This is a genomic window from Asanoa hainanensis (assembly GCF_900188485.1).
Lineage (GTDB): Bacteria > Actinomycetota > Actinomycetes > Mycobacteriales > Micromonosporaceae > Asanoa > Asanoa hainanensis.
In genome coordinates this window covers 411552-467182 of sequence record NZ_FZPH01000004.1, presented here as the reverse complement: position 1 = coordinate 467182, position 55631 = coordinate 411552, and the positions used below count along the sequence as shown (strand labels likewise).

The window sequence follows — 55631 nt, the reverse complement described above, 5'->3', positions numbered from 1 at the left end:
CCGACGCGCAGCTTCAGCTTGGGGTCGGTGGGCCAGGGCAGGTGCTCGCGGACGAAGGCGACCAGCTTGGCGTCGGCCTCGACCACCCGCTGCCGGCTGCCGGGGCGGCTGGCGGCGATGTAGCGGGCCAGGGTCAGCCCGCCGCCGCCGAGGTGCAGCACCCGCAGCGGCATCGACGGCGGCGCGGTCAGGTCGAGCGAGGCGGCGATCCGGCGAACGTACTCGAACTCGAGGTAGGTGGGATCGTCCAGGTCGACGTGCGACTGCGGTGCGCCATCGACCAGCAACGTGTACGCGCGCGGCCGGTCATGGTCGGGCAACAGCTCGGCGACGCCCGACCCAATCTGGGCGACCACCCGCCGCCCCTGCCCCCGCTGCCGACCCACACCCGCAAACTTAGCCTCCCGACCACCCCTCCGAACGAGCCCCGGGAAGCGTGTAACCAGATATGGCGGCTGAGGACTCGTTCCGCGACTACGTCGCGGCGCGGCTGGTGGGCCTGTCGCGGGCCGCCTACCTGCTGACGGGTGACCGGCATCTCGCGGAGGACCTGGTGCAGCAGGCGCTCGTCCAGGTCGCCAGCCGGTGGGAGAAGATCTCCGCCGGCGGCGACCCGGACCCGTACGTCCGCCGGGTCCTCTACCACCAGCACGTCTCCTGGTGGCGGTGGCGCCGCCTGGTCGACCGGCCGCACGCCGACCTGCCCGAAACCGCCGTCGCCGACCGCGGGCGCGACGTGGACACCGAGCTGACCGTGCGGCAGGCCCTGCGCAGGCTGACCCCGAAACAGCGGGCCGTGCTGGTGCTGCGCTACTTCGAGGACCTCACCGAGGCGCAGACGGCCGAGGTGCTCGGCTGCTCGGTCGGCACCGTGAAGAGCAACACCCGGGACGCGCTGGCCCGGCTGCGGACTACCGCCCCGGAGCTCGCGGACCTGCGGGAGGCGCGATGAAAGAGCTCAAGGAGCTCGCCGGCGAGATGACGCCCGCCCGGCTGCCGGACGACCTGTGGGGTGCGGGACGGCGGCTGCGCCGGCGGCGCCGGCTCGGTTACGCGGTCGCGGCGGTGCTGGTCCTGGTCCTCGCGGTGACGCTGCCGGAGTGGGCGGCGCACCGCCGGGCCGCGATCGTGCCGGCGGACCGGCCCGGCGCGGTGCCGTCGCGGGTCGAGCTGCCGCACCTCTGGCAGGCCAAGGTCGGGCAGTGGCCGGCCGGGCCACCCGGGCCCGCGGCGCTGGTGTTCTTCACGTCGAAGACCCGCTATCTGGAGGGCACCGGCGTCGTGGTCGGCGCCGAGGGCGCCTATCGCCTGATCTACCAGCGGATCGGCGAGGGCGACGGCCTGCTCACCCCGGACGGCCGCTACTACGTGGGCCCGGGGCTGCGGCTGCTCGACCTGACCACGGGCAAGCAGCGGCAGCTGTCCGGCGAGCCGATCTGGGGTCAGCCGCTCGCCTTCTCGCCGGACGGCAGGGAACTGCTGATCGGCGTCTCCAACGACGACCACGTGATCACGTACGGCACGGACAACGTGCCGGACAACGACCCGGCCAAGCCCGACGACCTCGTCGCCGTCGACCTGCGTACGGGTGCCAAACGGTATGTGGCGGTGGGCCGGTTCAACTCGTACACGGCGGCGGCCTGGTCGCCGGACGGCGCCCGGATCGCCGTCGAGGGCTCGATCGGCTACGCCGACAACGGGCGCCGGCTGTCGGTGATGGACGCGCGCACCGGCGCCCCGGAGTGGACGATCGACAGCTCCGCACGGGACCGGGAGTTGGCCGGGCGGGCCGCCTGGACCCCGGACGGCGGCCTGCTGGCGATGCTCGCCTTCGAAGGTTGTGCGGACCCGTGTGAGCCGGAGCGGATGACCGACCGGCGCTGGCGCCTGGAGTTGGCCGACGCCAACACCGGCAACATCGTCACTCGGCCGGTGCCGATCGAGGGGCTGCCGGACGAGGTCGTCGGCTGGCGCGGCGGGGACGCGGTGCTCACCTACAGCGCGAGCCGGACCGATCCCGAGCACCGGACGCTGGTCGCGCTCCGGCCGGACGGCGCGGTCGACACGCTGGTGGACACCCCGCCGGGCGTCTCCAACCTGGAGGTCCCGGAGGACCTGCTCCGGGCCGGCTCGTTCGGCCGGACGCCCCCGGAGCCGTCGATCTGGGCCGCGCCGGCCTGGGCGTACCTGCTGGTGGCGGCGCCGTTCCTGGTGTTGCTCTGGATCGTCCGCCGGCGCCGTCAGCGCCGCGTGTAGCGGAGCAGCAGCAGGTCGTCGCCGAGCAGCGAGTGGTGCAGGCGGAGCGGCAGCGGGCCGCCGGCGCGGTGCGGTCCGGCGGTGATCCGGCCCCCGCCCGGGCCGGCCAGCAGCGGCGACACGGTCAGGCACAGCTCGTCGACCAGGTCCGCCGCGGTCAGCGTGCCGAGCAGGTGCGGGCCGCCCTCGCAGAGGATCTGGTTCAGCCCGCGCTCGCGCAGGACGGCCAGACCCGCGGTGAGGTCGAGCTCGCGCTCGCCGACGCGTACCACGTCGGCGACCTGGTCCAGGCCCTTCGGCGCGGTGGCCACGGTAGTGGTCAGCACGACCGGCCGGACGGGTGCCTCGGTGAACACCGGGGACGCCGGGTCGACGTCGAGCCGCCCGGAGACCACCACCAGGGTCGGCACGGCGGGCAGGCCCTGGGCCAGCCGCCAGGCCCGGCGCGGCTCGTCGAGCTTGATCGCGCGGTAGCCCTCGTGGCGCATGGTGCCGGCGCCGACCAGCAGGCCGTCGCAGACCTTGCGCAGGATGCCGAACACCCGCTTGTCGGCCGGCCCGGACAGGCCCGCCGAGTAGCCGTCGACCTCGACCGCGCCATCGACGCTGGTCACGAAATTGACACGAACTGTCGGCGCCGTGCCACGCGCGTAGCACCTGGTCAGGGCCTCGTCGTCCAGTTCCGCACCACCTGGCTGAGCTGCGTCGACGCTCCACAACGCCCGGATCGGCGGCGGGCTCATCCGGCCACCGCGGAGCCGATTGGGGTGGCGGCCATCGGGGTACGGTGCTGACAGTCGCAGCTCATCCGGCCACCCTATTCGAGGGACGACGCATGACCCGGCAGATCTTCCAGCTCAAGGTGACGCTGGCCGAAGTGCTGCCCGAGGTGTGGCGCCGGGTCGAGCTGCCGGGTGCGTACACCCTTGATCGGGTGCACAAGGTGATCCAGCACGCGATGGGCTGGCAGAACTACCACCTGCACTCGTTCGAGGTCGACGGCGTGCAGTACGGCGATCCCGACCCCGACGGCGAGCTCGCCGTGCGCGACGAGATCGACGTGCGCCTCGACGCGGTGGCCCACAAGGGCACCCGGCTGCTCTACACCTACGACTTCGGCGACTGGTGGGAGCACGACGTGCTGGTGGAGGACGCCTTCGTCGCCGAGCCGGACCAGCGCTACCCCCGCTGCGTCGCCGGTGAGCGGGCCTGCCCGCCGGAGGACGTCGGTGGCGCCTTCGGCTACGCCGAGCTGCTCGTCGCCCTGCACGAGGCGGACCACCCGCAGCACGACGAGCTGCGGAGCTGGGTCGGGTCCGGTTTCGCGCCCGACGCGTTCGACCCGGCGCGGGCGACCACCTTGCTACGTCGCCTGACATAGGCGCCCTAAAAGGGTGAAACAGTCTTTCATCCCATCTGGCACCGCCCCGCGCGTCGGCTGTGAGCCGGTCGTACGGATGTTGCAAGATGCGAGTCGTGGGAGTGGAAGCTTTGGGTGAACAGACCGCGGTCGGCCGGGTGCTCGGCACCTCCGACGCCACTCCGTTGCAGTTCTGGACGGCGGTCGCGCCCGGCAGCTACCTGCAGCTCGACGACGTCGTGGTGACCACCCGTGAGCTGCCCGACCGGCCACCGGTGCGGATCGCCGGCGTGGTGACCCAGGTCCGGGCCCGGCACGAGGGCGCCGTCTTCGACAGCGACGTCTTCTCGATCGCCGACGGCACGCTGCCCGCCCAGGTGCAGGAGGCCGCCGAGATCACCGTCACCCGGGTCGACCCCGAGCTCTACGTGCCGCCCGCGCCGGGCGCGATCGTCCACCGGGCCACCGGCGACCTGCGTGCCGCCGCGCTGCACTTCGACCGGATGGAACGGCAGATCCCGATGGGCACGGGGCGCGACGGCATCCCGGTCTACCTCAACGCCGACTTCCTCGACGGCACCCGGGGCGCGCACGTGTCGATCTCCGGCATCTCCGGCGTCGCCACCAAGACGAGCTTCGCGACGTTCCTGCTCTACGCGGTCTTCAACTCCGGTGCGCTGGGTGGCGACGCGGTCAACGCCAAGGCACTGATCTTCAACGTCAAGGGCGAGGACCTGCTCTTCCTCGACCACCCCAACGTCAAGCTCGACGAGAAGACCGTCGCGGCGTACGCGGCCCTCGGGCTGCCGGCCAAGCCGTTCGACGACGTCCGGGTCTACGCGCCGCCGAGGATGGGTGACGCATCCGGCACGCCCGACGTCAGCAGCCGCCTGACCGGCGTCGACAGCTTCTACTGGACGCTCGAGGAGTTCTGCGCCGGCTCGCTGCTGCCGTACGTGTTCGCCGACGCCGACGACGAGCGGCAGCAATACACGATGGTCGTGCACGCCGTGACCGCCCACCTGGCCCGGCACGCCGTGCCGGCCGACGGTGGCGTGGCGATCGCCGGCACGCGGCTGAGCTCGTACGCCGACCTGGTCGACTTCGTGGTCGCGCAGCTCTCCGACGACGAGACCCGGTTCGCCTGGACCGGCAGCGCGGTCGGGCTCGGCACGGTCAACGCGTTCGCCCGGCGGCTGATCGCCAGCAAGCGCGACCTCGGCCGGCTGATCCGCGGCGATCTGGCCACCCGCCGGCCGCACCAGATCAACACCGACGAGAGCGCCCAGGTCACCGTCGTCGACCTGCACAACCTGCCCGACCGCGCCCAGCGGTTCGTGGTCGGCGTGACGCTCAAGAAGGAGTTCGAGCGCAAGGAGAAGAAGGGCACGGCCAAGCCGCTGCTCTTCGTGGTGCTCGACGAGCTCAACAAATACGCGCCCCGGGAAGGCTCGTCGCCGATCAAGGAGGTGCTGCTCGACATCGCCGAGCGGGGCCGCTCGCTCGGCGTGATCCTGGTCGGCGCGCAGCAGACCGCCAGCGAGGTCGAGCGCCGCATCGTCACGAACTCGGCGGTGCGGGTGGTCGGCCGGCTCGACCCGGCCGAGGCGTCGCGCCCGGAATACGGCTTCCTCCCGCCCGCGCAGCGGCAACGGGTGCTGCTGGCCAAGCCCGGCACGATGTTCGTCAACCAGCCCGACATCCCGGTGCCGCTCTGCCTGGAGTTCCCGTTCCCGTCGTGGGCGACCCGGCACTCCGAGGCGGGCGCGGCGCCGACCGGCTCGCTGCGCTCGGTCACCCAGTCCGCCGACCCGTTCGCGGTGGTCGGCTCGCGGTCGGGCGCGCTGTCCGACGACGACATCCCCTTCTAGGAGGCTGATCCGGTGCGCGTCCTGCACACCTCCGACTGGCACGTCGGCAAGGTCCTCAAGGGACAGTCGCGGGTCGAGGAGCACGTCGCGGTGCTGGCCCAGGTGGTCGAGATCGCCAAGGCCGAGCAGCCCGACCTGGTGATCGTGGCCGGCGACCTCTATGACACCGCGGCGCCGTCGCCGGAGTCGACCCGGCTGGTCACCCGCGCCCTGTCGGCGTTGCGGCGCACCGGCGCCGACGTCGTCGCGATCGGCGGCAACCACGACAACGGGGCCGCGCTCGACGCCCTGCGGCCCTGGGCCGAGGCGGCCGGCATCACGCTGCGCGGCAGCGTCCGCGACAACCCCGCCGAGCACGTCATCGAGGGCACCACCGCGGGCGGCGAGCGGTGGCGGCTGGTCGCACTGCCGTTCCTGTCGCAGCGGTACGCCGTCCGCGCGGTCGAGATGTACGACCTGACCGCGGCCGAGGCGACGCAGACCTACGCGGACCACCTGGCCCGGCTGCTCGGCAAGCTGACCGAGGGCTTCGGCGAGGCGGGCGTGGTCAACCTGGTCACCGCGCACGTGACGGTGGTCGGCGCCAGCCAGGGTGGCGGCGAGCGCGAGTCGCAGACGGTGCTGGGCTACGCCGTGCCGGCCACCGTGTTCCCGACCAACACGCACTACGTCGCGCTCGGCCACCTGCACCGGGCCCAGACGGTGCTCGGCCCGTGCCCGGTCCGCTACAGCGGCAGCCCGCTCGCGATCGACTTCGGCGAGGGCGAGAACGTGCCGGCCGTCTCGGTGGTCGAGGTCACCGCGAAGACCGCCGCGAAGGTACGGGAGGTGCCGGTCACGTCGGCCGCCGCGCTGCGTACCGTCCGGGGCTCCCTCGAACAGCTGGCCTCCCTGAAGACGGGCGATGCCTGGCTGCGGGTCTACGTGCGCGAGATGCCCCGGGCCGGCCTGCGCGAAGAGGTCCAGGAGATGCTGCCCCGCGCGCTGGAAGTGCGGATCGATCCGGACATGATCGCCGCGGCCCCGGGCCCGCGGGCCGAGGAACGTGCTGGCCGGTCGCCACGCGACCTGTTCGCCGACTATCTGGCCAGCCGCGGGGTCTCGGACGAGGGCGTGCAGGAACTGTTCGACGAGCTCTATGAGGAGACGTCCGCATGAGGCCGCTGCGGCTCGACATGGCGGGGTTCACGGTCTTCCGGGACGAGACGACCGTCGACTTCATGGACGCCGACTTCTTCGCGCTGGTCGGGCCGACCGGCTCCGGGAAGTCGACCGTGCTCGACGCGATCTGCTTCGCGCTCTACGGCCAGGTGCCGCGGTGGGGGAGCAGCCGGGGCATCGCCAACGCGCTGTCGCCCTCGGCGACCGAGGCCCGGGTGCGGCTGGTGTTCGAGTCCGGCGGCGCCCGCTACGTGGCCACCCGGGTGGTCCGCCGCGACAGCCGGGGCAACGTGAAGACCGGCGGCGCCGGCCTCCAGCAGATGCCCGACAACTTCGACGTGTCCAAACTCGACACCGGGATGACGCCGGAGGACCTCGGCGACGTGCTGGCCGGCACCCCGGGCGAGATGGACGAGGCGGTGCTGCACGCCGTCGGGCTGCCGTACGAGCAGTTCACCAGCTGCGTCATCCTCCCGCAGGGCCAGTTCGCCGACTTCCTGCACGCCAAGCCCGCCACCCGCCAGCAGATCCTGGTCAACCTGCTCGGCCTGCACGTCTACGAAGACGTCCAGAAGCGGGCCACCGCCCGGGCTCAACAGGCCGACGCCGACCTGCGGGCCGTCGACCAACTGCTGGCCGGGCTCGACGACACCTCCGACGAGGCGCTGGCCGACGCGGCCGAGCGGGTCGAGGCGATGCTGGCCCTGGCCACCCGGGTCACCGACGACATGCCGGCGCTCGACGAGGCGCGGCAGACGGCTGTTTCGGCGGCGGCCGGGCTGTCGGCGATCGACGACGAGATCGCGCTGCTCGACCGGGTCCGTGCGCCGCGCGGTGTGGCCGCCCTGGCCTCGGCGGCGGCCGACGCGCGCGAGACGGCCGCCGCGGCCACCGACGCGGTGACGGCGGCCGAGGAGCACGAGGAGAAGCTGCGCGGCGAGCTCGCCGCGGCCGGCGACGCCTCCGCGCTGCGGCTGCTGCTGCGCGCGCACGAGGAACGCGACGCGGTCGCGGCCGAGTCGACGTCCCTCCAGGACGGACTCACCGCCGCCACCACCGAGCACCGCACCGCGGCGGCGGCCTTGGAGACGGCGCGGGCGGCGGCGCTGCGCACGGCGAGCGAGCTGGACGCCGCCCGGCGGGCCTACCAGGACGCCCAGGCGGCCGACCGGGCCGGGGCGCTGCGCGTACACCTGCATGCCGGTGCTCCCTGTCCCGTCTGCGAGCAGCCGGTGACGACGGTGCCGGCGGTCCCGGCGACCTCGGCGGTGCCCGCCGCGGAACAGGCGGGGCACGCGGCGAAGGCCGCGCACGAGCAGGCCGAGGCCCAGGTGGCCGAGCGGGAGCGGGCGGCCCGGGCCCTGGAGCGCACCCTCGACCGGGCCCGCGCCCAGCACGAGCAGCTCGCCTCCCGGCTGGCCGCCCTCGACGCGCAGCTCGCGACGTCGCCGGGCGTCACCGCCCTCCGCCGGGAGCTGGCGACCCTGGCCGGGTTGCAGAAGTCGCTGGACGCGTCGGTCGCGGCGTTGAAGTCGGCCCGCGAGCAGGCGCGGACCGCGGTGACCGCGCGCGCGGCGGCGGAGCAGCGGTTGACCCACGGGTGGCAGGAGTTCGACGCCGCCCGGGACGCGGTGGCCCGGTTCGCGCCACCGGCCGCCGCGCGCGACGACCTGGCCGAGTCGTGGTCGGCCCTGGCCGGCTGGTCGGTGTCCGAAGTGGAGACCCGCCGCGCCGCCCGCGCCACGCTGGCTTCGCGCGCCGCCGAGGCTGACGCCGCGGTCGAGGTGGTGCGGGCGCGGCTGGACGCCGCCTTCGTCGAGGCCGGGCTGCCGGCACCCGACGACCACGTCCGAGCCGCGACGGTGGCCGTCGAACGGGCCACGGCCGCACACGAGCGGGTCGAGGAGCGGCGGGCGCAGGTGCGCGGGCTGCTCGACAAGCGCGTGGCACACGAGCGCGACGGCCAGGTGGCCAAGGCGCTGGCCGGACACCTGCGGGCCAACAACTTCGAGCGCTGGCTGCTGGAGGAGGCGCTCGACCTGCTGGTCGAGGGCGCGTCGCGGATTCTCCGGGAGCTGTCGGCGGGGCAGTACGACCTCGTACACGAGAAGGGCGAGTTCTCGGTCGTCGACCACCACGACGCCGGCCTGCGCCGGGGCGTCCGCACGCTGTCGGGCGGCGAGACGTTCCAGGCGTCGCTGGCCCTGGCGCTGGCGCTGGCCGAGCAGCTCGCCGGCATGTCGACCTCGGCCGCGAGCCTGGAGTCGATCCTGCTCGACGAGGGTTTCGGCACGCTGGACGCCGCGACGCTGGACACCGTGGCCGCGACGCTGGAGGGCCTGGCCGCCCGCGGCGACCGGATGGTCGGCGTGGTCACCCACGTGCCGGCACTGGCCGAACGCGTGCCGGTGCGGTTCGACGTCAGCAAGGACGCGCGATCCGTCGCCCACATCACCCGGAGCGGGATATGACGGAATACTTCATCGACAACTGGGACCCGGCGTACGGAGCCTCCTTCGAGGCGGCGCCGGTCTCGCAGAGCACGGCCCAGATCAACACCGACGTGGAGCTGCCTGCGGCGGCCTGGCGCCCGCTCACCGCCCCACCGACGGTCCGCGCGCCCGACGTGGTGCTGCTGGTCGACGGCGTGCGCCGGATCGACGCGACACTGTGGACCCGCGAGGAGGACGGCACGTCGCACCCGGGCCTGGCGGCGTCGTACGCGGCCGGCGTGGTTCGGTGTGACCTGCGCGCGGGCGCGGCGACGCTGGCCGGCACGCTGGTCGAACGCGGCCTGTTCACGACGTCCCCGACGGCGACGGACATCGAGGCCGGCTCGGTCCGCTACGGCGTGCGCCAGATCGCCGGCGCACCGGACCCGGCCCGCCTGGTGCCGGCGGTGCAGGGCCCGCTGACGGCGCTGGAGGTGGCGATCTCGACGTCGGTCCGCGGCGAGTCCGAGGACCTGCTGGTCCTGGACGGCCCGCTGCGCAACCGCCGCCAGCTCAGCCGCACGATCGGCTACGTGAAGACGCAGCAGAGCCAATATCTGGACGCGGCCCTGACCAACGTGGTCACGGCCCTGCGCCCGGGTGAGCGGTCGCCGGTCTTCCTGATGGGCACGGCGTGGGGCGGCTACTCGTGGTACCTGCGGCTCCCGGGCCCGGCGGGCGCACCGTGGGCGGGCATCGTCCGGGTCGAGTGCACGACGGAGATCCCGGCCCAGGAGGCGATCGAGCTCGCCGACCTGTCGCTGGTCACGCTGCCGAGGTTCGCCTCGAACCCGTACAAGGACCCGCGCGCCCCGCAGAACCTGATCCCGATCGCGGGCCTGGAACGCCGCCTCCGCGCCCTACTCGGCGACTCCCGCCTCCTGCACCGCGCCCTGACCCTGGCCGCCGCCCGCAGCGCCGCGGTACCCGTCTGACGTTTCGGGAGCTCTCCCTTGCTGGATCACCTGGGTGTAGGTCCGTGGACCGAACAGGGCTATTTCGACCTGGGCGAGACCCACCCGCGCATAGAGCTCATCGATGGAAGCCTGCTGGTGACCCCGGCGGGCGATCTGTCTCACCAGCTCATCGCGTTCGAGCTCGCGACGGAGCTGGACGGGGCAGCCCGAGCAGCCGGGCTCGTCGTGTATCCGGGGGTGAACGTTCGTCTTGGACCCGACCGGATCTTGATTCCGGACATCGTCGTGGCGGAGGCCGACGACGAAGGCTTGGCGGTCGAGGCCGCGGACGTGCGGTTGGTTTGCGAGATCGTCGAACCTGTTAGCGCCGTCGCGGACCAGGTGACCAAGCCTCGGCTTTATGCGGACGCAGGCATCCGTTACTACCTGCTCGCCTACGGACCGGCAGCGGATCTTGCGCTCCGGTTGTTTCGACTTCGAGGCGCGGACTATGTCCAGGTCGCCGAAGAGCAGTCGGGCCAGATCTCGCGCCTCATCGAGCCGGCATTTGCTGATCTCCCACGTGGCCCGACACTTCCGCAACACGATCGGTAGCGACGTGGCCGAAGTGGAGCTCTGGGTCGACGACGTGGTCGGCTCGGAGGATTTTGACGTCCGTGTGGTAGTGCATCGAGGTCAGCCACGGTAGGCGGTCGCCCTGGCGGGGGAGCTGGTCGATGACCCGGCGGATGTAGCCAGCGCCGAAGTCCAGGAACGGGCGCGTGGGCATGTCCGGGTCGGCGGGCTCCGGGCGGCACAGCTCGTAGCCGTGCTTGTCCATGTGGGCCAGCAGCAGGCAGAAGTGCGCGCAGAGCAGCCCGACCTTGAGCGTCCAGGACGAGTTCGTGTAGCCCACGATGAACGCGAAGTTCGGCACCCCCGAGAGCATCATGCCCTTGTACGCGATCGTGTCGGCGACGTTGACCGGCGACCCGTCGACCGTCAGCGGCACCCCGCCCAGCGCCTGCACCTGCAGGCCCGTGGCCGTGACGATGATGTCGGCCTTCAGTTCCGCGCCGCTGCCCAGAAGGATGCCGTCCTCGGTGAACGTCTCGATCCGGTCCGTGACGACCGAGGCCGTGCCCGCCCGGATCGCCTTGAACAGGTCGCCGTCCGGCACCAGGCACAAGCGTTGGTCCCACGGGTTGTACGGCGGCCGGAAGTGCTCGTCGACCGGATAGCCCTCGGGTAGCTGTCGGGCGTTGAGCCAGCGGATCACCCGGCGCGCCCGTTCGGGGCGGCGCTGGCAGAACTTCCAGATCGCGCGCTGCATCGCGATGTTCTTGCGCCGGGTCAGGGCGTGCCCGCGGACCGGCCCGAGATACTTCTTCAACGCGTTGCCGATCGCGTCCTTCGTCGGCATCGACAGGATGTACGTCGGCGTGCGTTGCAGCATCGTCACGTGTGCGGCGGTCTCGGCCATCGCGGGCACGATGGTGACCGCGGTCGCGCCGCTGCCGACCACGACCACCCGCTTGCCCTGGTGGTCGAGCTCCGCGGGCCAGTGCTGCGGGTGCACGATCGTGCCCTGGAAGCGATCCCGCCCCGGGAACTCCGGTGTGAAGCCCTGTTCGTAGCGGTAGTAGCCGCCCGCGCAGAACACCCAGTTGGCGGTCAGCGTCAACGGCGACCCGACATGGTCCACGGCCACCGTCCACAGTGCCGTCGAGGAGTCGAACGCCGCTGCGCGTACCCGGTGGTGGTAGCGGATGTGGGGGTCCAGGCCGTTTTCCGTCGCCGTCTCCCGCAGGTACGAGAGGATCCGCGGCGCCGAGGCGATGGCCTCCTTGTCGCGCCAGGGCTTGAACGCGTACCCGAAGGTGTGCAGGTCGGAGTCCGACCGGGTGCCGGGATAGCGGAACAGGTCCCAGGTGCCGCCGGACGCGCCGCGGGCCTCGAGGATCGCGAACGTCTTGCCCGGGAGCTCCGTCTTGAGGTAGCGCCCGGCGCCGATGCCGGAGATCCCGGCACCGATGATCAGCACATCGAAATGCTCCACCGCCATCTGTTCATGGTCGACCGTGCCCGCCGCGCGAGCGCCGGACGATCTGCACCGTTATCAGGGCTGGCGAGGTGCGAACTGCACCACTACCGTGACCGGCATGTCCTGGGACTCGCCGTCGCCCCGGGTGCGGGAGCTGATCCGGCAGGGCGCCGAGATCGCGCTCAACCCGCGACCCGAGTGGCTGGCCGAGATCGACGCGGCGACGCTGGCCGGTGAGGCGCGCCGCGCGATCGCCGACGACCCGGTGCTGGCCGCCGCCACCCGCCGGACCAACCGGTCCAACCTGCTGTTCTGGGCGGCCGCCAACGTACGCGCGCCGGGTCAGCCCGTGCCCGCCAACGACGACGCGGCACCGCTGGCGATCGCCCGGGATCTCGTCCGCCGCGGGCTCGACGAGTCGGCACTGGACTCGTACCGGGTCGGCGAGGCGGTCGCGGCCCGGCTCTGGACGCAGATCGCCTGCTCGCTGACCAGCGACACCGACGAGCTGCGGGAGGTGCTCGACGTCTCGCTGCGGTCGATCGCCGCGTTCGTCGACGCCACGGTCGCCGCCATCTCGCTGCGGATGCGGGCCGAGCGGGCGGCCCTGACCCAGGGCAGCCACGCCGAACGCCGCGAGACGGTCATCCTGCTGCTCGACGGCGCACCGATCACGGGCGCGGAGACCAGGCTCGGGTACGCCCTGGACCGCACCCACACAGCCGCGGTGGTCTGGACGGACGACCCGGACGCCGACCCGCGCCAGCTCGACCGGGCCGCCGACGCCCTGGCCGGCGCGGCCCGGCCGCTGAGCGTCATCGCCAGCGCTGCTACCCGCTGGGTGTGGGTGCACGGCCGGCCCGACGCGGGTGACCTGCGCGCGGCCCTGGACCGCCTGCCCGCGGTGCGGGTCGCGCTCGGCTCACCGGCGGCCGGCGTCGACGGCTTCCGCCGCAGCCATCACGACGCGTTGACCACCCAGCGCCTGCTGGCCCGGCTCACCCAGGCGCACCGGTTCGCGACGTTCGACGAGGTGGAGCTGGTCGCGCTGGTCACGCGGGACGCGGAGGGCGCCGACCGGTTCGTCACCCGCACGTTGGGCGCGCTGGAGAGCGCGCCGGTGGAGCTTCGGGCCGCTGTGCGGGCCTTCATCGCCGAGCAGTGCAACGCCTCCCGGGCGGCGGCCCGCCTGTTCACCCACCGCAACACCCTGCTGCGGCGGCTGGCCCGCGCCGACCGGCTGCTGCCCCGGCCCCTCGCGGGCCGCGCCGTGGAAGTCGGCGCGGCCCTCGAGATCCTGCACTGGCGGGGCTAGACCGGCCGCCAGCCGTCGCGGTAGACCACCGAGGCCAGGGCGACCTCGTCGTGCAGGCCGCCCGGCACCGGTTCCACCCGCACCCGGGCCGGCCGGTCGACCAGCACGCACACCTGCTCGCCCGGCCACCACCAGCCGCACGAGCGGGTCAGGTCGGCCCACACTCCGAAGTGGTCGGTGGTGCCGGGAGACCAGTCGGCCAGGCCGAGCCGCCGCAGGGTGTCGTAGTAGCCGATCCAGCAGGCGTCCTGCTGGCCGTACCAGCAGACCGGTGCGGCGTGGCCCAGGGCGGCGCGCACCGGTTGCCGGAATCCCTTGCCCAGACTGCGATGCAGCGATCCGCGTACGGACTGGTGCAACACCACGGCCAGGGGTACGCCGCGATCCAGCGCGTCCAGCGGCGGCAGTTCCGGCCACGGTTCCTTGCTCTTGCCAGGCTTGCGGGCCGGTGACAGCTCCGGGTCGGCGTACGCGACACCGGCACTGAGCGCGGCCCGCAACCGGGACGCCACCGTGGCCAGGTCGCTGGCCAGCGCCGGGCGGCCCCGCGGGTCACGGATCCAGTGGTACAGGTCGTCCAGCGTGGGCCAGCCGTCGACCAGGGCCAGGGCCTTGGCGGGGGAGTCGACCCACTCGAACCGGGGACGGGGTCGGGACATCCGGGCGTAGACGGCGGCCACGGACCGCTCTGCGGTTTCCCGGTCGGCGGGCGACGTGGACAGGCCGTGGTCGAGCCACTCCCGACGGATGGTCACGGCTTCCTGCCAGTACTGGCGGGCCGGAACGACATTCCAGAACGCGGCGTCACTGCGCCGCGTAGGCGCGGTCATCGCGCGAGGGCGTCGACGCCCTTTCGGTTGGAGATCATTTGCCTATGGTCCCCTACGGCGCGAGCGGACCGCAAGAGGGGCCCCGCGTTGGTAAGGTCCCCCAGGTCACAGCCGTCCCCCTCAGCCCGGAGTCGCAATGATCATTTTTGGTGTGTCGGTCTTCTACATCTTCGGGTTGATCGGCACAGGGCAGTTCCATTGCCCGCATTGCGGCGGCGACCGGGCGTACGAGCACCGCACGGCCCGCCGGTTCTTCACGCTCTTCTTCCTGCCGGTGATCCCGCTCGACAAGGTCGGCGAGATCGTCAAGTGCACGACCTGCCGCACCAAGTACGACCCCATCGTGCTGCGCCGCGCGACGACGGCGCAGCTGGAAAGCGCTCTGCCGGCCGGCATGCGCGCCGCCGCCGCCGTGGTGCTGCGCGCCGGCGGCGCCTCCGAGGTCGCCGTCCGCGCCGCGGTCGACGCGGTCCGCGAGGCCGGCGAGCCCGGCTACGACGCGACGCAGCTGATGGCCGACGCCGAGCAGCCGTCCGAGCTGGCGGTCGAGCCGTTGCGCGGCTTGGCCGCCAACTTCACCCAGGACGCCTGCGAGCGCCAGCTGGCCAACGCGGTCCGGGTCGCGCTGGCCGACGGCCCGATCAACCAGGCGGAGCGCGAGGCGATCGGCTGGATCGCCGCGCAGCTCGGCATGACGCCGGCCCACGCGACCGGCGTCATCGCCACGGTCGAGCAGTCGATCACCCGCTGACGTCCAGCACCTCGATCACCCTGGTCGTCGGGGCGGCCTCGCCGATCGCTTCGCGGTGGGCGAGCCGCTCCGGGTCGACCATGAAGGACTCGAGTCCGGCGCGCGCCGCGAACCGGATCAGGTGCACCTCGGTCATGCCGTCCGTGCCCCGGGTGCGGCGTTCGAGCGTGCCACCGTGCCGGCCGAGCAGCGCCAGCACCGCGTCCTCGTAGCGCCGCCCGGTCTCGGCGTGCCCGTCGGCGAACTCGACGACGGCGACCAGCAGCAACCCCGCTGAGCTTGGCCGGCTCACATCAGCAGCCCTCCGGTCGCGCGGATGTTCTGGCCGGTGATCCAGCCCGCGTCCGCCGTGGTCAGGAACGCGACCACCGCCGCCACGTCGTGCGGCTGTCCGAGCCGGCCCAGCGGGCTCCACTCGGCCGACTCGGCCAGTTCCGCCGCGGAGTTGTGGGCCCGCAGGAGGTCGGTGTCGGTGGCGCCCGGTGAGACCGTGTTGACGGTGATGCCGCGCGGTCCCAGCTCGCGGGCCGCCACCGCCGTCACCTGTTCCAGGGCGCCCTTGCTCGCGCAGTAGAGGACGTTGCCCGGGGCCGGCGCGATCGTGTTGATGGTGGAGATGTTGACGATCCGGCCGCCGTCCCGCATCAGCGCGGCGGCCCGCTGGACGGCCAGCAGCGGGACCAACGTGTTGGCCGTCATCGCCCGGTCGAACTCCTCGGCCGTGACGTCGGCGATCGTCGCCGGCACGATGAGGCCCACGTTGTTGACCAGGATGTCGAGTCCATCCTGGACAGGCGCGAACATCTCGTCCAAACAGGACAACGACGTCTGGTCGGCCCGCACCGCGAAAGAGCCCGGGCAGCTCGCGACCACCTCGTCGGCGGCCACCTTGTCGCGCTGGTAGGTGAAGACGACGCGGTGGCCGGCCGCGGCCAGCCGCTCCACGACGGCCCGCCCGATGCCACGGGAACCGCCGGTGACGAGTGCGGTAGAGGTCATGTGCCGGGACGTTACCGGCTAGCCCTCCAGCGCGTAGGCCACGGCCGAACCCAGGTTGTCCGCGGTGCCCAATGCCCACGCCCCGGGATGGCGGGCCGCGTCCAGCTCGGGTTCGCCGCCGGTCGGCCAGGCCGGCACGTACGCCCGCATCCAGGCCGCGCCCGTGACGGTCTGCAGCTTGCGGGCTGCCGCGACCAACCGGACCGCCCGGTCGATCGCGCCGTCCCGCGCCGCCAGGTTGGCCATCGCCTCCAGGAACAGCGCGGCACCGGCCTCGTCGCCGGCGTCGGCCGCGACCCGCAGGCCCGAGCGCAGCTGGGTGGCCGCGGTGTCCGCGTCGCCGCTGGCGAGCGCCGTGACGGCCAGGCTGTAGTGCGCGACGACCTCGCCGAGGTGGTCGTTGGTCTTGCGGGCGAGCCGCAACCCGTGTGCGAAGTGCTCGGTCGCGGAGGCGAAGTCGCCCTCGCCCAGGGGCACCAGGCCGAGCCGGGTGTAGTAGAGCGCGATCATCCACTCTTCGCCCAGCCGCTCGCTGATCTGCCGGGTCTCCTCCAGCAGCTCGCGGGCCAGGTCGTAGTCGCCGCGGGCCAGGGCGAGCTGGCCGAGCATCCCGGCCGTCCGCGCGGTGGCGTCCTCGTCGCCGATCTCGCGCAGCAGCGGCAGCGCCTTCTCGAGCTGCGTCCGGCCCCGGACGAGCTGCCCGGTGATGAACGACATCGCGCCGTCGCCGAAGATCAGCCGGGCGTACGCCTTGGGGGACAGCGCCTCCGCCTTCTCCAGCACCCGTTCGATGTGGCGCGCGCCCTCGTCGCTGCGGCCGCGGATCCACCAGAGGACCCAGACCACCCAACCGAGCCGGACCGCGTCCTCGAGCTGGTCGGTGTCGATGAACCAGGTCATCGCCGCCCGCAGGTTGTCCTGCTCGCTCTCCAGCACGTCGAGCGACTGGGGGTTGGTCGTCGTGCGGCCCAGCGGCGGTGAGGTTCGCTCCGCGAACTCCAGGTAGTGCCGGGCGTGCCGGTCGTGGGTGTCCTTCCAGTCGCCGACCTCGCGCAGCCGCTCGAGGGCGAAGTCGCGGATGATGCCGAGCATCGTGAAACGCGGCTCGCGGTCGCCCGTCTCCTGCTTGACCAGGCTGCTCTCGACCAGCGAGGTGAGCGCGTCCAGGCCGGCGTAGCGCGCGGGCACGCCGGCGACCGCGCGGGCGGCGTCGAGGTCGAAACCGCCGGCGAACACCCCGAGGCGGGCGAACAGCTCCTGCTCGCGCCGGGGCAGCAGCTGGTAGCTCCAGGCGATGGCGTCGCGCAGCGTGCGCTGGCGGGTCGGCAGGTCGCGGGCGCCGCCGGTGAGCGTGCCGAGCCGGCTGGTCAGCCGGTTGAGCAGGGCCTGCGGGGTGAGCACCCGGACCTTGGCGGCGGCGAGCTCGACGGCCAGCGGCAGGCCGTCGAGCCGGCGGACGATCTCGGCGATCGCCACCGCGTTCTCCGGGCTGACGGCGAAGTCGGCCTTGACCGCGCGGGCCCGCTCGACGAACAGCCGGGCCGCGCCGTCGCGGCGGACCGCCGTCGTCGGGTCCTCGTTGACCGCCGGCACGGGTAGCGGCGGCACGGCGAACACGTGCTCGCCGGTCAGCCGCAGCGGGACCCGGCTGGTCGCCAGGATCGTGACGCCGGAGGCCGCGCTGAGCACGGCACCGAGCACGGGCGAGGCGTCCGCGACGTGCTCCATGTTGTCGACGACCAGCAGCAGCGAGCGGTTGCGCAGGTAGGTGACGAGGTCCTCGATCGGGGGACGGTTGGGCACGGTACGCAGCCCGAGCGACTGCGCGAGCGCGGCCGGCACCAGCGCGGGGTCGGTGACCGCGGACAGGTCGACGAACCGCACACCGTCGGTGAAGGTGTCGCGCAGCGCGGAGCCGAGCTCCATCGCCAGCCGGGTCTTGCCCACTCCGCCCGGGCCGATCAGCGTGACGAGGCGCACGTCCTGGTCGGTCAACAGGTCCAGCAACGCCCGCTGTTCGGCCGTGCGGCCGAGCAGCGGGTTCGGCGGGATGGGCAGCTCGTCGCGCGGCAGCGGCTCCGGCTCGGCCGGCTGGGCGGGCCGTGGGTTGAACCGCTCGGTGAGCAGCAGCGCGATGTCCTCGCCGACCACGCGCCGCAGCTCGTCGGCCGAGTGGAAATGCCGGTAGCTGACCCGGGCGTCGTCCCGGATCCGGTCGAGCAGCGCGGTCAGTCGCGGGTCGCGGTTCGGCGCCGGTGACTTGACGTAGATCAGCTTCGGCAGGTGACCGGACATCCGGAACTCGTCCTCGAGGCCGGAGACGGTGGCCTCGGGCCCCAGCCAGCCGTAGCTCTCCCAGTAGACGCCGATGAAGAGCTGGCTCTGCTGCAGGTACGCCCGGTAGACGTCGCGCGGCGCGTGCGGTCGGGCGCCCAGCTCGAACATCACCGGGACCAGGCGCATGCGGGAGATGGCGTCCCGGACGGCGAGTCGCTCAGGCTCGAGCTCTTCCAGCGTCGACGAGACGAACACCCGTAACCTGCGGTCCGGTGTGTGGATCACGTTGCGCGCGGAAACCGGCTCGCCTGAGCTTGCCATGAAAAACCATCACTTCCCCCCGTACGGCCACCGAAGGTACCTGCCAACAGCGCCAATGCGTAGAACGGGTCTCACCGACCGCGCCCAGAGAGCGCTCCCATAACGATATGGGAACGCTCCCATCGATTGGTATTGACGCCGGCGAAACCTGTCGGCAATCTCGTGGGAGCGCTCCCGGGAACCGTGGAACACGACGCATCCGGGTTTCGCCTGACCAACCCCACCACTTGCATCTCCTGACCTGAGAGGGGTCCTGGATGAGCGTCAGCGGACGCGGAAGCAAGCTGGTCGCGCTCGCCGCAGGTACCGCACTCGTGCTCGGCGTCACTGCCTGTGGCAGTGACGAGGGCGACAGCGGCACCACTGCCGGCGGCAAGCCCGACAAGCTGGTCGTCGAGACCTTCGGCGAGTTCGGCTATGACGAACTGGTCAAGCAGTACGAGAAGGACACCGGCATCAAGGTCGAGCTGCGCAAGACCGCCCAGCTCAACGAGTACCGCCCCAAGATCGTGCGCAGCCTGGCCACCGGCAAGGGCGTCGCCGACGTCGTCGCACTCGAAGAGGGCATCCTCAACGAGTTCAAGACCAACCCGGCCAACTGGGCCGACCTGACGCCGCTGGTCAAGGACCACAGCACGGAATACCTGCCGTGGAAGTGGGAGCTGGGCAAGGCCGCCGACGGGCGGCTGATGGGCCTGCCCACCGACGTCGGCAGCCTGGCGGTCTGCTACCGCACCGACCTGTTCAAGGCGGCTGGCCTGCCGGTCGAGCGCGACGCCGTCACCGCGCTCTGGCCCGACTGGCCGGCGTTCATCGAGACCGGCAAGAAGTACCGCGAGAAGACCGGCAAGGGCCTGCTCGACTCGGTCACCACCGCGGCCAGCGCGATCACCATGCAGATCGGCGGCGACATCTTCTACGACGCCGAGGACAACATCGTCGCGGACAAGAGCGCGTCGGTGAAGCAGGCGTGGGACACCTCGCTGCAGATGGTCGACGCCAACATCACCGCGAAGACGGCCACCTGGTCGCCGGAGTGGAGCGCCGGCTTCAAGCAGGGCACGTTCGCCGCGACCTTCTGTCCTTCGTGGATGCTCGGCATCGTGCAGGACAACTCCGGTCCGGAGAACAAGGGCAAGTGGGACGTCGCCGGTGTGCCCGGCAAGTCCGGCAACTGGGGTGGCTCGTGGCTCGGTGTGCCTGAACGGGGGAAGCACAAGGCCGAGGCCGCGAAGCTGGCCGAGTACCTGACCAGCGCGAGCAGCCAGGTGGCGGCGTTCAAGCTCAAGGGCCCACTGCCGACCAACCTGGAAGCGCTGAAGAACCCGGACTTCCAGTCGTACACGAACCCGTACTTCAGTGACGCGCCGACTGGCAAGATCTTCGGCGGCAGCGTCGAGGGCATCAAGCCGGTCCACCTCGGCCCGAAGCACCAGGCCGTGAAGGAGCAGGCGATGGAGCCGGCCCTCCGGGCCTACGAGAACGGCGAGGCGAACGCGGCCGCCGCCTGGGACCAGTTCATCAAGGACGCCGCGACCCAGGGCGCCTTCTGACGGAACCCGACCGGAAGGGCCCTTCTGTGCGAAGGGCCCTTCCGCACGGTCGCCCGGGTTCGACGGTCCAGAAAGGACACCACCATGGCACTCGCCACGCCCGCGCGCCCGGCGCCGCCCGCGCCGACCCGGCCGCCCCGGCACCGGAACACCGGCAGCGCCAAGCGCGCCCGCTGGGACATGAAGTACTCGCCGTACGTCTACATCGCACCGTTCTTCATCGTGTTCGGCATCTTCGGGCTCTACCCGATGGCCAAGACCGCCTGGATGTCCCTGCACGACTGGGACATGATCGGCGAGCACACCTTCATCGGCTTCGACAACTACGCCGAGCTGCTCAAGGACGACTACTTCTGGAACGCGCTGGTCAACACGCTCGGCATCTTCGTCGTCGCGACGATCCCGCAGCTCGTTCTCGCGCTGTTCCTCGCGAACCTGCTCAACCGCACCCGGCTGCGGGGCAAGACGCTGTTCCGGATGGCCATCTTCGTACCCAACATCACCTCGGTCGCGGCGGTGGCGATCGTCTTCGCGATGCTCTTCCAGCGTGACTTCGGCGTCGCCAACTGGCTGCTCAGCGTGGTCGGCGTCGACCCGATCGACTGGGACGCGGAGCGGTGGAGCTCGTGGACCGCGATCGCGTTCATGGTCGACTGGCGGTGGACCGGTTACAACGCGCTGATCCTCCTCGCCGGCATGCAGGCGATCCCGCGCGACCTCTACGAGGCGGCCTCGATCGACGGTGCCAACCAGTGGCGGCAGTTCTGGCGGATCACCCTGCCGATGCTGACGCCCACGTTCGTCTTCGTCGTGCTGCTGTCGACGTTCGGCGGGCTGCAGCTCTTCACCGAGCCGCTGCTCTTCGGCAACGGCAACATGCGCGGTGGTACGCAGCGCGAGTTCCAGACGCTCGCCATGTACATGTACGAGAAGGGCATCAACAGCTTGAACACGGCCGGATACGGAGCCGCGATCGCCTGGGCTCTGTTCGTGCTGATCGGCATCATCGCCGCGATCAACCTGGCCGTCGTCCGCCGTACCGTCAAGTGAGGGAGCCCACGATGGTCGCGGCCTCCGCCCGCCTCTGGAAGACCAGCCCGCTGACGTACATCGCGCTGGTCCTCGCCGTTCTGGCGTCGATCTATCCGTTCTACTACATGTTCGTCATCGCCACCCGCAGCCTGGACGCCATCAACTCCGTGCCGCCGCCGTTCACGCCGGGCGACGCGTTCGGCGCGAACTTCCAGCGGGTGCTCGACAACGACGCCGCCAACTTCGTCAAGGGCGTGGTCAACTCCGTCATCGTGTCCACAGTGGTAACGGTCGCGGTCGTGCTGTCCGGCACGTTGGCCGGGTTCGCTTTCGCCAAGCTGCGGTTCAAGGGTCGCAACGGGCTGCTGCTCGCCATCGTCGTGACGATGATGGTGCCGACCCAGCTCGGCCTGATCCCGCTCTGGGGGATGATGCAGGACCTGGGCTGGTACGACACGCTCTACGCCGTCACGATCCCCTTCCTGGTCAGCGCGTTCGGCGTGTTCATGATGCGCCAGTACGCCACCCAGGCGGTCTCCGACGAGCTGATCGAGGCGGCGCGGGTCGACGGGTGCAGCACGTTCCGGATCTACTGGAACGTCGTGCTGCCCGCGCTGCGTCCGGCGGCCGCGGTGCTCGGCCTGCTCACCTTCATGGACACCTGGAACCAGTTCCTCTGGCCGTACGCCGCACTGACCAACGACAACCCGACGCTGCAGGTCTCGCTGGCGTTCCTGTCGTACGCCTACTACACCGACTACTCGCAGGTCTTCGCCGCGACGGCGGTCGGCACCGTGCCGCTGCTGCTCGTGTTCATCCTGTTCGGCCGTCAGATCATCGGCGGCATCATGGAAGGCGCCGTCAAGTCGTGACCATGTTCCCACCGGATTTCCTCTGGGGCGCCGCCACCGCGGCCTATCAGATCGAAGGAGCGGCCACCGAGGACGGGCGTACGCCCTCGATCTGGGACACCTTCAGCCACACTCCCGGCCGCACCGTCAATGGCGACACGGGGGACGTCGCGTGCGACCACTACCACCGCTACCGCGACGACGTGAAGCTGATGGCCGACCTGGGGCTGCGCTCGTACCGGTTCTCGTTGTCGTGGCCGCGGATCCAGCCCGGCGGCACGGGGCCGGCCAGCCGGCGGGGCCTGGACTTCTACCGGGGCCTGGTCGACGAGCTGCTGGAGAACGGCATCGAGCCGTGGGTGACCTTGTATCACTGGGACCTGCCGCAGGAGCTGGAGGACGCGGGCGGTTGGCCGTCCCGGGACACCGCGCGGCGGTTCGCCGACTACGCGGCGCTGGCCCACGAGGCGCTCGGCGACCGGGTGAGGTTCTGGACGACCTTCAACGAGCCGTGGTGCTCGGCCTTCCTGGGCTACGGCTCGGGCGCGCACGCACCGGGCCGCACCGATCCCGGCGACTCGGTGCGGGCTGCACACCACCTGATGCTGGGTCACGGGCTGGCGCTGCAGGCCATCGGGTCGGCGGGGATCACGCTCAACCTGTACGCGATCTCGCCGGCGTCCTCGTCCGCCGCCGATCTCGACGCGGCCCGGCGGATCGACGGGCTGGCCAACCGGATCTTCCTCGACCCGCTGCTGCGCGGTGCGTACCCGGTTGACGTCGTCTCCGACCTGTCCGGTGTGACCGACATGTCCCACGTACGCGATGGGGATCTGGCTGTCATCTCTTCGCCGTTGTCCGTCCTGGGCGTCAACTACTACAGCCGGCATGTGGTGGGTGCGCCGGTGGTCGGCGAGGTGCCCACGCCGTACTGGCGGAAGCAGACCTGTTGGCCCGGCAGCGAGGATGTCCGGTTCGTCACCAGAGGGCTGCCGGTCACCGATATGAACTGGGAGATCGACGCGCCCGGTCTGGTCGAGACGCTGACCAGGTTGCACGCGGAGTATCCGGCGGTGCCGCTCTACGTGACCGAGAACGGCGCGGCGTTCGTCGACGAGGTGGTCGACGGCGAGGTGTCCGATCCGTTGCGGGTGGCGTACTTCGACGCCCATCTGCGCGCCTGCCAGGAGGCGATCGAGGCAGGGGTGCCCCTGCGGGGCTACTTCGCCTGGTCGCTGATGGATAATTTCGAATGGGCGTGGGGCTACACGAAGCGTTTTGGCATGATCCATGTCGATTACGCGACGCAGCTCCGCACGCCGAAGACCAGCGCCAGGTGGTACGCCGACGTGATCCGACGTAACGGACTGGCCGCAGAATAAGGCCGCCTGCGGAGGAGTAAACGATGACGACCCAACGAACCCGGTCGCTAGGTCGGCCGACCCTGGACGCGGTGGCCGCCCGGGCCGGGGTCGGCCGGGGCACCGTCTCCCGGGTCGTCAACGGCTCACCGCAGGTCAGCCCGGAGGCCCGGGCGGCGGTGCAGGCGGCGATCGCCGAGCTCGGCTACGTGCCGAACCGCGCGGCCCGGGCCCTGGTCACCCAGCGCACCGACTCGGTCGCCCTGGTCGTCTCGGAGTCCGAGGAGCGGGTCTTCGGCGAGCCGTTCTTCGCGGCGATCGTGCGCGGCGTCAGCTCGGGCCTGCTCGACACGTCGATGCAGCTCTGGCTGGCGATGGCGCAGTCGCCGGCCGAGCGCGAGCGGATCGAGCACCACCTGACCAACCAGCACATCGACGGCGTGCTGCTGCTCTCGCTGCACGACGCCGACCCGCTGCCCACGCTGCTGGAGCAGCGCGGGCTGCCGGCGGTGCTGGGTGGCCGCCCGGCCCGGATGCTCCAGCCGGACGCCCAGGAGGCCTACTACGTCGACGTCGACAACGCCGGCGGTGCCCGGCAGGCGGTGGAATACCTGTTCGGTCGGGGCCGCCGCCGGATCGCCACGATCGCCGGCCCGCAGGACATGGGCGCGGGCGTCACCCGACTCGCCGGCTACCGCCAGGCGGTCGAGGCGCTCGGCGCCCAGGTCGACGAGAAGCTGATCGGCTACGGCGACTTCAGCGAGGCCAGCGGCACCGCGGCGATGCGCCGCCTGCTCGAGGACAACCCGACCCTGGACGCGGTCTTCGCCGCTTCGGACCTGATGGCGTACGGGGCGGTCCGCGCGCTGCAGGAGGCCGGCCGGTCGGTGCCGGCGGAGGTCTCCGTGGTCGGCTTCGACGACGCCCCGATCGCCCGCCAGGCCAACCCGGCGCTGACCACGGTGCACCAGCCGATCGAGGAGATGGGCCGCGAGATGGCCCGGCTGCTGGTCGCCCGCATCCGCCGTGAGGAGATCACCCAGCCGCACGTCGTGCTGGACACCTGGCTCGTCGAACGCGAGAGCGCCTAGAGTCCCTGGGCTCGCCTGAGCTCAGGCGAGCCCAGCCACCGAGATCTCCAACGGCAAGGGTTCCGACGTGCGCAGGTGCCCGCCCGGTCCGGCCTCGGCCGCGAGCACATAATGCTCGCCGTGGAGCACGAACAGCCGGAGCAGCGGTGTCGTGGCTTCGGTCTCGACCAAGAGGTATGCCGGGATACCGGCCATCGCGTAGAGCTGCATCTTCAAGACGCGATCAGCGATGGCATTGCTCGGCGAGACGATTTCGCAGACCAGACGCACCTCGGAGGCTTCGACCACCGAGCCTTCCTCGTCGGTGTCAGCGACGACGAGGTCTGGAATGACCACCCGATCGGCCTTGAGACGGAGGTCGATCGCTTTGTAGACGATCAGCCCTGCAGGCTCGGCTGTGACGTCGAGCATCGCGGCCAGCTTGCGGCTCACCCGCTGGTGGCGCTTGCTCGGTGCCGGACTCACGAGAAGACTCCCGTCGAAGAGCTCGATGCGCTGGAGGCGACGGACACGACGTGTGTCAACCCTGGGCGCGCCACTCGTCGGCGAGCATCGCGAAGTCGAGTTCTGTGCTCCACTCGCCCTTGAACCATTCGTTCTGCACCAGGCGGGCTTCCTGGCGCAGGCCCAGGCGGCGCAGGACCTTGGCCGACGGCTCGTTGCGTTCGTCGATGCGGCCGATCACGCGGTGCAGGCCCAGGTCTTCGAAGGCCAGCCGGAGCATCGCGCGGGACGCTTCCGTCGCGTACCCCTTGCCCTCGAACTGGGGGTTGATCATGTAGCCGAGCTCGCCGCTGCGGTGGGTGCGGCTGTGGAGGAACAGGACGACGTCGCCCACGAGCTCGCCCGTTTCGGCCAGCTCCGCGCCCAGGGTCAGGGCCTGGCCCTCGTCGGTCAGCGAGGTGAGGGACCACATCCCGGCCAGCCGGTCCGCGATCACCTCGCGGGACATCGGCTCGAACGGCACGTAGCGGCACACGTCCGGCAGGCTTCGGTAGGCCAGCAGGGCGTCGGTGTCGGCGGCGGTCAGCGGGCGCAGCAGCAGGCGTTCCGTGCGCACGGGGTAGGTCGGGTGCAGCTCGAGCTTCGGTTCATCCAGCACCAGGCCATGGTGCCAAACAGTGAGTCGGGCTCGCATCCGCGTATGTGCGCCCGGCGGCCCGGCCTGGCAGACTCCGGCGGATGCTTGACGAGCGCGTGCCGGCCAACGAGACCACCGTTCCGCTGCTGCCCTGCCTCGCCCCCGACGAGACCCTGGCCTTCTGGCGGGCCCTGGGCTTCGAGACGATCTGGGAGCAGCGCAAGCCGTACCTCTATCTGGCGTTCAAGTGGCGCGGCGTCCAGTTGCACTACGGGCGCCCGCCCACCGGCGTCGACCCGGCCGAGGAGACCACCGGCGGCGCGCTGGTGATGGTCGACGAGGTGGCGCCCTACCACGCGGAGTTCGCCGCGACCATGCGCGCGGAACACGGCAAGGTGCTCGCCAAGGGGCTGCCCCGGATCACCCGCTACCGGGCGGGGGCCTCGCGGTTCACGATCATGGATCCGTCCGGCAACTCGATCGTCTTCATCCAGCGGGACGAGCCCGCGGAGCTCGAGTACGGCGGGGACAAGGCGCTGCAGGGCCTGGCGAAGGTGCTGGACAACGCGCGGATCCTGCGCGAGTTCAAGGAGGACGACAAGGCCGCGTTCCGGGCACTGAACTCCGGACTGCGCCGCCACGGCGAGGCCGCGTCGGAGGTCGAGCGGGCGTCGGCGCTGGCTCAGCTCGTCGAGCTGTCGACGGCCCTGGGTGAGCCGGTCGAGCAGTGGGGTGCGCGGCTGCGCGAGCTCGACCTGAGCCCGGCGGAGAGAGAAAGCGTGAGGTCGGCCGTCGCCGACCCCACGCTGCTCGACGAGTGGCTCAGTTGAGGGACCACTTGCGCAGTTCGCGGCGGGCCAGGGAGGCGCGGTGCACCTCGTCCGGGCCGTCCGCGAGCCGCAGCGTGCGGGCCGAGGTCCAGAGCGCCGCCAACGGCGTGTCCTGGCTGACGCCGGCCGCGCCGTGCGCCTGGATCGCCTTGTCGATCACCCACTCGGCCATCGACGGCGTCGCGATCTTGATCGCCTGGATCTCCGTGTGCGCGCCCTTGTTGCCGACCGTGTCCATCAGCCAGGCCGTCTTGAGCACCAGCAGGCGGGCCTGCTCGATGCGCACCCGGGACTCGGCGATCCAGTCGCGCACCACGCCCTGCTCGGAGAGGGGCTTGCCGAACGCCGCGCGCGCGGCCACCCGCCCGCAGAGCAGTTCGAGCGCCCGCTCCGCCATGCCGATCAGCCGCATGCAGTGGTGGATCCGGCCGGGGCCGAGGCGGGCCTGGGCGATGCCGAAGCCGTCGCCCTCGGCGGCGATCAAATTCTCCGCGGGTACGCGTACCCCCTCGAACGAGATCTCCGCGTGGCCGCCGTGCGTGCCGTCGGTGAAGCCGAAGACCGTCATGCCCCGCTCGACCGTCACACCAGGGGTGTCGCGCGGCACGAGGATCATGCTCTGCTGCTTGTGCCGCTCGGCCGACGGGTCCGTCTTGCCCATCACGATGAAGATCTCGCAGCGCGGGTCCATCGCGCCGGACGACCACCACTTGCGGCCGTCGATCACGTACGAGTCGCCGTCGCGCCGGATGGTCGTGGCGATGTTGGTCGCGTCGGACGAGGCCACGTCGGGCTCGGTCATGCAGAACGCTGACCGGATCGTGCCCTCCAGCAGCGGGCTGAGCCAGCGGGCCTGCTGCTCGGGCGAGCCGAACTCGGCCAGCAACTCCATGTTGCCGGTGTCGGGCGCGGCGCAGTTGAGCGCCTCGGGCGCCAGGTGCGGGCTGCGGCCCAGCAACTCGGCCAGCGGCGCGTACTGCAAGTTGGTCAGGCCGGCGCCGTGCGATCCGGGCAGGAACAGGTTCCACAGGCCGCGCCGGCGGGCCTCGGTCTTGAGCTCTTCCATGACCGGCGGCCGGGTCCACGGGTTCTCGGCCCGCTCGACCTGGGCCGTGAACACCGCCTCGGCCGGGTAGACGTGCTCGGTCAGGAAGTCGTTGACCGCCTCGTGCAGTTCGCCGGTGCGTTGATCGAACCCGAAGTCCATCAGCCCTCCACGGATGCGAGTGCGGCGAGCCCGTGCGCGGTGAGCGGAGCGGCCATGTCGGCGAACCGCTCGAAGCCCTCGCCAACGGTCTGGCCAAGTGTGAATCGGTAGTAGATCCCCTCGGCGATCACGGCCAGCTTGAAGCAGCCGAGTGCCACGTGCCAGTCCAGTGGGCCCACGTCGACGCCGCCGGCGGCCACGTACCGGTCGATCAGCTCGGCGCCCTTCGGGAAACCGGCCCGGGGGCCGATCCCGTCGGAGACGACCCCCGCGGCACCCGCCGCGGCCGGGCCGCCGAGCACGTCCCAGTAGGTCAGCAGCAGGCCCAGGTCGGTCAGCGGGTCGCCGAGCGTGGCCATCTCCCAGTCGAGCACCGCGCGGATGGCGCTGCCGTCGGGAGCGACGATCAGGTTGTCGAGCCGGTAGTCGCCGTGCACGATCGCGCCGGGCCCGACCGGGTCGGGGATGCTCGCGGCCAGCTTGTCGCGCAGCGCGTCCACATCGGGCAGCGGGCGGCTGCGGGACTTGTCTAGCTGGCCGCTCCAGCGCCGGACCTGGCGGGCCAGGAAGCCGTCGGGGCGGCCGAAGTCGCCGAGCCCGACCTCGTCGGGCTTGACCGTGTGCAGCGCGGCGAGCGTGTCCATCATCGCGAAGGCCAGGTCGCGACGGCGGTCCGCGCCCAGCGGGTCGGTCTGCGTGTGGCTGCGGAAGACCGTGCCGTCGACGCGGCGCATCAGATAGAACGGTGCGCCGATCACCGTCTCGTCTGGACAGAACCGGACCGTCTCGGGTACGGGCACCGGCGTCGACGCCAGCGCGGAGATGACGCGGAACTCGCGGCCCATGTCGTGCGCGGTGGCCAGCACGTGGCCCAGCGGTGGGCGGCGCAGCACCAGGTCTTCGCCGGCCGCGACCACGTGATAGGTCAGGTTCGACCGGCCGCCGGGGATCAGCGTCGCGGTGACCTCCGCGCCCAGGTAGCCGGACAGACTACGCACATCGAGCCCAGCCGGCCCCTCCGAGGTCATCTGAACAGTTGAGGGCACGCCGTTCACGGTGTCAAGCCGAGGTTGTATCTGCCGGGACATGGCTCGGCAACAGGGACGAAATGGTCAGCCGGCAGGCTTGTCCCTAACGCGAGCGAGGGGAGACGGGGGATGTTGTTGCGGTTGCGGGTGACCCTTCCCGACCGGCCCGGGGCGCTCGGTCAGGTGGCGCGCACGTTGGGCGTCTCCGGTGCCGACATCGTCCAGGTCGTCGTGCTGGAACGGATGGGTGGCCGCGCCGTCGACGACTTCACCGTCGTATGGCCGGGCAGCAACCGGCTGGAGCGGCTGCGCGCTGGGCTCGGTGCGATCCCAGGCGTGCACGTCGACGGCATCTGGCGGGCGATCGGCGCGCCCACCACCAGCGGCCACGACGCGGAGCTGCTCGGCCAACTCGCCGCCAACCCGGCCGACGGACTGGCCACCCTGGTCGACGCCGTGCCGGGGTTGCTGGCCGCGGACTGGGCGGCCGCCGTGGTGGTGCCCGCCGACTGGGCGGCCCGGGCCGGTTCGGCTCCGGGTGCGGCCCCGGCGGTCGCCTGCGCGAGCTGGCGGGCACCGGAGCCGCCGGTGCTCCCGGAGGTCACCCCGTTGCGGGCCCGGCCGCTCGACGGACCACAGGGCATGCGGTACGCGGTCGCGCCGTTCGGCCGGGCCGGCCTGGTGCTGGTCACCGCCCGCGGCGCCGGTGAGGAGCTGCCGGCCGCGGCGTTCCACATCAGCGAGGTCGACCGGCTGGCCCAGCTCGTCCGGGCCGCCGCGATGATCCTCGGCGACCGGCTCGACCTGGTCAGCGCGCCACCGGTGTCCGCGTAGTGAGGAGGACGGCATGACACTCTGGCGGATCCGCGCGACGGTCGACGACCGTCCGGGCTATCTCTCCGTGCTCACCGCGAGCCTGGCGCTCAAGGCGGTCAACATCCTCGCCGTCCAGGTGCACACCACGGAGGCCGGCGCGGTCGACGAGTTCCTGGTCGACGCACCGCACGTGCTGACCGAGGCCGACCTGCGCGCCGCGGTCGAGAAGGGCCGGGGGCGGGACGCCTGGATCGCGCCGGCCGAGGCGCAGGGCCTGGCCGACCAACCGACGCGGGTGCTGGGCCTGGCGACCCGGCTGGTCCGCGACCCGGACGCCCTCGGCGACGCGCTGCGGACCCTGCTCGACGCCGACGCGGTCACCTGGCGGCCCGCCGGGCCGACCCGGGCCGGGATGCGGGCCGGCTCGATGGTGCTGCCGGACCCGACCGGCGGCCGCTACGACGTGCTCAGGGCGCAGCCCGACTTCACCCCGGCCGAGTACGCGCGTGCGCAGGCGCTGGTCGACGTGGCCGCCGCGGCGGCGCGGTCGGCCGACCTGACGACGCTGCTGCTCCCCGACGGCGCGGAGCTCGTGCTGCGACCGGCGACGCCGGACGACCTGCCGGCCCTGGTGGCGATGCACGAGCGCTGCTCGGCTGGCACCCGGCGGCAGCGCTACCTGACCGGCGACGGGGTGCCCGGGCCGGCCCAGCTCGGCCGGCTGCTCGACGCCAGCCGCGTGCGGACCCTGCTCGCGGCCGTGCCGGGGGTCACCTCCGTGGATACCGTCGTCGCGATGGCCAACCTGGTCATGGAAGGCTCGCTGGCGGAGCTGTCGGTGGTCGTCGAGGACGGCTGGCAGCGCCGGGGCGTCGGCACGGCGCTGGTGCGGCGGGCGTTGGCCCACGCCGAGCGGCTCGGCTGCGCGGCGGTGCTGGCCCACACGACCGTGGACAACCTGGCCATGGAGCGCACGCTGCGGCGGCTCGGCCACCCGGCGCCGGTGCGGCGCGACGGTGCGGTCGCGAGCACCACGGTGCCCTTGCGACATGGAACTTCGGCGTCGGCCTGACGCCGGTGAAAGCTCCGACGGACTCGGTCTTGGTGCAGGACCGGATTCGACGGGGGTAGGGGATGGGTCAGGGTCCCTTCCCGTGGGACGGCGGGAAGGGGCCCCACATCGCGGGCGCGATGCCGATTCGGCGTCGCGCCCGCGGGTGTTTTCCAGGCGTTAAAAGGGGGCGGATGCGCCCACATCCGCCCCCTCGTGTCCTCCGCTGCGCGTAGTCGCGCGCGGCTCCACGGACAGCGCTGAGTTTAATGCCCGATAACACCTATGCGTCCCGGCCGAAAGGCCAAAAGCGCTGGTACCACCGTGTGGTGACGACCGCCGCGTCGGCTCTTGTGATGGCCCTGTTGCTGGAGGGAAAACTGTCTCGTTCCACCATTCCGTCAGCGATAACCTTTCAAGAATGACGACGTTGACCGGCGCGCTGGTGCTTCTGCGGCCCGCGACCGACGCCGACATCGCTCCGCTGGCGGTGATCCGGTCGGCCCCCGAGGTCACGAAATGGTGGGGTGACGAAGAGGACTACCCGGCGGCGGTCGCCGAAGACCTCGAACGGACCTTCGTCATCGAGGTCGACGGCCGCATGGTCGGCGCCGTGCAGACCTACGAGGAAGACGACCCCATGTACCGGCACGCCGGCATGGACATCTACCTGGAGCCCTCGTCGTACGGCCGGGGCATCGGCACCGACGCCGTCCGCACGATGGCGCGGCACCTGATCCGCACCGTCGGACACCACCGCCTGGTGATCGACCCCGCCGCCAACAACGCGGCCGCGATCCGGGCGTACGAGAAGGTGGGCTTCCGGCGGGTCGGCGTGTTGCGCCGCTACGAGCGCGGTCCCGACGGCACCTTCCACGACGGGCTGCTGCTCGACCTGTTGAACGACGACCTGATCGACTGAGTTTTCCGTGCCAGATTTTGACCCGGCTCCCCGGGTTGTGGTGAAGTGCGCGGCGTGAGCGACGCGTGGACCGGCCCGGTTCTGGTGACCGGCACCGACAGCGGGGTGGGCAAGACCATCCTGACCGCGGCCGTCGCCGTGGCCGCGCAGTCCGCCGGGCTGCGGGTGGCCGTGATCAAGCCGGGCCAGACGGGTGCCGTCGCGGGCCAACCGTCCGACGTGGACACGGTCCGCCTGCTGGCCGCGCCCGCGACGGCCCGATCGCTGGCCTCCTATCCCGAGCCCCTGGCGCCGCTGACCGCGGCCAGGATCGCCCAGGAGGAGCCGCTCGAGCTCTACACCGTCGTCGACGCCGTCCGCGCCGAGGTGGAGAAGCACGACGTGGTGCTGGTCGACGGCGCCGGCGGGCTGCTGGTGCCGATGGGCCTGCGCCCGTCCGGCGAACCGTGGACGATGGCCGACCTGGCCGTCTCGTTGGGCGCGCCGGCGGTGGTGGTGGCCCGGGCCGGCTCGGGCACGCTCAACCACATCGCGCTCACCCTGGAGGCGCTGTCCCGGCGGGCCGTGACGGCCGGCGTGGTGCTCGGCGCCTGGCCGGCCGAGCCGGAGCTCGCGCACTGGTCCAACCTGACCGACCTGGTCGACAACCTCGTGGGCGTGCTGCCCGAGGGCGCCGGCTCGATGGAACCGGGGGTGTTCGGCCGTTCCGCGCCCGGCTGGCTCACCCCGACCCTGCACGGGGTGCTCGACGACTGGCGCGCCTGGGCGGAGAACATCGACTGATGACCGACCTTGCCGACGCGTTCGTCCGGCTGCACGCCCGGCTGGCGCCGGTGCCGCTGACTCCGGAGATCGTGCTGCACCAGGCCGACGAGCCGATCGGGCTCTGGGAGCTGACCGAGGGCCAGTTCCGCAGCGAACAGCCACCGCCGTTCTGGGCCTTCGCCTGGGCCGGCGGCCAGGGGCTGGCCCGCTACGTGCTGGACAACCCGTCGGTGGTCGCCGGGCGCCGCGTGCTCGACGTCGCCTGCGGCTCGGGCCTCGTCGGCATCGCCGCGGCCAAGGCCGGTGCCGCCTCCGTCCGCGCAGTCGACATCGACCCGCTCTCGATCGCGGCGGTGAACGTCAACGCCGCCGCCAACGGGGTGACGGTGACCGCCGACCTGGCCGACATCCTCGACGGCCCGGCCGACGCCGACGTGGTCCTGGCCGGAGACGTCTTCTACAGCCAGGCCTTCGCCACGCGCATGTTCGGCTTCCTCCGCCGGGCCCGCAAGGCCGGCGCCGACGCCTACGCGGGCGACCCGGGCCGCGCCTTCCGCCCAGGCGCCGCCGGCACAGAGGTCGCCACGTACGAGGTCCCCACCACCATGGCCCTGGAAAGCGTCACGAAGAAACAGACGTCGGTCTGGCGCCTGCCTTAGGGCCTTATCAGTCGGATGCCGTTGACCGGGGCGCGGACCATCGACATCAGGGCTGCCGGTGCCTCGTCGAGGGTCAGGTTGTCGGTGACGAGCTCGTCCGGGCGCAGGGTGCCGGCTTCGATGAGGCGGAGCATCTCCGGGTACGCGTGTGCCGGCATGCCGTGGCTGCCGAGCAGCTCCAGCTCGTAGGCGATCACCCGGTCCATCGGCAGTGCCGGGCGGCCGGTCACCGCCGGCAGCAGGCCGACCTGGACGTGCCGGCCGCGGCGGCGCAGGCATTCGATCGAGGTGACGCAGGTGACCGACGAGCCGAGCGCGTCCAGTGACAGGTGGGCGCCGCCGCCGGTGCGGTCGCGGACGGCTGCCGCCACGTCGGCCGGGCCGCCGGTGATGGCCGAGGCGTCGATCACCTCGGCGGCGCCGGCGCGGGCGGCCAGCTCCAGGGCGCGCGGTGCGATGTCGACGGCGACCACGCGGGCGCCCGCCGCGGCCGCGACCATCACGGCAGAGAGGCCGACGCCGCCGCAGCCGTGCACGGCCACCCACTCGCCGGGCGCGACCCGGCCCTGGTGCACCACCGCGCGGAAGGCGGTGCCGAACCGGCAGCCGAGGCTCACCGCGGCGGCGTCGCTGACCGTGTCGGGCAGCCGCACCAGGTTGACGTCGGCGTGCTCGATCGCCACCAGCTCGGCGAACGAACCCCAGCGGGTGAAGCCGGGCTGGCTCTGGTTCTCGCAGACCTGCTGGTCACCGGCCAGGCAGCTCGGGCAGCGCCCGCACGCGCAGATGAACGGCACCGTGACCCGGTCGCCCGGTTGCCAGCGGGTCACGCCCGTGCCGATCTCGGTGATCACGCCCGTGAACTCGTGGCCCGGCACGTGCGGCGTCACGATGTCGGGGTCGTGGCCCCGCCAGCCGTGCCAGTCGCTGCGGCACAACCCGGTCACCGACACGCTGATCACCGCACCGCCCGGGGGCGGCGTCGGGTCGGGCACCTCGGCCACCTGGGGTGGGGACCCGAAAGCTTCGTAGTACACAGCGCGCACGGCGTCAGGTTACGCCCTTAGGCGAGCCGTCCTCAGTCGTCGCGACGCTGTCACGTCGCGGCGATTTTCGGTCATGCAATCCACCTCGGGTTACGGCCAAAGGCAGCAATAAGCTTGTCCTGTGCCGTGGCGTTGCTCGGCACCTCGACCGCGGCGCCGATGGCGCCACCGGAACGATAGGCGTCCTCGTTGGCCGGGAACCAGGCGGCCACCTCTTGGAGCAGGTCGTCGTCGAGGTCGCGGTCCTGGCCGGTCGCGGCGGCGATGTCCCAGCCGTGCACGACGTGGTCGGCGAGCAGTTGCCGCACGTACTCCTCCGCCGGTGTCACCCCGAAGGACAGCTCCACGTCGCGGGACAGCGCACCCGACGCGCGCACCGCGGCCACCGACTCGGCCGAGGCGTCCTGGGCCGCGCCGACCGGGTCGGCACCGAGCAGGTCGCCCTCGAACCTGTTGCCGACGGAGCCCAGGCTGGCCCCGTTGATCAGCGGCACCGACCAGCGGTCCTCGTAGACCAGGTGGTTGACCAGGTCGCGCACGGTCCAGTCGGTGCACGGGGTGGGCGCCGACCACTGGTCGGGACGGATCCGCGCCACCTGGTCGGCGAACCCGCGCAGCGCCCGCTGGTACGCGGCGGTGAGCTCCATGGGGCCGATTCTGCTCCGCCGGGCGGGCCGGGTACGCCGATCGCCCAACTCAGCGCGGTTTCAGCGCCCCGCGTGCCCCGAAAGAGATCAGGGCGCCGACCGCGACCACGCCGACCGCGCAGGCGCCGGTGATCAGCAGGCCGTCGGGCGTGCCCAGCACCGGCTCGAGCGCCGTGCCGGCCAGCGCCGAGCCGGCCGCGAAGCCCAGGTAGACCGCCGTGTTGGCCCAGGTGAACGCCTCCGCCCGGGCCTCGTCGGGTGTCAGCTCGGCCACCAGGGTGAACTCGACGGTCGTGGTCGGCGCGATGAACAGCCCGGCGAACAGCAGCAGCACCGCCAGCGACCACAGGTTCTGCTGGAGCAGGATCACACCGAAGCCGGCGACGTTGCCGAGCATGAGGATCCCGTACTGGCGCCACGGCGGGGTGCGGAACGTCCGGCCGGCGTACCAGAGCCCACCGGCGATCGAGCCGGCGCTCCACACCGCCACCAGGAGGCCGGCCTGGTCGGCGTGTCCCTCCACCGCCGCGTGGGCGGGGATCGCCACCTCCATCAGGCCGTACGCGACGGAGGCCAGCCCGGCGACGGCCAGCACCACCAGCATCCCGGCGGACCGCACCGGGCTCACCCGCCGGCGCGTGGCCGGTGGCGCGGGCCAGCCCCGGCGGACCGGCGCCGCGGTGGCGAGGGCGATCGAGCCGACCGCGGTGACCGCGGCCGCGACCAGGGTCGCCGCGTACGCGTCGGCCAGCGCGGTGATCAGGCCGACCAGCGCCGGGCCGACCACATAGGTCAGCTCGACCGCGATGGCGTCCAGCGCGTACGCCGTGTGTACGTGTTTGGGCGCGATCCGCGGCAGCACGGCCCGGGTGACCGGGTCGATCGGCGGGTTGACGGCGCCGGCCAGCCCGGCCAGCAGGATCGCCGTCCACGCCGGAGTGCCCGCCCGCAGCGCCAGCACGAGGGCCACCAGCAGCGCCGCCTGGGCCAGGCCGCACCAGACCAGCACGCCGACGGCCCGGCCGCGGTCGGCCAGCCGGCCCAGCACCGGCCCGACCAGCGCGGTCAGGGCCGAGTTGGCCGCCGTGGCGAGGCCGGCGGCACCGTACGAGCCGGTGCCCTGCGCGACCGCCAGCACGAACAGCAGCGTGAGCATGCCGATGGGCAGCCGGCCGACCAGCGACGGCACGGCGATCCGGACGACACCGGGGGTGCGGAGCAGGTCGCGGTAGCGACGGAGGGCGTGACCCACGCCCGCTCAGCCGGCGAGGTTACGCAGGTGCAACAGCTCGTCGACCGCGCTGTCGAGCAGGTCGCCGGGGTGGTCGCGGAGGATCCGCGGCGTGGCCAGCAGCGTGTCGTGCCGGCCGGGCGGCCCGACCAGCACGGGCCAGAGGCCGACGTTCGCGCAGTCCTCGGCCGCCTCCACCGCCCAGCCGGGCGGGTCCGCCATGGAGACGAAGGCGCCGTTGTCGACCGACAGGATCAGGTGGCTGGCCACCAGGGCCGTGGTCAGGGCGACCTCGTGGCCGTCGGCGCCGGCCCGGGTGCGGTTCTCCACCCAGACCCGCAACCGCAGCGCCCGGTGGGGTGCCGACACGGGCTGGGCGCTCACGTTGAGCATCGCGCACAGGGGTCGGCGATGCCGGACCACCTGGCCGACCAGGGCGCGGCCGGCGTCGTGCAGCTCGGTGCGGTCGAACCCGCCGGGCACCCGGATCGTGTGCCGCGCCCCGGCGCCGACCAGCGTCGCCTCGTCGACGTCGAAGAGGAGCTCGTGCTCGACGGGCTCGTCGCAGGACGCGATCGCGCTGCCGTCGACGCCGAGCGAGCCGACCGGCTTGAACCGCCCGCGGTCGGGCAGCCAGCGGTAGACGGTGCGGCGTTGCACCTGCAGGAACCGGAGCAGCACCCGCAGGCGTACGCCGGGATCGGCCTCGACCAGGCACTCGGTCTGCGCGGTCGCGGACAGCGACTCGTCGCCGGCGGCGAGGTCGGCCGGCATCAGCATGCCGAACTGCCACCGGTTCGGGTCCCGGTGACCGGCGGCGCGGTAGGGCCGGAGCACCGGACCGGCACAGAGGACGGTGTCGGCGACGATTCGCGCCGCGTCGATGTCCATGAGCGCTGCTGCACCTCGGCTTCTTGGCTGGGCCTGGAGCTGGCGGATCCCACGGGGCAGCGCGTGGCGGTGCGATGGTATTGCGGGGCATCGGGGTAAAACGATCATGTTGACCGTTTTGGCCAGCATATGCCGGGTAACCCTTGTCGCTCAAGAGCGCGCCCGGACGGCCGTTCACCCGCATGGATGACCAGCGCTGTCACCGCTTGCGGCACTCCGTGATGCCGCGAAAACTAGGCCCGCGCCCCTCAACGTTCGTGGAAGGTGGCGATGGCTGTGAGTGCGCCCGACGACCTGTCGAGTGACCGCACCGCCGAGCGGGCCTGGATCTGTGCCCGCCGGATCCGTGAGCGCCGGCGCCAACTCGACCTGACCCAGTCCGATCTGGCCGATCTGCTGGCTCGACGAGGGCTCGCGCTCACCAACCGCACGGTCAGCGCGATGGAAAATGGCCGCCGGCTCGACCTGGGCAAGCTGCCGGACCTGGCCGAGGCCCTGACCTGCTCGGTCACCTATCTGCTGGGGCTGACCCGGGACCCGACCCGCTGGGAGCCCGATCGGAGCTGAGTGGATCTCACGTGTGTCGCAGCGCGGGGTGCTCGCGCCGGCCACTGATACTGGCTCCATGATGGGCAAGTCGCACGCGCTCTCGGGCGCGGTTGGTTGGTTGGGCGGGTGTGCCGGGCTGGTCGCGGCCGGGCATCCGGTGGCGCCACTGTCGATCGTGGCCGGTGCCGCCGTCGCGTCCGGCTTCGCGCTGTTGCCCGACATCGACCACCCGAGCTCGACCGTGTCCCGCACCCTCGGCCCGATCACCCGGATGATCTCGCGGGGCGTCTCGGGTGCTGCGGCGGCCTTCGGCAAGGCCACCTGTGACCACTGTGAACGTCAGCGTGGCCAGGGTGGACACCGGCTGGTCACGCACACCGTGCCGTTCGCGATCCTGGTCTTCCTGCTGGCGGCGCTGGCCGGTCGGTACGGGGGCGTGACGGCCAGCATCGTGATCGTCGGCTTCGCGGTCTGGCTGGCGACCCACAGCGCGCTGACGCCGCACACCCGTGCCGAGATCGTCGACGCGCTCATCCCGGGCCAGATCCGGGGCAAGCGGGCCAGGAAGTTCACGGCGGCGCTCGGCGCGATCATCGCGGCCACCGCGTTCGCGTACGCGGTGCGCCACTTCGCCGAGCCGGGTGCGAGCTGGTGGTGGGTGGGCCTCGCGGCCGGCTGGGGCACGCTGGCCCACACGCTGGGCGACTCGATCACCCACTGGGGCAGCCCGCTGTTCTGGCCGGCCAAGATCCGCGGTTGCACCTGGCGCACGGTGGGCACGCCGAAGTTCATGCGCTTCCGCGCCGGCGGCCCGGTCGAGCGCTGGCTGATGGTGCCGGGCATGGCCCTGATCGGCCTGGGCGCAGCCTATCTGCTGCTGGCGCCGGTGGCCCGCGGCTATCTCGGGTAGCTCGCGCCGTTGAAGTTGACCCGCAGCGTGTAGAGCGACGTCGTGGCGGTGATGAACAGGTGGTTGAGGCGCGCGCCGCCGAACGTGAAGTTGCTGACGATCTCGGGCACCAACAGCTTGCCGAGCAGGTCGCCCTCGGGTGAGAAGCAGTGCAGCCCGTCGTGGGCGGCGGCCCAGACCCGACCCTTGGCGTCGACCCGCAGCCCGTCGAACGAGCCGTTGTCGCAGGTCGCGAAGACCTCGCCGGCCATCAGGTTGGTGCTGTCGGCGACGGTGAACCGGCGGATGTGCTTGCGCCGCGTGTCGGCGATGTAGAGGGTCTGCTCGTCGGGGCTGAACGCCAGCCCGTTGGGGCGCTCGAAGTCTTCGGCGACCGCCCGCACCTCGCCCGACGGGTCGACCCGGTAGACGTGGCAGCCGTCGAGCTCGGGCTCGGCCTGGTGCCCCTCGTAGTCGGTGGTGATGCCGTAGCTCGGGTCGGTGAACCAGACCGTGCCGTCGGCCCGCTCGACCACGTCGTTGGGGCTGTTGAACCGCTTGCTGCGGTAGCGCTCGGCGAGCACGGTGATCGTGCCGTCCGGCTCGGTGCGGGTCACCCGGCGGTTGCCCTGCTCGCAGCTGATCAGCCGGCCGGCCCGGTCGACGGTGTTGCCGTTGACGTAGCTCGCGGGCTGCCGCAGCGCGCCGACCGCGCCGGTGGTCTCGTCCCAGCGGAGCACGCGGTCGTTGGGGATGTCGCTGAAGACCAGGTAGCGCCCGGCGGGGAAGTAGGCCGGACCCTCCAGCCACCGGCCGTCGCCGAACAGCCGCTCGAGGAAGGCGTCGCCGTCGGTGCGGCCGAACCGCTCGTCGAGGGACTCGAAGCGAGCCGGGACCCGATCAACGTTTCGCCGGACGTCGTGTGGCGTTAGCATAAGCAGACCGTATCCTGTTCGGTGTTAGATGCGAAAGCCCGTATGAAGGTCGGATTTCGGATGGATCAGGCGGATGCCATTCTGCTCGCCGAGTTGCAGCGCGACGCGGCGCAGCCCTACACCGCGTTGGCCGCTGCCGCCGGGTTGTCAACGGCGGCAACCCACGAGCGGGTACGCAAGCTGCGCGAACGCGGTGTCATCCGGCGCACCACGATCGAGGTCGACCCGGCGGCGGTCGGCACCCCGGTGCTCGCGTTCGTGCTGGTCCGCAGCGAGCGCTGGGTCGGCGACGCCGACACCCGGGCGGCCCTCGCGGCCATCGAGGAGATCGAGGAAGCCCACGTGATCGCCGGCACGGCGTCGCTGCTGGTCAAGATCCGCACGGCCGGCACGCCGGAGCTCCAGGACGTGCTCCGGCGGCTGCACGAGGTCGGCAGCACCGAGACGATCGTGGTCCTGGAGTCGTTCTTCGCCCGCCCCGTCCGCATCACCCGTCCCTAGCTGTCCCGAAGCGGGGCGCGCGGCGGTCCGGGCCTGAAATGCTCAAATCATGGCAGAAAATGGGGTACGTCCGCCTGATCCGTCACCCGACGGCCACGAGCACAACGGCCGGGGCAACGGGCACCGCGAGGCTCCCGTCGCGCGCCAGGACGACGTGTTCCTCGACATCCCCAAGCTGCAGGTGGACAAGATCGAGATCGACGTGGCCAACCTGCGGGCGCAGGTGTCGCTAAACGCCGAGGTGCTCAGCCTGCTGCGGCTCAACGTGGGCGTGGACGCGGCCATCGACCAGGTGCACCTGACCATCGAGGGCGTCGATGCCCAGGCGCAGCTCAAGGTCCGCCTGGAGAACGTCGCCCACATCATCGACCGGGTCCTCGGCACCATCGACGACCACCCGGAGATCATTACGCCCTTGGTGGAGAACGCGGGCAAGGCGATCGGGGCGACCGGCCGCGGGATCGAGTCGGCGGTGACCAACACCGGCCGGGGCGCGCGCGAGGCGGTCCGCGAAATCGGCAGCGGCACGGGCGGCGCGGTGCGCGAGGTCGGCACCGGTGCGGGCGGGGCGGTCCGCGACGTCGGCCGGGGTGCGGGTGACGCGGTCCGCGACGTCCCCGGCGCCGCAGGGGACGCGGTGCGCGATGTCCCCGGCGCCGCGGGGGACGCGGTGCGCGAGGTCGACGGTGTCGCGGGCGAGGCGACGCGGGACGTGGGCGGTGTCGCGGACGAGGCAACGCGCGACGTTGGGCGGCCTACGGGCGAGGCGACGCGGGATCTGGCCCGCGGTGCGGGCGAGGTCGGCGGCGCCGGCAGCTTCAGCGACTCGGTCGGCGAGGGCGCGGGCGACGAGGTCCGGGACGTGGTCTCCGGTGCTCGCGATGCGGATGACCTCGGCGCCAAGGCGCGGGAGTCCGGCAAGCAGGTGACAGATCACGCCGCGGAGGCCGAGTCCACCGACGGCGACGATCCGGACATCTCCGCACAGTCGACGGTGGCGGCCGACCACGAGGAAGAGCGGGACCCACCAGGCAGCGGCAACGGACGGCCCCGGGCGCGGCCGGGCCTGCCCAAGCGCAAGCCCCGGCGCTGGTGAGCGCCGGGGCCGCTGTGGCGCGGGCTATGCCTTGGCGCCGGTCTTCTCCTTCTCCCGCTCCTCTTGTTTCTGCTCTTCGGCCTGGTCTTCCGCATCCGGGCCGTCGCCGTCGCCGCGGTTGTCCTGCTGGACCACCTGGCCGTCGCGGATCTCGCCGCGCCAACCCTTGACGTCGTCCGGGTTGAGAATCGTCTCGCGCATCACGTGCCGGACGAAGTGCTTGAGCTCCAGGCGGGCCCGGCGACCCGGCGCGCGCCAGAGGTTGCCGGTCTGCTCGACGAAGCCCTGCGGGTGGTACTCGAGGACCACCAGGATCCGGGTGAGATCCGGCGTGACCTCGTGGAAGGTGACCGTGCCGTCCACCGATCCCTTGTCGCCCTTGGAGCTCCAGACGATCCGCTCGTCGGGCACCTGCTCGGTGATCGTCGACTCCCAGGTGCGGTGTGACCAGAAGACCTGCGCCTTCCAGGTCAGCTGCTCCTCGGACTTCTGGTCGATGTCCTCGACCTTCTTCATGAAGCTGGGGAACGTCTTGAACTCGGTCCACTGGTTGTACGCGACCGTGACCGGCACCCCGACCTCGATCGACTCGACGATGTTGGTGACCTTGAGGTCGTTCTTCTTGCCACCGTTGCCGCCGCCCTTGCCGAACGTCTGCTTGACCTCTTCCTTGCCGCCGGTCACCCCGGCACCCAGCGCGGCCTTCACCGGCGAGTCGCCCTTCTGGAGGCTCTCGACTCCCTTGGCCACCGCCGCCTGGCGGGGACCGCCTTCCTCGCCGCCGGACGCCGACTCGACGATCCGGTCGGTCAGGTCGCTCACCCGCTCGTTGACGGCACTGACCGCCTTGTCAGCCACGGCGCCGGCCATGTCCTTGAGCCCTTCGACGAGCTTGCCGGTGATCGTGCCGTGGCCGTTTCCGTTCGAACTCTGGCTCACTTGTCATCCCCTCCGGAGCTGCCCTGGCGCATCGCCGCGGCCCGTTCGGTGAGCCGGTCACCGATCCGGTCGGCCGAGCGCGCGAAGGCGGTGATCGCGACGCTGCGGCCGGCGCCGCCGAGCTTGCCCAGCAGGCCCGACTTGCCGTCGCCGCCGCCGTGGCCGTTTCCGCCGCTCTGCCCGTCGCCGTTCTGTCCGGAACTGCCGATCTGCCCGACACCGCCGCGCATGATCCGTCCGGTCGCCGCGCCCGCGGCCAGCAGGGCCGCGGCCCGCAGCTTGTGCTGCCGACCCAGCACGTAGCCGGCGCCGATCGCCAGCGCGGCACTCCCACCTGGCTTCATGATGTTGCCTCCGTCGTCACGTCATCTCCGCCCGCCTACCCGCGATCCATCCACCAAAACCCGATTGGCCGGTTTTGTCGGATTCAGGAGTCGGTACGGTGCTCGGGTGCCGCGTACCGCCGTCGTCTTCGACCTGTTCAACACGCTCGTGCCGGGCGGCGACCGAGCCCGCGACCGGGGGATCGAGCGGATGGCCGCGGTCGTCGGCGTCGATCCCGCGGCGTTCGTGCGGGAGTTCCACGCGAGCTGGCCCGACCGGCTGGTCCGTTGGGACCCGGCCGAGACGGTCCGCATCCTGGCCGGGCGGCTCGGCGCGCACCCGACGGACGCCGCCGTGGCCGAAGCGGTCCGGATCCGGTGCGAGCTGGGCCTGCGGCTGCTCACCGACGTCAAGCAGTCCACCCTCGACGTGCTCGACGCGTTGCGCACCAACGGGTTCCGGCTGGCCGTGCTGAGCAACACCACGGCGGAGACGACCGACCTGTGGCCGCGCACCGCGCTGGCCGCGCGGTTCGACGCCGCGGTTTTCTCGCCCGAGGTCGGGGTGGCCAAGCCGGACCCGCGGATCTACGAGGCCGCCGCCGACCGGCTCGGCGTGCGCACCCGCGACTGCTGGTTCGTCGGCGACGGCGCCGACGGCGAGCTGGCGGGCGCGGCGGCGGTCGGCATGGCGGTGATCCGCACGACCGAGTTCCAGGACACCGACCCGGCCTGGCCGGGGGAGCGGATCGCCGCGCTCGCCGAGTTGAGCGCGGGGCTTTACAGGAACAGTTAACAGTCTTAATAATTGGGCATCCATCGATATGTGGAGGCCCGAATGCGTCGTACCAGATCGATCGTCATGGGTTTGGTCGCGGTCCTGGCCGCGGCCGGCGGCGCTGTCGCCTTCGCCGGCAGCGCCGCCGCGGCCGGGCCCACGGCCACCTTCACCAAGGTGTCCGACTGGGGTTCCGGCTGGGAAGGGCGCTACACGGTCGCCAACGGCGGCACGAGCGCGCTGACCTCGTGGACGGTCGCCTTCGACCTGCCGTCCGGTGCCAACATCAACACCTTCTGGGACGCGGACATGACGCGGTCCGGGCAGCGGTTCACGTTCCGCAACAAGTCGTGGAACGGCACCGTGGCGCCGGGTGCCTCGGTCTCCTTCGGGTTCAACGGGTCCGGCGCCGCCACCCCGACCAACTGCACGCTCAACGGTGCCTCCTGCGGTGGCGGCGGGCCGACCACGCCACCGACCAGCAACCCGCCGACCTCGAACCCGCCCAACCCCACCGTCCCGGGAGCGCCCACCGCGTTGAGCGTCACCGGCACGACCAGCAGCTCGATCTCGTTGGGTTGGACCGCACCCTCGGGCACGGTCACCGGCTACCGGGTGTACGAGGGCAGCACGGTGCGCGCCACCGTCACCACCACCAGCGCCACGATCGGTGGGCTCGGCGCCAGCACGACGCACACCTACACCGTGGCCGCGTACAACAGCGTCGGTGAAGGCCCGCGCAGCGCGAGCGTGACCGGGACGACCGGGTCGACCACCCCGCCGCCGACCGGGCTGCCGAAGCACGCGCTGATCGGCTACCTGCACGCCAGCTTCGCCAACGGCTCCGGCTACGTGCGGATGGCCGACGTGCCGGCCGACTGGGACATCATCAACCTGGCCTTCGGCGAGCCGACCAGCGTGACCTCGGGCGACATCCGGTTCCAGCTCTGCCCGGCGGCCGAGTGCCCGGGCGTCGAGACCGAGGCCGAGTTCATCGCGGCGATCCGGGCCAAGCAGGCCGCCGGCAAGAAGGTGCTCATCTCGATCGGTGGGCAGAACGGGCAGGTGCAGCTCACCACGACCGCCGCCCGCGACCGGTTCGTGAGCTCGGTCGCCGCGATCATCGACCGGTACGGCCTCGACGGGCTGGACATCGACTTCGAGGGCCACTCCCTGTCGCTGAACACCGGCGACACCGACTTCCGTAACCCGACCACGCCGGTGATCGTCAACCTGATCTCCGCGGTGCGGACCCTGAAGCAGCGGTACGGGTCGCGCTTCGTGCTGACGATGGCGCCCGAGACGTTCTTCGTGCAGCTGGGCTACCAGTACTACGGCTCCGGGCCGTGGGGCGGCCAGGACCCGCGCGCCGGCTCGTACCTGCCGGTGATCCACGCCCTGCGCGACGACATCACCGTGCTGCACGTGCAGGACTACAACTCCGGGCCGATCATGGGGCTGGACAACCAGTACCACACCATGGGCGGTGCCGACTTCCACATCGCGATGACCGACATGCTGATGGCCGGCTTCCCGGTCGCGGGCAACACAGCCAACGTCTTCCCGCCGCTGCGCGAGGACCAGGTCGCGTTCGGCGCACCGTCGTCGGTGAGTGCCGGCAACGGCTACGTGGGACCTGCGGGCATCCAGCAGGCGGTCAACTGCCTGGTCCGGGGCCAGAGCTGCGGCGGCTACACCCCGCGCAGCGGCACGAACCCCAACTTCCGGGGGCTGATGACCTGGTCCATCAACTGGGACCGCTACTACAACTGGGAGTTCCGACTCAACCACGAGCCGTTCCTCAACGCCTTGCCATAGCGAAGAGTTCATGTAAGGAGCGCCCAGGAAACACTTGACGTTCTTCGTCCTCCGTGAGGTTGGCCGTCGGCACGCCACATATGAGGAGGACCGCATGGGCCATGGCCCTGGGCACCATCACCACCACCACGACGAGGTCGGGATCGGCGGCAGCGACCTGCCCGCCGCTCTCGACCTGTCGACTCCGGACGAAGAGCTTCGCCCCGAGGACCGGAGCCGCCGCGCGTTCCTGCGCCGCGCCGGCCTCCTCGGTGCTGGCGTAGCGGCCGCGGGCACGCTGGCGGGTGCCGGCGTCAGCGCGCTCCCGGCCGCCGCGCACGGCAAGGACGACGACAAGCACGACGACGGCAAGGGCGGCAGCTTCAAGTGGCTCGCCGGTGACCACCACATCCACACCCGCTTCAGCAGCGACGCGATGTACCGCGTGCTGGACCAGGTCCAGCACGGGCGCGCGTACGGTCTGGACTGGATGGTCATCACCGACCACGGCAGCGAGGCGCACGCCAAGATCGGTGTCGACGTGGTCAACCCGGAGATCCTCGCCGCGCGCGAGGCGCTCAAGGACACCCTGATCTTCCAGGGTCTTGAGTGGAACATCCCGGCCGCCGAGCACGGCACGGTCTTCGTGCACCCCGGCAAGAACGAGGTCTCCGTCCTCAAGCAGTTCGAGAACGACTACGACTCGAGCATCAAGGGCGCCGGCGCGAACACGCCTGCGAACGAGGCCCTCGCGATCGCCGGCCTGAACTTCCTCTCCGACGCCGTCAAGCGCGGCAAGGTCGAGCACGCACTGTTCCTGGCCAACCACCCGGCCCGCAACGGCATCGACTCGCCCCACGAGGTCCGCGGCTGGCGCGACGCCGCCCCGGGCATCGCCATCGGTTGGGAGGGCGCGCCCGGCCACCAGGCGGCGGGCATCTCCACCGCCAACAACGGCCCCGGCAGCGCCCGCGGCTTCTACGGCAACAGCCCGTCGGTGAACTCGTTCCCGTACCCGCTGGAGAGCTACCGCACCTGGGGTGGCTTCGACTGGTTCACCTCGACCGTCGGCGGCCTCTGGGACAGCCTGCTGGCCGAGGGCAAGCCGTGGTGGATCACCGCGAACTCGGACGCGCACACGATCTTCCTGGAGACCGCGGTCCGGGGCAGCACCGACTTCAACGCGCTCGGCTACTACCTCGACCCGGTGCACGGCGGCAAGGTCGTCACTACCAACGGGGACTTCTGGCCCGGCTACTACAGCAAGACCCACGTCGGAGCCACCACCGACTCCTACAAGGCGGTCATGGACGGCCTGCGCCTCGGCCGGGTCTGGGTCGACCACGGCGGCCTGATCGCAGGTCTCGACATGCGGGTCCGCAAGGCCGGCGACCGCTCGCCCGACGGCGGCACGCCGCTGGGCGGCACCCTGTCCGTCAAGAAGGGCACCGCGCTCGAGCTGGTCATCACGATCGACCTGGCGGTCCTGCCCAACTGGGCGGAGTTCGTGCCGAAGCTGGCCCGGGTCGACGTGATCCGGGGCAAGGTGACCGGCAAGCCGCAGGACAAGGACACCTTCACCACCCCGAACACGCGGGTCGAGAAGTCCTTCGAGGTCGGCTCCGGCCAGAAGAAGGTCAAGTTCACGTACGCTCTCGGCCGCGTCGACCACTCGTACTACGTGCGGGTCCGGGGCACCGACGGCAACCGCGTAGCGCCCGGCTACCTCGGCGCGTCGGTGGACCCGCACGGCCCGGCGATCGACGTGGTCGGCGACGCCGACCCGTGGGCCGACCTGTGGTTCTACAGCAACCCGATCTGGGTGGAAGCCCGCTAACCATGGTCGTTCACGTCGGATTCGATCGCGCGGACACGGACGTGCGGGCGGCGGAGCACTGGTTCGTCGAGTTGCTCGGCGACCAGCTGGACCGCGTCGTCGCCTGCACCCACCTGTTGCGCGTGCCGAGCCCGCACGTGGCGTTCAGCATCGCGTTGCCGTCGGGGGTCGAGGTGGATCTGCCACCCGTCCCCGACGGCCTCGCTGCCGCGGCTGACCTGGCCCGGGAGGAACACCTCTCGGGCCAGGGCGGCCGCGCGTTCGCCTATCCCGGGCGCGCCGCCCTGGTCGGCGAGCTGACCGTCGCGGAGCTGCTGTCGCGCAGCGCCATCGAGCGGGTGACCGTGATGGGTGGCGCGCCGCCGAAGCCGGACACGCTCGTGCACACGCGGGACCATGTGCGTCCTATGTGGATGTCGGGCAGGCTGACCCTGGTCACCCTGCCGCACACCGGTGGCCGGATCGCCCCGTTCGAGATGCCCGAAGAAATCCCCTGCTGCTCCCTGCACTAGGTCTATCCACCGATCGGTTGACCGGCGAAATCCACCGCGGCCGGCCGCCGCGTCGCTAGCTGGTCGGTGCCCGCGTCGCGCTGCCGGGCCGAGGCTTATGGGCATGACAGCGGTTATCGAGGTTCAGGAGTTACACAAGAGGTACGGCGACAAGGTCGCCGTCGACGACGTCTCGTTCCGGGTCGACGAGGGGGAGATCTTCGGGATCCTCGGGTCGAACGGCGCGGGCAAGACCACCACGGTCGAGTGCGTGGAAGGGCTGCGCCGGGCCGACCGGGGCACGATCCGGGTGTTCGGGCTCGACCCGGTGCGCGACCGCGCCGAGCTGACCCAGCGGCTCGGCGTCCAGCTCCAAGGTGCCCACCTGCCCGAGAAGCTGCGGGTCGGCGAGGCCCTCGACCTCTACCGGTCGTTCTACCGGCGGCCGGCCGACCCGGCCGACCTGATGGCCGCGCTGGGGCTCGACGGCATCCGCGACACCCGGTTCGGCAAGCTCTCCGGCGGCCAGCAACAGCGGCTCTCGATCGCGCTGGCACTGATCGGCAACCCGCGGGTCGCCGTGCTCGACGAGCTCACCACCGGGCTCGACCCCCGCGCCCGGCGGGAGACCTGGCGGCTGATCGAGGACGTCCGGGCCAGCGGCGTCACCATCCTGCTGGTCACCCACTTCATGGACGAGGCCGAGCGCCTCTGCGACCGGGTCGCCGTGATCGACGCCGGCCGGGTCGTCGCCGTCGACACCCCGGCCGCCCTGACCAAACGCGCCGCCGCCGACCTCGGTGTCGAGCGGGCCACGCTGGAAGACGCCTTCGTCGCACTGACCGGGGAGACCACCGATGTCCACTGACGCCCTGCGGCGGCTGACCGCCACCGAGTTCACCCTGTTCCTGCGCGACAAGGTCGGGCCGATCTTCGGCGTGCTGTTCCCGACCGCCCTGCTGTGCGTGTTCGGCAACCTCGACTTCTTCACCGATCCGGCCAACGGCATCGACGGGCAGCCGCTGCTCTACACGTACACGCCGATCCTGGTGGGTTTCGTGATCGCGATGTTGGCGCTCAACAGCCTCCCGCCGACGCTGGCCAGCTACCGGGAGCAGGGGGTGCTGCGCCGGCTGCGTACCACCCCGGTCGGGCCGGCCCAGGTCCTCGGCGCCCAGTTCGCGATCTGCCTCGGCACGGCGCTGGTCTCGGTCGTGCTGCTGCTCGCGGTGGCGCGGCTCGCGTTCGACGTGCCGCTGCCGCGACAGCCCCTCGCGTTCACGCTCAGCGCGGTGCTCGCCGCCCTGGCCCTGATCGGCGTCGCGGTGCTGGTGGCCGCGGTCACCCCGACCGCGAAGGCGGCCAACGCGATCGGGTCCGTGCTGTTCTACGTGATGATGTTCTTCGCCGGGCTGTGGCTGCCGATCGAGGCCATGCCGCCGGTGCTGCGGCACGTGAGCGAGGCCACACCACTCGGCGCCGCGGTCCAGGCGCTGTCCGACTCCACGGCGGGTCACTGGCCGCCGGCCTGGCGGCTGCTGCTGCTCGCCGGCTACGTCGTGGGGACCGGTTCGCTCGGCGTCCGCCTCTTCCGGTGGGAGTAGGTTCCAACCATGCCGAACGCGATGCCGTGGTCGGAGGCCGACGAGGCCACCCTCCGCTGGGCCCGGTGGGCGAACCTGGCTCCGTACGCGCTGCTGGCCTTCCTCGGCGGGTTCAGCCCCCTGCTGACCGACTCGACGCGGGAGACCCTGCAGGTCCTGGGGCTCTGCCTGCTGGCGGCGGTGTGGGTGTTCTGCCTCTACACCCTGCGCCCCGCGTGGCGCGTACGGCCGGTGCTGATGGCGGTGTTCTTCGTCGGCTTCCTGGCGATCCTGCTGGCCCTCGTCATGATCGCGCCCTGGTTCGGCTTCCTGACCCCGGCCGGCTACTTCTTCGCCTTCGGCATCCTGCGGTGGCCGTGGCGGATCCCGGGGGTCGCGGCGGTCGCCGTCGCGGCCGGCCTCGCCCAGGCGTCCGGGATCGCCTTCGACTCCGGTGAGGCGATCGGGTGGTACGCGGCGATCATCCTGATCAACGCCGTGCCGATGTGCGCGTTCGCCTGGATCGACTGGAACAACGACCAGGAGGGCGCCGCCCGCCGACGGGCGATGGACGAGCTGGCCGAAGCGAACCGGCAGCTGGAGGGCACGCTCGCCGAGAACGCCGCCCTGCACGAGCGCCTGCTGACCCAGGCGCGGGAGGCCGGGGTCCACGACGAGCGGCAGCGGATGGCCGGGGAGATCCACGACACCCTGGCGCAGGGGCTGACCGGCATCATCACCCAGCTCCAGGCGGCCTCGGCGGCAGCGGAGACCGACCGGTGGCGGCGGCACCTGACCGCCGCCACCGACCTGGCCCGGGAGAGCCTGCGGGAGGCCCGCCGGTCGGTGCACGCGCTGCGCCCCGAGCCGTTGCGGGACGCCCGGCTGGCCGACGCGCTGGCTGGGGTCGCCCGGAGCTGGTCGGCCCGGCACGGCATCCCGGTCGAGGTGACCACGACCGGCACCGAGCGGCCGATGTCGCCGGAGGCGGAGCTCGCGCTGCTGCGTACCGCCCAGGAGGCGCTCGCGAACGTCGCGGCACACGCCGGCGCCGGCCGGGTCGGGCTGACCCTGTCCTATCTGGACGACTCGGTGGCGCTCGACGTACGCGACGACGGGTGTGGCTTCGATCCGGCCGTGCCACCGGTGTCGGCCGGCGGGTTCGGTCTCGTCGCGATGCGGCAACGGATCGAGGGGTTGTCCGGGACGCTCCAGGTCGAGTCCGAGCCACGGTCCGGCACGGCGATCTCGGCGGCGGTGCCCGCATGATCACGCTGCTGGTCGTCGACGACCATCCGGTCGTCCGCAACGGCCTGACGGGCATGTTCGCCAGTGACCCGGACTTCGAGGTGGTCGGCGAGGCCGGCGACGGCGACGAGGCGGTGCGGCTGGCCCGGGCGCTGCGGCCCGACGTGATCCTGATGGACCTGCGGATGCCGGGCACCGACGGGGTCACGGCGATCGGCTCGTTGTCCCGACTGGGCCTGTCGAGCCGGGTGCTGGTGCTGACGACGTACGACACCGACAGCTACGTGGTGCCCGCGATCGAGGCGGGCGCGACCGGCTACCTGCTCAAGGACGCACCGCGCGACGAGTTGCTGCGGGCGGTGCGGGCGGCGGCCCGGGGCGAGTCGGTGCTGTCGCCCGCGGTGGCCGGCAAGCTGATGAACCGGGTGCGGGCACCGGGTGCCGGGCCGCTCAGCCAGCGCGAGCTCCAGGTGCTCGAGCTCGTCGCGGCGGGGAAGAACAACCGGGAGGCGGCCGCGACGTTGTTCATCAGCGAGGCGACGGTCAAGACGCATCTGCTCAACATCTACGCCAAGCTCGGCGTCGGAGATCGGGCGGCCGCGGTGGCGGAGGCGTTCCACCGCGGCCTGCTTACGCCCAAGGGGTAGCTGACTGGTCGGTGCGCCGCCGCCTCCTGGGGGAGAGGCGGCGCCGCACCCGGTGGTCGCTCGGCTTTGCGGAGAGAAGCGACCGCCGACAGTGGGTACGAGCGGCGGTCGCCAAGGGTTCAGCGGGTTTCGTCAGTAGCTGAACGTGGTGGCCCCCTCGTCGCCGATCCATTCCCACATCGGCACCGTGCCACCGATCTCGGCGTTGTCGATCAGGTCGCCCTTGTCCAGCTCGCGGGCGTTGAAGCAGATCGGGCAGACGAGCAGCTTGCCGCCCGCCGCCGCGTACCGCCGGATCAGGTCGGCCAGCGGCGGGCAACCGGCACACGCCGTGCCGACCGCGATGCCGTCCAGGGCCAGCCGGGTGGCCTCCTTGGTCAGGAACATCAGCGTCGGCCGGCCCGACTCGGCGGCACCGACCGCGACCAGGAACGCGACGGTCACCTTCTCCGGGTCCTCCAGACCGGTGGTCAGGCTGACTACGGCTTTACCAGGCATTTCTTCCTCCTCGGTGTGGTTGCCCTCGACGCTAGGCAGCCGGACCGTCCGAGGAATGGGGAGAAATCCCTAACTTGTGTGCCCGGGCCGCCGCCTGGCCCCGGCTGCTCACGCCGAGCCGCGCCAGCACCGCCGACACGTGGTGGTCGACGGTCTTCGGCGCGAGCCGCAGCGTCAGGGCGATGTCGGCATTGGACATTCCGTCGGTGATCAGCCTCAGCACCTCGGCCTGGCGCGCGGTGAGGCCGGCCGGGTGGTTTGCTGTCGTTTTCCTCGGGCCGCGCGGGACTCTTTCGATGCCTCGGTGGCGCAGGTCGGCGCGCAGCCAGGCGGCCGCCTGGGTGGCGCCCAGCGCGTCGAGGCCACGGAGCGCTTCGGTGGCCGCTGCGCGGTCGCCTCGGGCCAATGACTCCAGCCTCAGGAAATGGCCTCCGCGCTGGTGCCATTGTTCGGCCGCGTTGCGCCAGTCTCCTTCGATCATCCGGCGGTACGGGGTGAGCGCGTCGGCAGGCGCGTGGGCACCGCCGCCTGCCTGCCACAGCCTGAGCGCCAGCTCTCCACTGTGGGGGGCGGCGTGCTGGCCGGTCGCCCGGTCGAGGGCCGCGCGTACCTCTTCGGCTGCTTGCTCCGGATCTCCGTACCACCGGAAGTGTTCGGCTCGTGCGCTCTTGGTCGGGGCGACCCACTGCATCTCGCGGGCCGGACCGGCGTGGTGGTCGGCCTCGTCGAGGTGCGCGCGGGCGGTTGCCCGGTCGCCGCGGGCGCCGTGGATGCGGCCCAGGACGACCAACGCTGGGACGCGGCCGACACCGCCCTGGGCCGGGAGGCGGAGGCTCTCCTCGGCGTCGGCCAGCGCGCCGGACCAGTCGCCGGCCTGGAGCTTGACCCCCGCCCGGGTGCCGAGCAGGCATTGCACGTAGCCGTCGAGGTCCTGTTGTCTGGCGTAGGCGATGGCCCGGTCGAGCGCGGGTCCGGCCTTGGTGAACTGAGCCTGTTCGGCCAGCCCGCCCGCGACGTTGAGCAGCGCCCGGGTCGCGTGGTCGGCGAATCCGTGTGCGGCCGCCGCCGCGTGCGCTTCTTCCAGGGTGTGTTGACCGCCCGGCCGGTCCAGTTGCATCTCCGAGCTGCCCACGTTGGTCGCGGCGTGGATGGCGGTCTCGTCGTCGCCGACCTCTTCGGCGAGCGCTTTCGCTTTCCTGCCGAGCTCGATGGCGCCGTCGAAGTCGTAGTCGAGCATCCTCAACTGGGACAGGTTGCTGTAGGCCATCGCCAGCTCGCGGCCGGGCTCTTCGGCTGCCAGCACCGCGACGGCGTGGTCGGCCGCCGTGCGGGACTCCACCGAGTCGCCCGCCCACCAGGCGATCCGGGACAGCCAACGCCAGCTCGCGCCGAGCGGCTCCGGCTCGCCGAGTGTTGCGCGGATCTTGATCGCTGCGCGGCGCGGTTCCAGACCGTCCTTCGCGGTGCCGGCCAGGTAGGCGGCGGTCGAGTACCGCTCCAGGAGGTCCGCCTGTTGTCGCGGCGGCAGGCGGTCGGCGTACGTGGCAGCGGCTCGGTAGTGGTCGGCCGCCTCCCGCCTGGCACCCTGGCGGGCCGCGGCGGCGGCGGCGATCTGGCCCCAGCGCAGCACCGCGTCGGTGTCGCCCGCCCCACGCGCATGGTGGACGAGCCGCCCCGGGTCGGCGCCGTCCGCGTCTGCCAGGGCTCGGAGCGCTTCGGCGTGCAGCGCGGCGCGTTGCCTCGGCGCGAGGGAGTCCTCGACGGCCGTGCGCAGGAGCTCGTGCCGGTAGGCGACGCCGCCGTCGTCCACGGGCACCAGGACGCCGCCGGCCACGCAGGCGTCGACCTGGTCGTCGCGGCCCGCGAGCAGGGGCTTGTCGGCCCGGCCGGGCACGACGGCGACGAGCCGGGCCAGGTCGGCGGCTTGGTCGGGCAGCGCGCTGATGCGGTCGAGGATCAGGCCGCGTACGGTCTCCGGCGCCCGATCGCTCTTGGTGCTGAGGAGCTCGGTGAGCAGCAGCGGGTTGCCGCCGGTCAGCGCGAGGACGGAGGCGGCGTCGCGGCCGTGTCTGGTGGCCTCCTGCGCGACCCGCGCGTCGGACAGGGCGGCGAGGCTGATCCGCGTGCCGCGGAGGGTGGCGAGCACGCGGTGCAGGGGGTGCGTCGAGCCCACCTCGTCGTCGCGGTAGGTGACCACGAGCAGCGCTCGTTGCCGGCTCATCCGGCGGCCGAGCAGCACCAGCATGTCGAGGGTCGCCTCGTCGGCCCAGTGTGCGTCCTCGATGACGAGCACCGGCCGGGCGGCCGGGTGGTCGAGGTGGTCGAGCACCGCCGCGAGGATGTCCTCCAGCGGTGCGCCGTCGCCCAGTCTTTCGGCCAGCGCGCCGCCGGTCTGGCGGGCGATGTCGTGGACGGGGCCGAGGGCGCGCGGGGTGACCAGGGGGTCGCACCATCCCCAGTGGAACCTGGTGCGCGCGCCGGCTTTTTTGGCGAACTCCTTGACGAGCGCCGACTTGCCGACGCCCGCCTCACCCGCGACGAGCGCGACGCGGCCGCCGGTCGCCGTCGACCGCAGCAGGTCGTCGAGCACGGCCAGCGGGGCGGCGCGCTCCCACAGCTCCACCTGCCGATGGTCCCATCACGGGGTGTGATCGGTCATCCACCGTCCCGGTCCTCTGTGAGCTGCAGGAGGCCGTGGGTGAACCAGAGCCGGTGGCGCTCGGTCTCGACCAGCCAGCGACTGGGCACCTCGGGATTTCGCTGTCGCGCGTCGGGCCAGCGGTCGAAGGTGTCGGCGACGACGCAGGACCAGGGCTCAGGCTTTTCGGGCAGCTGTGGCCGTGGGGTATCCGGCGCGCGGACCAGGGTGCCGTCGACGACCACGTTGGCGGCACCGATGATCGCCTGCCAGCGTAGGTCGGGCCAGAGGGGAAGGCGCCAGTGGAGGACGGTCGCGGTGACGTCGCCGGCTTTGGCTGTCTCGTGGTGATCCTCGGGCCCGAGCACCGCGTGCAGCAGGTCCAGCCCCTTCGGCGCCCGTCGCGAGTGCAGCATGGTCTGCCACCGGTTGAAGGCGTTCAGGTAGTCGGCCTTGCTGGCCCCGAGCCGGGCGTACGCGTCCTTGACCAGCTCAGGCTGGTAGTCGGCCATGCGCCGGAGCAGCGTGAAGACAAACTCCCGGCGCGCGAACCCGTACACCCGCTCGACGCTACTAGCTGGTCAAACAGAAGGGGTGGCCCTCCGGGTCGGTCAGCACCACCCAGGTGTCGCCAGGCTGGAAATCGGGCTTGGTCGCGCCGATCCGCAGTGCCCGCTCGACGGCCTTCTCGCGGTCAGGGACGCTGAAGTCGAGGTGGGCGTGCTTGGCCGGGTCCGGCCAGCCGGGTCCCTGGTAGTCGGCCACGCGCTGGAAGCCGAGATTCGGGCCGTTCGTGTTCTCGAGGTAGTGGAAGTCGTCGTCCTGGTAGCCGGGCGCCCACCCGGTGAGCTCGGCGTAGAAGGCGGCCAGCTTGGCCGGGTCGGCGGTGTCGATGACGATCGCGGCGAGATTCATGCTCTCGAGGGTGCCGCCGGGGTTTGTCGTGGGGCTTGAAGATCCTTGCCATTTCTTGTCGTACGGGCGTCGTAGCGTGCTCACATGCAGACGGGGCGTGCGCTGGCCACGGGGCCGGGCTTCAGCGTCGGGGTGGTGACCTGCACCGACGACCACGCGGGTTGGTCGCCGGTGGAGTCGACCCGCGCCCACGCCGTCGTGCTGCCCAGCCGGGGCCTGTTCCGCCGCCTGGCCGACGGCGTGGGCGTCGACCTGGACCCGACGGTGGGCTACGTGTCGGTGCCGGGCGCGGAGGAACGCTTCGCCCACCCCCATGGTGGTGATGTGTGCACGGCGATCTCGGTGTCCTCGCGGCTATGGCAAGACGTGGCCGGCGACCAACGGCCGATGTCCGCGATCTATGTCGACGCACGTCTGGACCTGGCCCACCGCCGCCTGCTCCGGGCGGCGTCGGGCCTAGACCGCGACTACCGGCTGGCCGAGTCGCTGATGGCACTGCTCGGGTTGGTGGCGTCTCGCTCGTCGGCTGCTCCGGTGCCGGCCACTGACGGCGGCTCGGCGGCCGACCGGCTGCTGGTGGCACGGGCTCGTGCGGCGATCGCCGCCGACCACCCGGCGGCGCGCGGGCTGTTGCCGTTGGCCGCGTCGCTGTCCGCGTCGCCTTATCGGCTGAGCCGCGCGTTCAGCCGGGAGATGGGGGTGTCCTTGACCCACTACCGCAACCGGGTACGAGTCGGTCGTGCCCTAGACCGCCTGTCCAGCGGTGACACCGCCGGCGCCCGCCTAGCGTCAGACCTGGGCTTCGCCGACCAGGCCCACCTGTGCCGCACCATCCGCACGCACGTCGGCCACACCCCCACGGAGGTGCGAATGCTCCTAACGACCTAGTCAACGCCGCCGCATCTTGACGTGGCACACGCCCCAGCTTGCGACCGAGGTCTGGGCTGTCGCTGGGTGGCGCGTTGCGTTCGGGGCCGTGGGTTGCGGTCCAGACCTCGACGATCGCCACCTTGCGCTCGGCCACGCGATAGGCCTGGCCGCGCATCGAGATCTGGCCGCCGACGTGGTCCGTGCCCGGGGGCTGGCGCGTTGAGATTGGGCCGTCGCGGAGCTCCGGACCCGCGGGTTGCCGTTGCGGTTGCCCTGCGATGCGGTGCGCCCGAGATGCGACGCTTCGCGCGTCGCGCGCGCCCGTGGGATGCGGCGGCACCGTGCTGGGCGGTCTTGACCCGACGGCGCGGCGCGTTGCGCCCGAGCGGCGGGTCGGGCCTGGCGGCGGGTTGCGCCTGGCGGCGCGTTGCGCCCGAGCGGCGGGTCGGGCCTGGCGGCGGG

General features: G+C 71.9%; 56 protein-coding genes (1 of these 56 only partly in view). 34 read left to right on the top strand and 22 right to left on the bottom strand.

Annotation, left to right across the window (positions count from 1 at the left end):
- On the bottom strand, window positions 1–386 hold the beginning of the coding sequence (locus CHC05_RS13275; protein ID WP_089248354.1) for a spermidine synthase. 487 nt of this gene lie to the left of the window's left edge; the window shows 386 of its 873 coding nt (coding positions 1–386); it begins with the start codon at window positions 384–386; its stop codon lies off the left edge, out of view.
- A 62-nt stretch (window positions 387–448) separates the two neighbouring features.
- Here CHC05_RS13275 and CHC05_RS13270 point away from each other — a divergent pair, with 62 nt between their 5' ends.
- Both CHC05_RS13270 and CHC05_RS13265 read left to right on the top strand, forming a co-directional pair.
- Entirely contained in the window at window positions 449–952 is a 504-nt protein-coding gene (locus CHC05_RS13270; RefSeq protein WP_089248352.1) for a SigE family RNA polymerase sigma factor, read from the top strand.
- On the top strand, window positions 949–2256 hold the full coding sequence (locus tag CHC05_RS13265; RefSeq protein WP_089248350.1) for a WD40 repeat domain-containing protein: 1308 nt from the start codon (window positions 949–951) through the stop codon (window positions 2254–2256). Before CHC05_RS13270 ends, CHC05_RS13265 begins: the two co-directional genes overlap by 4 nt.
- Here the strand turns inward: CHC05_RS13265 and CHC05_RS13260 are convergent.
- Entirely contained in the window at window positions 2241–2999 is a 759-nt protein-coding gene (locus CHC05_RS13260) for a pyrimidine reductase family protein (RefSeq protein WP_089248348.1), read from the bottom strand. The two genes, CHC05_RS13265 and CHC05_RS13260, sit on opposite strands and share 16 nt — an antisense overlap.
- Before the next feature lie 92 nt (window positions 3000–3091).
- Between CHC05_RS13260 and CHC05_RS13255 the strand changes: the two genes are divergently transcribed.
- The 6 genes from CHC05_RS13255 (at window position 3092) to CHC05_RS13230 (ending at window position 10651) form a co-directional block, all read left to right on the top strand.
- On the top strand, window positions 3092–3637 hold the full coding sequence (locus CHC05_RS13255) for a plasmid pRiA4b ORF-3 family protein (RefSeq protein WP_089248346.1): 546 nt from the start codon (window positions 3092–3094) through the stop codon (window positions 3635–3637).
- An 86-nt stretch (window positions 3638–3723) separates the two neighbouring features.
- Window positions 3724–5487, top strand: coding sequence for an ATP-binding protein (locus CHC05_RS13250; protein ID WP_089248344.1), 1764 nt, complete (start codon window positions 3724–3726; stop codon window positions 5485–5487).
- A 12-nt stretch (window positions 5488–5499) separates the two neighbouring features.
- Window positions 5500–6645 carry an exonuclease SbcCD subunit D gene (locus tag CHC05_RS13245; RefSeq protein WP_089248342.1) on the top strand — a complete coding sequence of 382 codons (1146 nt, stop codon included), beginning with the start codon at window positions 5500–5502 and terminating at the stop codon, window positions 6643–6645.
- Entirely contained in the window at window positions 6642–9119 is a 2478-nt protein-coding gene (locus CHC05_RS13240; RefSeq protein WP_089248340.1) for an AAA family ATPase, read from the top strand. The genes CHC05_RS13245 and CHC05_RS13240 overlap by 4 nt, the downstream gene beginning before the upstream one ends.
- Entirely contained in the window at window positions 9116–10075 is a 960-nt protein-coding gene (locus CHC05_RS13235) for a hypothetical protein (RefSeq protein WP_089248338.1), read from the top strand. The genes CHC05_RS13240 and CHC05_RS13235 overlap by 4 nt, the downstream gene beginning before the upstream one ends.
- 18 nt (window positions 10076–10093) lie before the next feature.
- Entirely contained in the window at window positions 10094–10651 is a 558-nt protein-coding gene (locus tag CHC05_RS13230; RefSeq protein WP_089248336.1) for a Uma2 family endonuclease, read from the top strand.
- Here CHC05_RS13230 and CHC05_RS13225 read toward each other — a convergent pair.
- Window positions 10590–12101, bottom strand: coding sequence for a flavin-containing monooxygenase (locus CHC05_RS13225; RefSeq protein WP_089248334.1), 1512 nt, complete (start codon window positions 12099–12101; stop codon window positions 10590–10592). The genes CHC05_RS13230 and CHC05_RS13225 overlap by 62 nt on opposite strands.
- Before the next feature lie 97 nt (window positions 12102–12198).
- Between CHC05_RS13225 and CHC05_RS13220 the strand changes: the two genes are divergently transcribed.
- Window positions 12199–13395, top strand: coding sequence for a PucR family transcriptional regulator (locus CHC05_RS13220; RefSeq protein ID WP_089248658.1), 1197 nt, complete (start codon window positions 12199–12201; stop codon window positions 13393–13395).
- Here the strand turns inward: CHC05_RS13220 and CHC05_RS13215 are convergent.
- Window positions 13392–14225 (bottom strand): DUF6745 domain-containing protein, encoded by an 834-nt coding sequence (locus CHC05_RS13215; protein ID WP_089248332.1) that lies wholly within the window; start codon window positions 14223–14225, stop codon window positions 13392–13394. The genes CHC05_RS13220 and CHC05_RS13215 overlap by 4 nt on opposite strands.
- A 136-nt stretch (window positions 14226–14361) precedes the next feature.
- Between CHC05_RS13215 and CHC05_RS13210 the strand changes: the two genes are divergently transcribed.
- Window positions 14362–14976 (top strand): TerB family tellurite resistance protein, encoded by a 615-nt coding sequence (locus tag CHC05_RS13210; RefSeq protein ID WP_089248330.1) that lies wholly within the window; start codon window positions 14362–14364, stop codon window positions 14974–14976.
- On the opposite strand, the gene CHC05_RS13205 is transcribed toward CHC05_RS13210, so the two are convergent.
- The 3 genes from CHC05_RS13205 to CHC05_RS13195 are packed head-to-tail and all read right to left on the bottom strand — an operon-like array spanning window position 14966 to window position 18573.
- Window positions 14966–15268 (bottom strand): hypothetical protein, encoded by a 303-nt coding sequence (locus CHC05_RS13205; protein ID WP_245870817.1) that lies wholly within the window; start codon window positions 15266–15268, stop codon window positions 14966–14968. The genes CHC05_RS13210 and CHC05_RS13205 overlap by 11 nt on opposite strands.
- Entirely contained in the window at window positions 15265–15975 is a 711-nt protein-coding gene (locus CHC05_RS13200) for an SDR family oxidoreductase (protein WP_089248326.1), read from the bottom strand. The genes CHC05_RS13205 and CHC05_RS13200 overlap by 4 nt, the downstream gene beginning before the upstream one ends.
- Before the next feature lie 18 nt (window positions 15976–15993).
- Entirely contained in the window at window positions 15994–18573 is a 2580-nt protein-coding gene (locus CHC05_RS13195) for a DUF4062 domain-containing protein (protein WP_089248324.1), read from the bottom strand.
- 257 nt (window positions 18574–18830) lie between these two features.
- On the opposite strand from CHC05_RS13195, the gene CHC05_RS13190 reads away from it, so the two are divergent.
- The 5 genes from CHC05_RS13190 (at window position 18831) to CHC05_RS13170 (ending at window position 24461) form a co-directional block, all read left to right on the top strand.
- Window positions 18831–20126, top strand: coding sequence for an ABC transporter substrate-binding protein (locus CHC05_RS13190; protein ID WP_089248322.1), 1296 nt, complete (start codon window positions 18831–18833; stop codon window positions 20124–20126).
- Window positions 20127–20210: 84 nt separating this feature from the next.
- Window positions 20211–21176 carry a carbohydrate ABC transporter permease gene (locus CHC05_RS13185; protein ID WP_089248320.1) on the top strand — a complete coding sequence of 322 codons (966 nt, stop codon included), beginning with the start codon at window positions 20211–20213 and terminating at the stop codon, window positions 21174–21176.
- A gap of 11 nt (window positions 21177–21187) precedes the next feature.
- The gene (locus CHC05_RS13180; RefSeq protein ID WP_089248318.1) at window positions 21188–22030 is read left to right on the top strand and encodes a carbohydrate ABC transporter permease; all 843 of its coding nucleotides are present in this window, start codon (window positions 21188–21190) and stop codon (window positions 22028–22030) included.
- A gap of 2 nt (window positions 22031–22032) precedes the next feature.
- On the top strand, window positions 22033–23391 hold the full coding sequence (locus CHC05_RS13175; protein WP_089248656.1) for a GH1 family beta-glucosidase: 1359 nt from the start codon (window positions 22033–22035) through the stop codon (window positions 23389–23391).
- A 23-nt stretch (window positions 23392–23414) separates the two neighbouring features.
- Window positions 23415–24461 carry a LacI family DNA-binding transcriptional regulator gene (locus CHC05_RS13170; RefSeq protein ID WP_089248316.1) on the top strand — a complete coding sequence of 349 codons (1047 nt, stop codon included), beginning with the start codon at window positions 23415–23417 and terminating at the stop codon, window positions 24459–24461.
- A gap of 21 nt (window positions 24462–24482) precedes the next feature.
- Here the strand turns inward: CHC05_RS13170 and CHC05_RS13165 are convergent, their stop codons facing one another.
- Together CHC05_RS13165 and CHC05_RS13160 are read right to left on the bottom strand one after the other, a co-directional pair.
- Window positions 24483–24926 carry a Uma2 family endonuclease gene (locus tag CHC05_RS13165; protein ID WP_245870816.1) on the bottom strand — a complete coding sequence of 148 codons (444 nt, stop codon included), beginning with the start codon at window positions 24924–24926 and terminating at the stop codon, window positions 24483–24485.
- Window positions 24927–24981: 55 nt separating this feature from the next.
- On the bottom strand, window positions 24982–25563 hold the full coding sequence (locus CHC05_RS13160; protein WP_245870815.1) for a GNAT family N-acetyltransferase: 582 nt from the start codon (window positions 25561–25563) through the stop codon (window positions 24982–24984).
- 80 nt (window positions 25564–25643) lie between these two features.
- Here CHC05_RS13160 and CHC05_RS13155 point away from each other — a divergent pair, with 80 nt between their 5' ends.
- Window positions 25644–26372: a VOC family protein gene (locus tag CHC05_RS13155; RefSeq protein WP_089248310.1), complete on the top strand. Its 729-nt coding sequence runs from the start codon at window positions 25644–25646 to the stop codon at window positions 26370–26372.
- On the opposite strand, the gene CHC05_RS13150 is transcribed toward CHC05_RS13155, so the two are convergent.
- Window positions 26365–27579, bottom strand: coding sequence for an acyl-CoA dehydrogenase family protein (locus CHC05_RS13150; protein WP_089248308.1), 1215 nt, complete (start codon window positions 27577–27579; stop codon window positions 26365–26367). The genes CHC05_RS13155 and CHC05_RS13150 overlap by 8 nt on opposite strands.
- Window positions 27579–28607, bottom strand: a complete 1029-nt coding sequence (locus CHC05_RS13145; protein WP_089248306.1) for a phosphotransferase family protein — start codon at window positions 28605–28607, stop codon at window positions 27579–27581. Before CHC05_RS13145 ends, CHC05_RS13150 begins: the two co-directional genes overlap by 1 nt.
- A gap of 129 nt (window positions 28608–28736) precedes the next feature.
- Between CHC05_RS13145 and CHC05_RS13140 the strand changes: the two genes are divergently transcribed.
- The 5 genes from CHC05_RS13140 to CHC05_RS13120 all read left to right on the top strand — a co-directional run bounded on the left by CHC05_RS13140 (window position 28737) and on the right by CHC05_RS13120 (window position 32820).
- Window positions 28737–29441: an ACT domain-containing protein gene (locus CHC05_RS13140; protein ID WP_089248304.1), complete on the top strand. Its 705-nt coding sequence runs from the start codon at window positions 28737–28739 to the stop codon at window positions 29439–29441.
- 13 nt (window positions 29442–29454) lie between these two features.
- Entirely contained in the window at window positions 29455–30495 is a 1041-nt protein-coding gene (locus CHC05_RS13135; RefSeq protein ID WP_089248302.1) for a GNAT family N-acetyltransferase, read from the top strand.
- A 400-nt stretch (window positions 30496–30895) separates the two neighbouring features.
- Complete coding sequence (locus tag CHC05_RS13130; RefSeq protein WP_089248301.1) at window positions 30896–31396, top strand: GNAT family N-acetyltransferase; 501 nt, start codon at window positions 30896–30898, stop codon at window positions 31394–31396.
- A 45-nt stretch (window positions 31397–31441) separates the two neighbouring features.
- Window positions 31442–32179 (top strand): dethiobiotin synthase, encoded by a 738-nt coding sequence (bioD, locus tag CHC05_RS13125; protein ID WP_089248299.1) that lies wholly within the window; start codon window positions 31442–31444, stop codon window positions 32177–32179.
- Window positions 32179–32820, top strand: a complete 642-nt coding sequence (locus CHC05_RS13120) for a class I SAM-dependent methyltransferase (protein ID WP_089248297.1) — start codon at window positions 32179–32181, stop codon at window positions 32818–32820. The genes bioD and CHC05_RS13120 overlap by 1 nt, the downstream gene beginning before the upstream one ends.
- Here CHC05_RS13120 and CHC05_RS13115 read toward each other — a convergent pair.
- From CHC05_RS13115 to CHC05_RS13100, 4 genes are all read right to left on the bottom strand, one after another.
- Entirely contained in the window at window positions 32817–33866 is a 1050-nt protein-coding gene (locus CHC05_RS13115) for a zinc-dependent alcohol dehydrogenase family protein (RefSeq protein WP_089248295.1), read from the bottom strand. The genes CHC05_RS13120 and CHC05_RS13115 overlap by 4 nt on opposite strands.
- A gap of 71 nt (window positions 33867–33937) precedes the next feature.
- Window positions 33938–34513 (bottom strand): TIGR03086 family metal-binding protein, encoded by a 576-nt coding sequence (locus tag CHC05_RS13110; protein ID WP_089248293.1) that lies wholly within the window; start codon window positions 34511–34513, stop codon window positions 33938–33940.
- A gap of 49 nt (window positions 34514–34562) precedes the next feature.
- Window positions 34563–35765, bottom strand: a complete 1203-nt coding sequence (locus CHC05_RS13105; RefSeq protein WP_089248291.1) for an MFS transporter — start codon at window positions 35763–35765, stop codon at window positions 34563–34565.
- A 6-nt stretch (window positions 35766–35771) separates the two neighbouring features.
- Window positions 35772–36635 carry a hypothetical protein gene (locus CHC05_RS13100; protein ID WP_089248289.1) on the bottom strand — a complete coding sequence of 288 codons (864 nt, stop codon included), beginning with the start codon at window positions 36633–36635 and terminating at the stop codon, window positions 35772–35774.
- Between the two features lie 270 nt (window positions 36636–36905).
- On the opposite strand from CHC05_RS13100, the gene CHC05_RS13095 reads away from it, so the two are divergent.
- Window positions 36906–37202 carry a helix-turn-helix domain-containing protein gene (locus tag CHC05_RS13095; protein WP_144022573.1) on the top strand — a complete coding sequence of 99 codons (297 nt, stop codon included), beginning with the start codon at window positions 36906–36908 and terminating at the stop codon, window positions 37200–37202.
- Between the two features lie 58 nt (window positions 37203–37260).
- Window positions 37261–38094, top strand: a complete 834-nt coding sequence (locus tag CHC05_RS13090; protein WP_089248285.1) for a metal-dependent hydrolase — start codon at window positions 37261–37263, stop codon at window positions 38092–38094.
- On the opposite strand, the gene CHC05_RS13085 is transcribed toward CHC05_RS13090, so the two are convergent.
- Window positions 38082–39008 (bottom strand): SMP-30/gluconolactonase/LRE family protein, encoded by a 927-nt coding sequence (locus CHC05_RS13085; RefSeq protein WP_089248283.1) that lies wholly within the window; start codon window positions 39006–39008, stop codon window positions 38082–38084. The genes CHC05_RS13090 and CHC05_RS13085 overlap by 13 nt on opposite strands.
- 60 nt (window positions 39009–39068) lie before the next feature.
- Here CHC05_RS13085 and CHC05_RS13080 point away from each other — a divergent pair, with 60 nt between their 5' ends.
- A complete protein-coding gene (locus CHC05_RS13080; RefSeq protein WP_089248281.1) occupies window positions 39069–39509 on the top strand; it encodes an Lrp/AsnC family transcriptional regulator in 441 nt (146 codons plus the stop codon).
- Window positions 39510–39558: 49 nt separating this feature from the next.
- Window positions 39559–40605 (top strand): hypothetical protein, encoded by a 1047-nt coding sequence (locus tag CHC05_RS13075; RefSeq protein ID WP_144022572.1) that lies wholly within the window; start codon window positions 39559–39561, stop codon window positions 40603–40605.
- A gap of 24 nt (window positions 40606–40629) precedes the next feature.
- Here CHC05_RS13075 and CHC05_RS13070 read toward each other — a convergent pair whose 3' ends face one another.
- The gene (locus CHC05_RS13070; protein WP_245870814.1) at window positions 40630–41544 is read right to left on the bottom strand and encodes an SRPBCC family protein; all 915 of its coding nucleotides are present in this window, start codon (window positions 41542–41544) and stop codon (window positions 40630–40632) included.
- The gene (locus tag CHC05_RS13065) at window positions 41541–41888 is read right to left on the bottom strand and encodes a hypothetical protein (protein WP_089248277.1); all 348 of its coding nucleotides are present in this window, start codon (window positions 41886–41888) and stop codon (window positions 41541–41543) included. Before CHC05_RS13065 ends, CHC05_RS13070 begins: the two co-directional genes overlap by 4 nt.
- A 106-nt stretch (window positions 41889–41994) precedes the next feature.
- Between CHC05_RS13065 and CHC05_RS13060 the strand changes: the two genes are divergently transcribed.
- From CHC05_RS13060 to CHC05_RS13025, 8 genes are all read left to right on the top strand, one after another.
- Window positions 41995–42663, top strand: a complete 669-nt coding sequence (locus tag CHC05_RS13060) for an HAD family hydrolase (protein WP_089248275.1) — start codon at window positions 41995–41997, stop codon at window positions 42661–42663.
- 42 nt (window positions 42664–42705) lie between these two features.
- Window positions 42706–44463, top strand: coding sequence for a chitinase (locus tag CHC05_RS42455; RefSeq protein WP_089248273.1), 1758 nt, complete (start codon window positions 42706–42708; stop codon window positions 44461–44463).
- A gap of 94 nt (window positions 44464–44557) precedes the next feature.
- Entirely contained in the window at window positions 44558–46279 is a 1722-nt protein-coding gene (locus tag CHC05_RS13050; RefSeq protein ID WP_089248271.1) for a CehA/McbA family metallohydrolase domain-containing protein, read from the top strand.
- A 2-nt stretch (window positions 46280–46281) separates the two neighbouring features.
- Window positions 46282–46791: a hypothetical protein gene (locus tag CHC05_RS13045; protein ID WP_089248269.1), complete on the top strand. Its 510-nt coding sequence runs from the start codon at window positions 46282–46284 to the stop codon at window positions 46789–46791.
- A gap of 103 nt (window positions 46792–46894) precedes the next feature.
- Window positions 46895–47638, top strand: a complete 744-nt coding sequence (locus tag CHC05_RS13040; RefSeq protein WP_089248652.1) for an ABC transporter ATP-binding protein — start codon at window positions 46895–46897, stop codon at window positions 47636–47638.
- Window positions 47628–48374, top strand: coding sequence for an ABC transporter permease (locus CHC05_RS13035; RefSeq protein ID WP_089248267.1), 747 nt, complete (start codon window positions 47628–47630; stop codon window positions 48372–48374). The genes CHC05_RS13040 and CHC05_RS13035 overlap by 11 nt, the downstream gene beginning before the upstream one ends.
- Window positions 48375–48383: 9 nt before the next feature.
- Complete coding sequence (locus CHC05_RS13030) at window positions 48384–49622, top strand: sensor histidine kinase (protein WP_245870813.1); 1239 nt, start codon at window positions 48384–48386, stop codon at window positions 49620–49622.
- Entirely contained in the window at window positions 49619–50248 is a 630-nt protein-coding gene (locus CHC05_RS13025) for a response regulator (RefSeq protein WP_089248265.1), read from the top strand. The genes CHC05_RS13030 and CHC05_RS13025 overlap by 4 nt, the downstream gene beginning before the upstream one ends.
- Window positions 50249–50380: 132 nt before the next feature.
- On the opposite strand, the gene CHC05_RS13020 is transcribed toward CHC05_RS13025, so the two are convergent.
- Genes CHC05_RS13020 through CHC05_RS13005 form a run of 4 tightly spaced genes read right to left on the bottom strand, consistent with a single transcriptional unit; the run spans window position 50381 to window position 54299 of the window.
- Window positions 50381–50746, bottom strand: coding sequence for a DsrE family protein (locus CHC05_RS13020; protein ID WP_089248263.1), 366 nt, complete (start codon window positions 50744–50746; stop codon window positions 50381–50383).
- Between the two features lie 31 nt (window positions 50747–50777).
- Window positions 50778–53369 carry an ATP-binding protein gene (locus CHC05_RS13015; RefSeq protein WP_089248261.1) on the bottom strand — a complete coding sequence of 864 codons (2592 nt, stop codon included), beginning with the start codon at window positions 53367–53369 and terminating at the stop codon, window positions 50778–50780.
- A 32-nt stretch (window positions 53370–53401) separates the two neighbouring features.
- Window positions 53402–53944 (bottom strand): hypothetical protein, encoded by a 543-nt coding sequence (locus CHC05_RS13010; RefSeq protein ID WP_089248259.1) that lies wholly within the window; start codon window positions 53942–53944, stop codon window positions 53402–53404.
- Window positions 53945–53957: 13 nt separating this feature from the next.
- Window positions 53958–54299 (bottom strand): VOC family protein, encoded by a 342-nt coding sequence (locus CHC05_RS13005; RefSeq protein WP_089248257.1) that lies wholly within the window; start codon window positions 54297–54299, stop codon window positions 53958–53960.
- A gap of 84 nt (window positions 54300–54383) precedes the next feature.
- Here CHC05_RS13005 and CHC05_RS13000 point away from each other — a divergent pair, with 84 nt between their 5' ends.
- Window positions 54384–55187 (top strand): helix-turn-helix domain-containing protein, encoded by an 804-nt coding sequence (locus tag CHC05_RS13000; RefSeq protein WP_089248255.1) that lies wholly within the window; start codon window positions 54384–54386, stop codon window positions 55185–55187.
- Window positions 55188–55631 lie beyond the last annotated feature (444 nt).

Coding starts and splice junctions, on each gene's coding strand:
- CHC05_RS13210 (WP_089248330.1), top strand. CDS start 14,362: ATGATCATTTTTGGTGTGTCGGTCTTCTACATCTTCGGGTTGATCGGC.
- CHC05_RS13185 (WP_089248320.1), top strand. CDS start 20,211: ATGGCACTCGCCACGCCCGCGCGCCCGGCGCCGCCCGCGCCGACCCGG.
- CHC05_RS13145 (WP_089248306.1), bottom strand. CDS start 28,607: ATGACCTCGGAGGGGCCGGCTGGGCTCGATGTGCGTAGTCTGTCCGGC.
- CHC05_RS13075 (WP_144022572.1), top strand. CDS start 39,559: ATGGCAGAAAATGGGGTACGTCCGCCTGATCCGTCACCCGACGGCCAC.
- CHC05_RS13195 (WP_089248324.1), bottom strand. CDS start 18,573: ATGGCAAGCTCAGGCGAGCCGGTTTCCGCGCGCAACGTGATCCACACA.
- CHC05_RS13040 (WP_089248652.1), top strand. CDS start 46,895: ATGACAGCGGTTATCGAGGTTCAGGAGTTACACAAGAGGTACGGCGAC.
- CHC05_RS13220 (WP_089248658.1), top strand. CDS start 12,199: ATGTCCTGGGACTCGCCGTCGCCCCGGGTGCGGGAGCTGATCCGGCAG.
- CHC05_RS13250 (WP_089248344.1), top strand. CDS start 3,724: ATGCGAGTCGTGGGAGTGGAAGCTTTGGGTGAACAGACCGCGGTCGGC.
- CHC05_RS13025 (WP_089248265.1), top strand. CDS start 49,619: ATGATCACGCTGCTGGTCGTCGACGACCATCCGGTCGTCCGCAACGGC.
- CHC05_RS13100 (WP_089248289.1), bottom strand. CDS start 36,635: ATGGACATCGACGCGGCGCGAATCGTCGCCGACACCGTCCTCTGTGCC.
- CHC05_RS13030 (WP_245870813.1), top strand. CDS start 48,384: ATGCCGAACGCGATGCCGTGGTCGGAGGCCGACGAGGCCACCCTCCGC.
- CHC05_RS13005 (WP_089248257.1), bottom strand. CDS start 54,299: ATGAATCTCGCCGCGATCGTCATCGACACCGCCGACCCGGCCAAGCTG.
- CHC05_RS13150 (WP_089248308.1), bottom strand. CDS start 27,579: ATGGACTTCGGGTTCGATCAACGCACCGGCGAACTGCACGAGGCGGTC.
- CHC05_RS13090 (WP_089248285.1), top strand. CDS start 37,261: ATGATGGGCAAGTCGCACGCGCTCTCGGGCGCGGTTGGTTGGTTGGGC.
- CHC05_RS13175 (WP_089248656.1), top strand. CDS start 22,033: ATGTTCCCACCGGATTTCCTCTGGGGCGCCGCCACCGCGGCCTATCAG.
- CHC05_RS13265 (WP_089248350.1), top strand. CDS start 949: ATGAAAGAGCTCAAGGAGCTCGCCGGCGAGATGACGCCCGCCCGGCTG.
- CHC05_RS13045 (WP_089248269.1), top strand. CDS start 46,282: ATGGTCGTTCACGTCGGATTCGATCGCGCGGACACGGACGTGCGGGCG.
- CHC05_RS13140 (WP_089248304.1), top strand. CDS start 28,737: ATGTTGTTGCGGTTGCGGGTGACCCTTCCCGACCGGCCCGGGGCGCTC.
- CHC05_RS42455 (WP_089248273.1), top strand. CDS start 42,706: ATGCGTCGTACCAGATCGATCGTCATGGGTTTGGTCGCGGTCCTGGCC.
- CHC05_RS13170 (WP_089248316.1), top strand. CDS start 23,415: ATGACGACCCAACGAACCCGGTCGCTAGGTCGGCCGACCCTGGACGCG.
- CHC05_RS13085 (WP_089248283.1), bottom strand. CDS start 39,008: ATGCTAACGCCACACGACGTCCGGCGAAACGTTGATCGGGTCCCGGCT.
- CHC05_RS13225 (WP_089248334.1), bottom strand. CDS start 12,101: ATGGCGGTGGAGCATTTCGATGTGCTGATCATCGGTGCCGGGATCTCC.
- CHC05_RS13080 (WP_089248281.1), top strand. CDS start 39,069: ATGGATCAGGCGGATGCCATTCTGCTCGCCGAGTTGCAGCGCGACGCG.
- CHC05_RS13135 (WP_089248302.1), top strand. CDS start 29,455: ATGACACTCTGGCGGATCCGCGCGACGGTCGACGACCGTCCGGGCTAT.
- CHC05_RS13065 (WP_089248277.1), bottom strand. CDS start 41,888: ATGAAGCCAGGTGGGAGTGCCGCGCTGGCGATCGGCGCCGGCTACGTG.
- CHC05_RS13095 (WP_144022573.1), top strand. CDS start 36,906: ATGGCTGTGAGTGCGCCCGACGACCTGTCGAGTGACCGCACCGCCGAG.
- CHC05_RS13255 (WP_089248346.1), top strand. CDS start 3,092: ATGACCCGGCAGATCTTCCAGCTCAAGGTGACGCTGGCCGAAGTGCTG.
- CHC05_RS13235 (WP_089248338.1), top strand. CDS start 9,116: ATGACGGAATACTTCATCGACAACTGGGACCCGGCGTACGGAGCCTCC.
- CHC05_RS13260 (WP_089248348.1), bottom strand. CDS start 2,999: ATGAGCCCGCCGCCGATCCGGGCGTTGTGGAGCGTCGACGCAGCTCAG.
- CHC05_RS13270 (WP_089248352.1), top strand. CDS start 449: ATGGCGGCTGAGGACTCGTTCCGCGACTACGTCGCGGCGCGGCTGGTG.
- CHC05_RS13110 (WP_089248293.1), bottom strand. CDS start 34,513: ATGGAGCTCACCGCCGCGTACCAGCGGGCGCTGCGCGGGTTCGCCGAC.
- CHC05_RS13050 (WP_089248271.1), top strand. CDS start 44,558: ATGGGCCATGGCCCTGGGCACCATCACCACCACCACGACGAGGTCGGG.
- CHC05_RS13180 (WP_089248318.1), top strand. CDS start 21,188: ATGGTCGCGGCCTCCGCCCGCCTCTGGAAGACCAGCCCGCTGACGTAC.
- CHC05_RS13000 (WP_089248255.1), top strand. CDS start 54,384: ATGCAGACGGGGCGTGCGCTGGCCACGGGGCCGGGCTTCAGCGTCGGG.
- CHC05_RS13190 (WP_089248322.1), top strand. CDS start 18,831: ATGAGCGTCAGCGGACGCGGAAGCAAGCTGGTCGCGCTCGCCGCAGGT.
- CHC05_RS13240 (WP_089248340.1), top strand. CDS start 6,642: ATGAGGCCGCTGCGGCTCGACATGGCGGGGTTCACGGTCTTCCGGGAC.
- CHC05_RS13020 (WP_089248263.1), bottom strand. CDS start 50,746: ATGCCTGGTAAAGCCGTAGTCAGCCTGACCACCGGTCTGGAGGACCCG.
- CHC05_RS13200 (WP_089248326.1), bottom strand. CDS start 15,975: ATGACCTCTACCGCACTCGTCACCGGCGGTTCCCGTGGCATCGGGCGG.
- CHC05_RS13035 (WP_089248267.1), top strand. CDS start 47,628: ATGTCCACTGACGCCCTGCGGCGGCTGACCGCCACCGAGTTCACCCTG.
- CHC05_RS13215 (WP_089248332.1), bottom strand. CDS start 14,225: ATGACCGCGCCTACGCGGCGCAGTGACGCCGCGTTCTGGAATGTCGTT.
- CHC05_RS13155 (WP_089248310.1), top strand. CDS start 25,644: ATGCTTGACGAGCGCGTGCCGGCCAACGAGACCACCGTTCCGCTGCTG.
- CHC05_RS13130 (WP_089248301.1), top strand. CDS start 30,896: ATGACGACGTTGACCGGCGCGCTGGTGCTTCTGCGGCCCGCGACCGAC.
- CHC05_RS13120 (WP_089248297.1), top strand. CDS start 32,179: ATGACCGACCTTGCCGACGCGTTCGTCCGGCTGCACGCCCGGCTGGCG.